50 protein-coding genes (2 of these 50 only partly in view) are annotated in these 56,084 nt (G+C 72.3%); 27 read left to right on the top strand and 23 right to left on the bottom strand.

What is annotated here, in order from left to right; genetic code table 11:
* Positions 1–131: the beginning of a helix-turn-helix transcriptional regulator gene (locus tag ACQKQD_RS02735; protein ID WP_100250715.1), read on the bottom strand. Its footprint begins 973 nt before the window's first position; 131 of the gene's 1,104 nt are visible here — the first part of the coding sequence; it begins with the start codon at positions 129–131; its stop codon lies beyond the left edge, outside the window.
* 458 nt (positions 132–589) lie between these two features.
* On the opposite strand from ACQKQD_RS02735, the gene ACQKQD_RS02730 reads away from it, so the two are divergent.
* The 5 genes from ACQKQD_RS02730 to ACQKQD_RS02710 are packed head-to-tail and all read left to right on the top strand — an operon-like array spanning position 590 to position 6,474.
* Entirely contained in the window at positions 590–1,744 is a 1,155-nt protein-coding gene (locus tag ACQKQD_RS02730; RefSeq protein ID WP_427507413.1) for a polysaccharide biosynthesis/export family protein, read from the top strand.
* Positions 1,741–3,273, top strand: coding sequence for a GumC family protein (locus ACQKQD_RS02725; RefSeq protein WP_427507412.1), 1,533 nt, complete (start codon positions 1,741–1,743; stop codon positions 3,271–3,273). The genes ACQKQD_RS02730 and ACQKQD_RS02725 overlap by 4 nt, the downstream gene beginning before the upstream one ends.
* The gene (locus ACQKQD_RS02720; protein ID WP_427507411.1) at positions 3,270–3,911 is read left to right on the top strand and encodes a CpsD/CapB family tyrosine-protein kinase; all 642 of its coding nucleotides are present in this window, start codon (positions 3,270–3,272) and stop codon (positions 3,909–3,911) included. The genes ACQKQD_RS02725 and ACQKQD_RS02720 overlap by 4 nt, the downstream gene beginning before the upstream one ends.
* Complete coding sequence (locus tag ACQKQD_RS02715; protein WP_427507410.1) at positions 3,908–5,536, top strand: O-antigen ligase family protein; 1,629 nt, start codon at positions 3,908–3,910, stop codon at positions 5,534–5,536. Before ACQKQD_RS02720 ends, ACQKQD_RS02715 begins: the two co-directional genes overlap by 4 nt.
* Entirely contained in the window at positions 5,533–6,474 is a 942-nt protein-coding gene (locus ACQKQD_RS02710) for a glycosyltransferase family 2 protein (RefSeq protein ID WP_427507409.1), read from the top strand. The genes ACQKQD_RS02715 and ACQKQD_RS02710 overlap by 4 nt, the downstream gene beginning before the upstream one ends.
* Before the next feature lie 4 nt (positions 6,475–6,478).
* Here the strand turns inward: ACQKQD_RS02710 and ACQKQD_RS02705 are convergent, their stop codons facing one another.
* On the bottom strand, positions 6,479–7,216 hold the full coding sequence (locus ACQKQD_RS02705; RefSeq protein WP_020090574.1) for a class I SAM-dependent methyltransferase: 738 nt from the start codon (positions 7,214–7,216) through the stop codon (positions 6,479–6,481).
* Between the two features lie 39 nt (positions 7,217–7,255).
* On the opposite strand from ACQKQD_RS02705, the gene ACQKQD_RS02700 reads away from it, so the two are divergent.
* Positions 7,256–8,431, top strand: coding sequence for a DUF1972 domain-containing protein (locus tag ACQKQD_RS02700; protein WP_427507408.1), 1,176 nt, complete (start codon positions 7,256–7,258; stop codon positions 8,429–8,431).
* A gap of 28 nt (positions 8,432–8,459) precedes the next feature.
* Here the strand turns inward: ACQKQD_RS02700 and ACQKQD_RS02695 are convergent, their stop codons facing one another.
* Both ACQKQD_RS02695 and ACQKQD_RS02690 read right to left on the bottom strand, forming a co-directional pair.
* On the bottom strand, positions 8,460–9,050 hold the full coding sequence (locus ACQKQD_RS02695) for a serine acetyltransferase (protein ID WP_427507407.1): 591 nt from the start codon (positions 9,048–9,050) through the stop codon (positions 8,460–8,462).
* A gap of 8 nt (positions 9,051–9,058) precedes the next feature.
* Positions 9,059–9,661: a serine acetyltransferase gene (locus tag ACQKQD_RS02690; protein WP_091679041.1), complete on the bottom strand. Its 603-nt coding sequence runs from the start codon at positions 9,659–9,661 to the stop codon at positions 9,059–9,061.
* Positions 9,662–9,789: 128 nt separating this feature from the next.
* Here ACQKQD_RS02690 and ACQKQD_RS02685 point away from each other — a divergent pair, with 128 nt between their 5' ends.
* From ACQKQD_RS02685 to ACQKQD_RS02670, 4 genes are read left to right on the top strand one after another with little or no spacing between them, the layout of a single operon-like run.
* Positions 9,790–11,268 (top strand): lipopolysaccharide biosynthesis protein, encoded by a 1,479-nt coding sequence (locus tag ACQKQD_RS02685; protein WP_427507406.1) that lies wholly within the window; start codon positions 9,790–9,792, stop codon positions 11,266–11,268.
* Entirely contained in the window at positions 11,265–12,206 is a 942-nt protein-coding gene (locus ACQKQD_RS02680) for a glycosyltransferase family 2 protein (RefSeq protein WP_427507405.1), read from the top strand. The genes ACQKQD_RS02685 and ACQKQD_RS02680 overlap by 4 nt, the downstream gene beginning before the upstream one ends.
* Positions 12,203–13,582 carry a right-handed parallel beta-helix repeat-containing protein gene (locus ACQKQD_RS02675; protein ID WP_427507404.1) on the top strand — a complete coding sequence of 460 codons (1,380 nt, stop codon included), beginning with the start codon at positions 12,203–12,205 and terminating at the stop codon, positions 13,580–13,582. Before ACQKQD_RS02680 ends, ACQKQD_RS02675 begins: the two co-directional genes overlap by 4 nt.
* Before the next feature lies 1 nt (position 13,583).
* Positions 13,584–14,711: a glycosyltransferase family 4 protein gene (locus ACQKQD_RS02670; RefSeq protein ID WP_427507403.1), complete on the top strand. Its 1,128-nt coding sequence runs from the start codon at positions 13,584–13,586 to the stop codon at positions 14,709–14,711.
* Positions 14,712–14,761: 50 nt separating this feature from the next.
* Here the strand turns inward: ACQKQD_RS02670 and ACQKQD_RS02665 are convergent, their stop codons facing one another.
* Complete coding sequence (locus ACQKQD_RS02665; protein WP_091925300.1) at positions 14,762–16,075, bottom strand: MFS transporter; 1,314 nt, start codon at positions 16,073–16,075, stop codon at positions 14,762–14,764.
* 179 nt (positions 16,076–16,254) lie between these two features.
* Between ACQKQD_RS02665 and ACQKQD_RS02660 the strand changes: the two genes are divergently transcribed.
* A complete protein-coding gene (locus tag ACQKQD_RS02660; RefSeq protein WP_427507402.1) occupies positions 16,255–17,406 on the top strand; it encodes a dimethylmenaquinone methyltransferase in 1,152 nt (383 codons plus the stop codon).
* 39 nt (positions 17,407–17,445) lie between these two features.
* Here ACQKQD_RS02660 and lptB read toward each other — a convergent pair whose 3' ends face one another.
* The 9 genes from lptB to ACQKQD_RS02615 all read right to left on the bottom strand — a co-directional run bounded on the left by lptB (position 17,446) and on the right by ACQKQD_RS02615 (position 28,409).
* Positions 17,446–18,297: an LPS export ABC transporter ATP-binding protein gene (gene lptB, locus ACQKQD_RS02655; RefSeq protein WP_427507401.1), complete on the bottom strand. Its 852-nt coding sequence runs from the start codon at positions 18,295–18,297 to the stop codon at positions 17,446–17,448.
* An 8-nt stretch (positions 18,298–18,305) separates the two neighbouring features.
* On the bottom strand, positions 18,306–18,977 hold the full coding sequence (locus ACQKQD_RS02650; protein WP_056531813.1) for an LptA/OstA family protein: 672 nt from the start codon (positions 18,975–18,977) through the stop codon (positions 18,306–18,308).
* Positions 18,974–19,693, bottom strand: a complete 720-nt coding sequence (lptC, locus tag ACQKQD_RS02645; RefSeq protein WP_042671243.1) for an LPS export ABC transporter periplasmic protein LptC — start codon at positions 19,691–19,693, stop codon at positions 18,974–18,976. The genes ACQKQD_RS02650 and lptC overlap by 4 nt, the downstream gene beginning before the upstream one ends.
* 229 nt (positions 19,694–19,922) lie before the next feature.
* Positions 19,923–21,755, bottom strand: coding sequence for a molecular chaperone HtpG (htpG, locus tag ACQKQD_RS02640; RefSeq protein ID WP_427507400.1), 1,833 nt, complete (start codon positions 21,753–21,755; stop codon positions 19,923–19,925).
* 131 nt (positions 21,756–21,886) lie between these two features.
* A complete protein-coding gene (locus ACQKQD_RS02635) occupies positions 21,887–23,875 on the bottom strand; it encodes a potassium transporter Kup (protein WP_427507399.1) in 1,989 nt (662 codons plus the stop codon).
* Positions 23,876–24,049: 174 nt separating this feature from the next.
* On the bottom strand, positions 24,050–24,922 hold the full coding sequence (gene nadC, locus ACQKQD_RS02630; protein WP_091679065.1) for a carboxylating nicotinate-nucleotide diphosphorylase: 873 nt from the start codon (positions 24,920–24,922) through the stop codon (positions 24,050–24,052).
* Positions 24,919–26,433 (bottom strand): L-aspartate oxidase, encoded by a 1,515-nt coding sequence (locus ACQKQD_RS02625; protein ID WP_427507398.1) that lies wholly within the window; start codon positions 26,431–26,433, stop codon positions 24,919–24,921. The genes nadC and ACQKQD_RS02625 overlap by 4 nt, the downstream gene beginning before the upstream one ends.
* Complete coding sequence (nadA, locus tag ACQKQD_RS02620; protein ID WP_091679341.1) at positions 26,430–27,446, bottom strand: quinolinate synthase NadA; 1,017 nt, start codon at positions 27,444–27,446, stop codon at positions 26,430–26,432. The genes ACQKQD_RS02625 and nadA overlap by 4 nt, the downstream gene beginning before the upstream one ends.
* A 138-nt stretch (positions 27,447–27,584) precedes the next feature.
* On the bottom strand, positions 27,585–28,409 hold the full coding sequence (locus tag ACQKQD_RS02615; RefSeq protein WP_427507397.1) for an aldo/keto reductase: 825 nt from the start codon (positions 28,407–28,409) through the stop codon (positions 27,585–27,587).
* A 260-nt stretch (positions 28,410–28,669) separates the two neighbouring features.
* Between ACQKQD_RS02615 and paoA the strand changes: the two genes are divergently transcribed.
* From paoA to ACQKQD_RS02595, 4 genes are all read left to right on the top strand, one after another.
* Complete coding sequence (gene paoA, locus ACQKQD_RS02610; RefSeq protein ID WP_427507396.1) at positions 28,670–29,326, top strand: aldehyde dehydrogenase iron-sulfur subunit PaoA; 657 nt, start codon at positions 28,670–28,672, stop codon at positions 29,324–29,326.
* A 10-nt stretch (positions 29,327–29,336) separates the two neighbouring features.
* The gene (locus tag ACQKQD_RS02605) at positions 29,337–30,311 is read left to right on the top strand and encodes an FAD binding domain-containing protein (RefSeq protein ID WP_427507395.1); all 975 of its coding nucleotides are present in this window, start codon (positions 29,337–29,339) and stop codon (positions 30,309–30,311) included.
* Positions 30,312–30,332: 21 nt separating this feature from the next.
* The gene (locus tag ACQKQD_RS02600) at positions 30,333–32,555 is read left to right on the top strand and encodes a molybdopterin cofactor-binding domain-containing protein (RefSeq protein ID WP_427507394.1); all 2,223 of its coding nucleotides are present in this window, start codon (positions 30,333–30,335) and stop codon (positions 32,553–32,555) included.
* A 109-nt stretch (positions 32,556–32,664) separates the two neighbouring features.
* Positions 32,665–34,206, top strand: coding sequence for an acyl-CoA synthetase (locus ACQKQD_RS02595; protein ID WP_427507393.1), 1,542 nt, complete (start codon positions 32,665–32,667; stop codon positions 34,204–34,206).
* A gap of 15 nt (positions 34,207–34,221) precedes the next feature.
* On the opposite strand, the gene mgtE is transcribed toward ACQKQD_RS02595, so the two are convergent.
* A complete protein-coding gene (gene mgtE, locus ACQKQD_RS02590; RefSeq protein ID WP_376738881.1) occupies positions 34,222–35,634 on the bottom strand; it encodes a magnesium transporter in 1,413 nt (470 codons plus the stop codon).
* A 393-nt stretch (positions 35,635–36,027) separates the two neighbouring features.
* On the opposite strand from mgtE, the gene pqqA (ACQKQD_RS02585) reads away from it, so the two are divergent.
* From pqqA (ACQKQD_RS02585) to ACQKQD_RS02575, 3 genes are all read left to right on the top strand, one after another.
* Complete coding sequence (gene pqqA, locus ACQKQD_RS02585; RefSeq protein WP_007559223.1) at positions 36,028–36,117, top strand: pyrroloquinoline quinone precursor peptide PqqA; 90 nt, start codon at positions 36,028–36,030, stop codon at positions 36,115–36,117.
* Between the two features lie 80 nt (positions 36,118–36,197).
* Positions 36,198–36,287, top strand: coding sequence for a pyrroloquinoline quinone precursor peptide PqqA (gene pqqA / locus ACQKQD_RS02580; protein WP_041372433.1), 90 nt, complete (start codon positions 36,198–36,200; stop codon positions 36,285–36,287).
* Positions 36,288–36,446: 159 nt separating this feature from the next.
* A complete protein-coding gene (locus ACQKQD_RS02575; RefSeq protein WP_020090598.1) occupies positions 36,447–37,400 on the top strand; it encodes a class I SAM-dependent methyltransferase in 954 nt (317 codons plus the stop codon).
* A 4-nt stretch (positions 37,401–37,404) separates the two neighbouring features.
* Here the strand turns inward: ACQKQD_RS02575 and ACQKQD_RS02570 are convergent, their stop codons facing one another.
* Positions 37,405–38,652 (bottom strand): NupC/NupG family nucleoside CNT transporter, encoded by a 1,248-nt coding sequence (locus ACQKQD_RS02570; protein WP_020090599.1) that lies wholly within the window; start codon positions 38,650–38,652, stop codon positions 37,405–37,407.
* Between the two features lie 57 nt (positions 38,653–38,709).
* Positions 38,710–39,399 (bottom strand): TetR/AcrR family transcriptional regulator, encoded by a 690-nt coding sequence (locus ACQKQD_RS02565; protein WP_331299317.1) that lies wholly within the window; start codon positions 39,397–39,399, stop codon positions 38,710–38,712.
* A gap of 74 nt (positions 39,400–39,473) precedes the next feature.
* Between ACQKQD_RS02565 and ACQKQD_RS02560 the strand changes: the two genes are divergently transcribed.
* Genes ACQKQD_RS02560 through ACQKQD_RS02550 form a run of 3 tightly spaced genes read left to right on the top strand, consistent with a single transcriptional unit; the run spans position 39,474 to position 42,686 of the window.
* A complete protein-coding gene (locus tag ACQKQD_RS02560) occupies positions 39,474–40,319 on the top strand; it encodes an SDR family NAD(P)-dependent oxidoreductase (RefSeq protein WP_056531794.1) in 846 nt (281 codons plus the stop codon).
* 1 nt (position 40,320) lies between these two features.
* On the top strand, positions 40,321–41,223 hold the full coding sequence (locus tag ACQKQD_RS02555) for an alpha/beta hydrolase (RefSeq protein WP_427507392.1): 903 nt from the start codon (positions 40,321–40,323) through the stop codon (positions 41,221–41,223).
* Positions 41,220–42,686, top strand: a complete 1,467-nt coding sequence (locus ACQKQD_RS02550; protein ID WP_427507391.1) for a flavin-containing monooxygenase — start codon at positions 41,220–41,222, stop codon at positions 42,684–42,686. The genes ACQKQD_RS02555 and ACQKQD_RS02550 overlap by 4 nt, the downstream gene beginning before the upstream one ends.
* 68 nt (positions 42,687–42,754) lie before the next feature.
* Here the strand turns inward: ACQKQD_RS02550 and ACQKQD_RS02545 are convergent, their stop codons facing one another.
* On the bottom strand, positions 42,755–43,408 hold the full coding sequence (locus tag ACQKQD_RS02545) for a protein-L-isoaspartate O-methyltransferase family protein (RefSeq protein WP_056531789.1): 654 nt from the start codon (positions 43,406–43,408) through the stop codon (positions 42,755–42,757).
* A gap of 317 nt (positions 43,409–43,725) precedes the next feature.
* Between ACQKQD_RS02545 and ACQKQD_RS02540 the strand changes: the two genes are divergently transcribed.
* Both ACQKQD_RS02540 and ACQKQD_RS02535 read left to right on the top strand, forming a co-directional pair.
* A complete protein-coding gene (locus ACQKQD_RS02540; protein WP_427507390.1) occupies positions 43,726–45,000 on the top strand; it encodes a PQQ-dependent sugar dehydrogenase in 1,275 nt (424 codons plus the stop codon).
* Positions 45,000–45,590 (top strand): c-type cytochrome, encoded by a 591-nt coding sequence (locus ACQKQD_RS02535; RefSeq protein ID WP_091679098.1) that lies wholly within the window; start codon positions 45,000–45,002, stop codon positions 45,588–45,590. Before ACQKQD_RS02540 ends, ACQKQD_RS02535 begins: the two co-directional genes overlap by 1 nt.
* 145 nt (positions 45,591–45,735) lie before the next feature.
* Here ACQKQD_RS02535 and ACQKQD_RS02530 read toward each other — a convergent pair whose 3' ends face one another.
* Positions 45,736–46,506 (bottom strand): MOSC domain-containing protein, encoded by a 771-nt coding sequence (locus ACQKQD_RS02530; RefSeq protein WP_042671271.1) that lies wholly within the window; start codon positions 46,504–46,506, stop codon positions 45,736–45,738.
* A gap of 198 nt (positions 46,507–46,704) precedes the next feature.
* Between ACQKQD_RS02530 and clpB the strand changes: the two genes are divergently transcribed.
* The 4 genes from clpB to ACQKQD_RS02510 all read left to right on the top strand — a co-directional run bounded on the left by clpB (position 46,705) and on the right by ACQKQD_RS02510 (position 52,967).
* Positions 46,705–49,329 carry an ATP-dependent chaperone ClpB gene (gene clpB, locus ACQKQD_RS02525; RefSeq protein WP_056531783.1) on the top strand — a complete coding sequence of 875 codons (2,625 nt, stop codon included), beginning with the start codon at positions 46,705–46,707 and terminating at the stop codon, positions 49,327–49,329.
* Positions 49,330–49,513: 184 nt separating this feature from the next.
* The gene (locus tag ACQKQD_RS02520) at positions 49,514–49,963 is read left to right on the top strand and encodes a hypothetical protein (protein ID WP_427507389.1); all 450 of its coding nucleotides are present in this window, start codon (positions 49,514–49,516) and stop codon (positions 49,961–49,963) included.
* Between the two features lie 334 nt (positions 49,964–50,297).
* Entirely contained in the window at positions 50,298–50,759 is a 462-nt protein-coding gene (locus ACQKQD_RS02515) for a hypothetical protein (protein WP_427507388.1), read from the top strand.
* Between the two features lie 258 nt (positions 50,760–51,017).
* On the top strand, positions 51,018–52,967 hold the full coding sequence (locus ACQKQD_RS02510) for a DUF4139 domain-containing protein (RefSeq protein WP_427507387.1): 1,950 nt from the start codon (positions 51,018–51,020) through the stop codon (positions 52,965–52,967).
* Between the two features lie 94 nt (positions 52,968–53,061).
* Here the strand turns inward: ACQKQD_RS02510 and ACQKQD_RS02505 are convergent, their stop codons facing one another.
* The 4 genes from ACQKQD_RS02505 to ACQKQD_RS02490 all read right to left on the bottom strand — a co-directional run.
* Complete coding sequence (locus ACQKQD_RS02505; protein WP_331299330.1) at positions 53,062–53,958, bottom strand: inositol monophosphatase family protein; 897 nt, start codon at positions 53,956–53,958, stop codon at positions 53,062–53,064.
* Entirely contained in the window at positions 53,955–54,530 is a 576-nt protein-coding gene (locus ACQKQD_RS02500; protein WP_082558041.1) for an NUDIX domain-containing protein, read from the bottom strand. Before ACQKQD_RS02500 ends, ACQKQD_RS02505 begins: the two co-directional genes overlap by 4 nt.
* Before the next feature lie 7 nt (positions 54,531–54,537).
* On the bottom strand, positions 54,538–55,245 hold the full coding sequence (locus ACQKQD_RS02495; RefSeq protein ID WP_132366017.1) for a glutathione binding-like protein: 708 nt from the start codon (positions 55,243–55,245) through the stop codon (positions 54,538–54,540).
* Between the two features lie 115 nt (positions 55,246–55,360).
* Positions 55,361–56,084, bottom strand: partial view of an SMP-30/gluconolactonase/LRE family protein gene (locus ACQKQD_RS02490; RefSeq protein WP_056531771.1) — the 3' portion only. The gene runs 215 nt beyond the window's last position; only the last 724 of its 939 coding nucleotides appear in the window; its start codon lies beyond the right edge, outside the window; the stop codon is at positions 55,361–55,363.

Here is a 56,084-nt window from a genome sequence, read left to right as displayed (position 1 = left end):
GCCCGCACGACGCGCTCGGCCAAGTCAGGCCAGCGCGCGGGATCGATCACGGCCTCCTCGAGGTCCTCCCGGAAGCCGGACTCCAGGTCGTCGTGCAGGCGGGCGAAGAGATCCGGCCTCACGCCCGACATGTGACGCGCCTCCGCCGCGCCGGATACTGGCGCCCAGCGCCGGCTCGCCGAACTCTCGTCCTCGCTCGGTACGGCTCCATACCGTCGAACTATAGATCACGTTCTTAAATCCGGGCAAGCATCCCTCTAATTACAGGTTTAGATCGGCGGGAGCGTGCGCGGGACTTGTCGGGAGACGGCACCGCCGCGGTGGGATCCGCGCGTCGACCCGCCGGCGGCGGGAACGACGGCGCCCCGGCCGCGCACACGCGTTCGGCCTGCGCCGGAACCCGCCCCCCTCTACGGGGCGGGCGAGGCTCAGCACTTTGCCACGGCTTGCCAGACACAACTTCTGATAGAGTTGCCGAGAGCCGGGTTCAAGCCTCGTTAACCAAGCTTGGCGATTGTATCGCGGTGCGCGGTTCGATCACGAGTTGTGATGGGACGAGCGCACTCGAGCAGGATGCGGCTGAAGGTCGATGGCGTTTACCCTGTCTGCGTTCCTCGGTGTCGCGCGACGGCGTCCCGGCCGGCCATCCGGTGCCTCGGCGGTCGCGCTCGCGCTCGTCGCCTGCGCGCCGCTGCTCGCCGGCTGCAGTTCCGGGCGCCCGCAGAGCGCGGCGCGCTCCGGCCTCGACGTGGCTCAGACCGGCTCGGTCACCGAGGGCCTCCCGGCCGCGCTGGTCGCGGCCGCCCAAGAGGAGGTCGGGCGGACCATGCGCCTCGGGCTGGCGAACTACCGGCTCAACGTCGGCGACAACCTGGAAGTCTCGTTCCTGATCGATTCCAGCGTCGTCCAGCCGACCTACCGCCTGAACCCGAACGACGAGTTCGACGTCGATTTCCGCACGCACCCGGAATACAACCGTACGGTGATCGTCCGGCCGGATGGCCGGATCTCGCTGCCGGGCAAGAACGGCATCAAGGTCGCGGGCCTGTCGCCGGAGGCGGCCGCCGCGCTGATCAAGAGCACCTACGACGACGTGCTGATCGATCCGGTCGTCACCCTGATGCTGCGCCGGTTCCGCACCGTCACCGACGATTTCCGCGACCTCACCCAGCGGGCCGACATGGGCCGCGTGAAGGTCCTGGCGATCGAGCCGGACGGCAAGATCAACCTGCCGATGGTGCCCCCGGTGCAGGCGGCGGGCCGGACCGTCCACGAGGTCATGGGCAGCCTGAACACCGCCTACAAGCACCAGCTGGCCTCGGTGACGACCAGCGTCCGGCTCGCGAGCCTCGTCCCGGCCAACACCATGGTGTTCGGCGAGGTCCGCGCGCCGGGTCCCGTCACCCTGCAGGGGCCGCGGACGCTGGCGCAGGTCCTGGGCTCGGCCGGCGGCGTCCTGCCGACCGCGGCCGGCGAGGCCGTGCGGATCATCCGCTTCGACGCCGAGGCGGCCGGCAGCGTGCGCATCGTCGACATCGGCCAGCCGGGCTTGGCGGACTCGATCGTGGTGCCGCCCAACGCCACCGTCTACGTGCCGCCCTCGCTGCTGGCCAAGACCGCCCGCGCGGTGGACCTCGTGGTGCGCCAGATCCTGCTCTTCAACGGGACCGGCTTCGGCGTGAACTACATCACCGGCCCGTCCGCCAGCACCTCCACCAGCGCCACCGTGAGGTCCGGCACGTGAGGCAGAGCGACCTGACCGCCGCCGACGCGGTCGAGGGCCCGGCCTTCGACCTCCGCGACGCCCTCGCGGCCCTGTTCCGGCACATCCGGCCGGCGCTGCTGATCCTGGTCGCGGCGATCCTCGGCGCCGGGATCTACCTCCTGCTGACGCCGGCCGAGTACACGGCCGACGCCAAGCTGATCATCCGTCTCGGCCGCGAGAAGGCCGGCGCCCCGCTCCAGGGCGGCGCGAACCAGAACTACATGTTCTCGGAGCGCGCGCAGAACGTGAACAACGAGATCGAGATCCTGCGCGATCCCAGCATCGTGCGCGACGAGTTCGCCACGCTGAAGGCGATCACCCCGACCGGCGACCTCGGGCCGCCCCCGGCGGACTGGACCGACTGGCTGATCTACCAGGGCCGTCAGGCCGTGCGGAGCGCGAAGGCGGTCAAGACCTGGGTCGTCGATACGGTGCGGATCCCGTTCGAGGCGGTGGGCCTGCTGCGCCACCTGACCCCGGACGAGAAGCTCTACGAGGCGTACCTCGCGGCTTTCAAGGTCGTCTTCGTGAAGGAGACGGACGTGATCCTCACGGGCTTCACCTGGACGGACCCGCACTTCGCCGCCCAGGCGCTGAACCGGCTGCTCGACGCCTACAAGCGCCGCCACGTGGAGGTCTACGCCGACGAGACTCCCGCCTCGTTCTACCAGAGCAAGCTGGAGCGCGCCCGGGCCGACCTCGCCGCCATCGACGCGCAGCTCTCGACCTACCTCAAGGGCAACAACACCGCGAGCTTCGAGATCGAGCAGCAGAACGACCTCGGCACCCTGGCCGACCTCGCCAAGCAGAAATCGGCGGCGCAGATCGAGCGCGAGGTGGTCGAGACCCGGCTCAAGCGCACCCGCGAGGCCGGACCCGACCGCTGGCAGCCGACGCCGCCCGACGCGGACCCGACGGTCACGGCCTTCGACCAGCGCTGGGCGGACCTGCGGACGAAGCGCGCCGAGCTGGCGGTGCGGTTCCGGCCGACCGCCCCCGAGTTCGTGAGCCTCGATCGGGACCTCGCGGCCCTGGCCCGACAGAAGTACCAGGCGCTCCTCGCCGCCGACACGGCGAAGCTCGCCATCCTCGCCGAGAAGATCCAGAGCATCACGGGGATCGAGCAGACCCGCCGCCGGGCGGCCATCGGCCAGAGCGACGCGGCGCTGGCCTACGGCCGGCTGACCCAGCAGAAGGGCCTGCTCACCGACGAGATCATCGAGACCCAGAAGCGGATCGACGCTCTGAAGACCGGCACGGGTCTCGACGCGCAGGCCGTCACCTCCTCGGCCCTCGTGGCGCGCGCCGTGCCGCCGCGGCTGCCCTCCGGCCCGAACCGGCCGCTGATCCTCGGGCTCGCGGCCGGTCTCGGCCTGCTCGCCGCCCTGGCCTACGTCGCCCTCGCGGAGATCCTGGCCCAGACCTACCGCAGCGCGTCGGAGGTCGCCCGCTCGCTGCGGGTGCCGGTGCTGGCCGCGGTGCCGCTGCAGACGGGAGCCGCCGCATGATCGCCGCCGCCATCGCGCCGAAGATCGATCCGGCGATCCTGGAGCCGGCCCTCGTCCAGCTCACCCGGCACGAGGCGCGCGTGCGCCGGGTCGGCCTCACCGCGGTCCAGCCCGGCGAGGGCGTCAGCACCCTCGCGCGTGAACTCGCCGGCGCCTACGCCCGGCGGGGCCGCAGCGCCGTGCTGATCGAGGCGAACTGGTCCCGCCCGTCGCTGGCGGAGGCCTACGGCCTGACCGTCCAGCCGGGCTTCGCCGACATCGTTGCCGGCACGGTCGCCCCGAGCCGCGGCGTCCACCCGGTCGCCGACCACCTCAGCGTCGTGCCCGCGGGCAGCCCGTCGGCCATCCGCCAGGCGACCCTGGACGACGGCCGCGTGGAGGATTTCCTGGCGCTCGTCGACGACCGCTTCGAGCTCGCGATCGTGGATTGCGAGCCGATCACCGAGATCGGCGACGCCGCCGCGCTCTCCCCCTTCGTGGACGGCTTCATCGTGGTGATCGGCGCCGATCGCACCCGTCGGGCCGTGGCGCAGCGCGCCCTGGCCGACCTCAAGGCCGCCGGCGGGGCGCCGCTCGGCGTCGTCCTGAACCGCACGCGGCGGCCGATCCCGCGATGGCTCTACCGGTGGCTCGGATGAGCGCGGCGCCCGTCCGCGCGCTGCGGGTCCTGCCGCTCGCCGGGATCGGCTTCGCGGCCGCGGCCGGGGCGATCGCCCTGAGCGCGGCGCCGCTCAAATTCGCCGTCGTCGGCCTCGCGGCGGCCTTCGGCGGGGTCGGCGCCCTGATCGTCGGGCGGCTCTATCGCCTCACGCCGCTCCTGCTCGTCGCCCTCGCGGTCGGGCTGACGGTCAAGCTCGACGTCAGCTTCCTCCAGCATTTCGAGGCCGTCGGGCAGTACCTGCCGAGCATCGGCGGCGGCGCCGGCCTGACGGTGAGCGTCGCCCTGCTGGTGGCCGCGGCGCTGATCGTCGCCAAGCTCACCGGACTCGGGGAGGACGCCCCGGGCCTGCGGCTCGACCGGCCCCTCGTGCTGACGCAGCTCGGCTTTCTGATCGCGGGGCTGCTCTCGCTCTCCAACGCCACCGACCCGGCCTATCTCTGGTTCGACACGTGGCGCTTCGCCGGCCTCCTCCTGGTCTCGGTCGCGGTCTCGAACCTGTCCGAATCCGACATCCGGACCCTCGCGCTGGCGATCTGCGCCCTCTGCCTCGTCCAGACCGCGGTGGCAGGCCTGCAATACGTCTCGGGCTCGGAACTCGGCCTGTCGGTGCTGGGCGAGGAACAGATCGTCGAGGAGAACATCAACTTCTCGGCCCAGCGCCGCGCCGGCGGACTGAAGGTCCACCCGAACATCCTCGGCTACTACTACGAGTTCGTCTGGCCGCTCGCCCTGGCGCTGGCCCTGTCGCGCGGCCCGCTGCTCCTGCGCCTCGCGGGGGCGGCGGGCGCCGCCTCGGCCCTGGTCGGCGTGGTCCTGACCCTGTCGCGCGCGTCCTGGCTGACCTTCCCGGTCTCGGCCGCCCTCCTGATCCTGCTGGTCTACCGCGACCGCCTGTTCTCCCGGACGAGCCTGATCGTCTTCGGCCTGCTGGCGGTCGTCGGCGCCGTCGCGGCGCTCTACGCCGGCCCGCTGATCTGGGAGCGGCTCACCGCCGACGACGGCGGCTCGGCCGCCCAGCGCGGCCCGCTGAACGCCGCGGCCCTCGCCCTGTTCGAGCAGTTCCCGATCTTCGGCGTCGGCCTGAACAACTTCGGCAACCAGTTCGCGGTCCTCGACAGGACCGGCCTGTCCCGACTCGCCGGACTGTTCGACCGGTCGAACCACGTGGTGCACAACCTGCACATCCTGATCCTCACCGAGGTCGGGGTCGTCGGCTACGCGGCCTTCGCGCTGGTCTTCGGCATCGGCATCGCCCGGGGCTTCCGCGCCGCCCGCCGCGCGCCGGTGGGCGATCCGCTCGCGGCGATCGCGGCCGCCTGCGCGGTCGGCCTGATCGCGCACCTGCTGCACGGGCTGGTCGATCCGGGCTTCCGCCTGAATCTCGGCATCGCCGAGCTGCTCTACACCGGCCTCGGGCTGATCGCCGGGGTACGGGCGGCGCAGCGGCGCAGGGCCGTCGCAGCGTCCCGGGCGGTGGCGTCGACGGGCCCGATCGGCGCGGCGCGCGCCCGACCGGAGCGGGTCCCCTCGCCGCGCGGCCCTTCGCGCGCGGAGCCGCCTCGGCGTCGCCCATCCCTCGCAGCGTACGGAGACCGTCCGTGAGCGCCGTCAGCCTCAGCGTCCTGATCGTCACCTACAATGCCGGCCGGGACATCGAGACCTGCCTGGACCTGCTGGCGGCGAGCCGGGTGAGACGCCCCTACGAGGTGATCCTGGTCGACAACGCCTCCACCGACGGGACGCCGGAGCGCGTCGCGCGGGCGTTTCCCTGGGTGCGGGTCATCGCCGAGCCGACCAATCACGGCTTCGCGGGCGGCAACGCGCGCGCGCTGGAGCACGCGCGCGGCACCGCGATCCTGCTCCTCAACCCCGACGCGTTCCTGCACGACCCGGACGCGCTCGCGGGCCTCCTGGACCATCTCGACGCGCATCCGGATGTCGGGGCGGTCGGCCCGCGCCTGACCTTCCCGGACGGGACGCATCAGGTCGGTGACGCCGGCTACGAGCCGCGCCCGCTCTCGATCCTGGTGCACGCCGCCGGCCTGTCGGGCCGCCTCGGGCTGCGCGGCCTCTACCTCGCGAGCCGCCAGGCCAGGGGGGCGCGGGCCCTCGACGTCGACTGGATCTGCGGGGCCTGCCTGCTCCTGCGCCGCTCGGCGATCGCCGCGATCGGCGGCCTGGAGAGCCCGATGTTCCTCTACGGCGAGGACGTGGACTGGGGCTGCCGCCTGCGCGATGCCGGCCTGCGCGTCGCCTACCGCCCGGACATCGCCGTCACCCATCTCCAGGGCGGCTCGGGAAGCGCCCGCTCGGCCCGCTGGCTCGACGGGCTGGCGGCCATCTACAGCCTGCGCAATGCCGGGCGGCTCCTGTCGTCGCCCGCCTTCTTCTCCGGCCCGCTCCGGCTCGGCTTCACCCTGCGGGCCGTGGCCTACGGTCTCGCGGCCCGGCTGCGCCGGCAGCCGGACCTCGCCCGCAAGGCCGAGGACATGCGCAGGTTCTCCGGGCACCTGCGCAGTCTTCGTCTCCGACCGCGATGAACCGTCACGGCCGTTTGCGGATGAACACCATGTGGTAGCCCTTGAAGGGACCCGGCGTGAGCCGGAACAGCAGCTCCCAGAACTTGCCCAGGACGATGTTCTCGCCATGATAGAACGGCTGCCCGTCGAAACTGTAGGTGAAGTGCTCGAACCGGTCAGTTGGGAAAAGCCGCTTCCGCGCCGCCTCCGTGTTCATCGTGTAGAGCGGCACGAACGAGTCGATCTCGACCCGCCGCGGCTCGACGAGGCGCAGCACCCGGGCGTGCAGCCGCTTCGGCACGAGCCGCGCCCCGATCCCGACATAGCCCCAGCGGTTCGGCGTCCAGGCGCAGAGCCAGCCGCCCGGCGCGAGCACCCGGCCGAGCTCCGCCGCGGTGACCTCGGGGTGCTCGATATGCTCGAGGACCGAGAAGGCCGAGATCAGGTCGAAGCTCCCGTCCGGAAATGGCAGCACCCCGTCGTGACCGATCAGCCGGACCTCGTCGGCCGACCGGTTGCCGAGGACCGCCTCGTCGACGTCGCAGGCGACGACCTGGGCGCAGCGCCCCCGGAAGTCGCCGAGGTGCCGCCGCAGTGGGACCGGGTCATCGCTCCACTTGCCGCGCCCCGCGCCGAACTCCATGACCCGCATGTCGGAGCGGAGCAGCGCGTTGACGCGCACGATGTACTCCATCCGGTGGTCGTGCCGGGAATAGCCCCCGGCTCCCATCTCCCGGAACAGACGCTGTTCGACCGTGACCATGCCTCAGGCTCCTCTGAACGTGCTGCGCCGACGGCGCATATGAAATCCGGGGGATCGGGCGGGCGCCCGACGGTGGCGATCCTCGGCACCCGCGGGGTGCCGGCGGCGCACGGGGGGTTCGAGACGCTGGCGGAGCGCCTCGCGCTGGAGCTCGTGGCGCGCGGCTGGCGGGTCGAGGTCTATTGCCAAGCGCGCGAGCCGGCGCCGCCGATGGTCTGGCGCGGGATCCTGCTGATCCCGGTCGCGGTCCGGGGCGACGGCGCCGTCTCGACGATCGTGTTCGACCTGAAATGCACCCTGCGGGCGGCGTTCCGGCCGGCCCTGCCCCTCGTGCTCGGCTACAACACCGCGGTGTTCTCGCTGCTCTACCGGCTGACCGCCAAGCGCAGCGTGATGAACATGGACGGCATCGAGTGGAAGCGCGACCGCTGGTCGAAGCCCGCCAAGGCCTGGTTCTGGCTGAACGAGCGGCTCGGCAGCCTGTTCTCGACCCACCTCGTGGCGGATCACCCGGAGATCGCCCGGCACCTCGCCCGCCGGACCTCGGCCGCCCGGATCACCACCATCGCGTACGGCGCCGACCCGGTGCTGGAGGCCTCGACCGAGCCGCTGGCGACGTTCGGCCTGCGCCCGCGGGATTACGGCCTGCTGATCGCCCGGGTGGTGCCCGAGAACCTCGTGCTCCAGATCGTCCGGGCCTGGAGCGAGGTCCGGCCGGGCCTGCCGCTGCTCGTGCTGGGCAAGCTCGCGGAGTCCGACCCGTACCACCGCGCCGTCCGCGCGGCGGGCGGGCCGGACGTGATCTTCGCCGGCGCGATCTACGAGGCCGAGCGCGTGGCCGCGCTCCGCTTCCACGCCCGCTTCCACATCCACGGCCACACCGTGGGCGGGACCAACCCGTCGCTGGTCGAGGCGCTGGGGGCGGGCTCGCCGATCCTCGCCCACGACAACCCGTTCAACCGCTGGGTGGCGGGGCCGCAGGCGCTGTACTTCGGTGACGAGACCGAGCTGCGGCGGGGCATCCTCGGCCTGGTGCGGGCCGGGCCGCGCCGCCTCGAGGTCATGGGCGAGGCGTCCCGTCGCCGCCACGCCGAGGCGTTCACGTGGCGCGGCATCTTCGACGCCTACGAGCGCGTGCTGCGCCGCCAGCTGGCGCCCAGGCGCCAGGGCCGGGAGGCGCGGCCGGCCGTCCGCCGGGAGCACGGGCGCGCGTGAGCCGGGCACCGGCCCGGCGCGTCCGGATCTAGCGCCCACGGCCCGCCTCCGGGCCGCGGCCGCCGCTGCGGAGCTGCCGCTGGACCAGCATCGTCACGGTGCCGGCCGGGACGTCCCGGAGGCTGCAGACCCCGATCCCGATCGTCGCGCCCGCGCCGATGGCAACCGCCCCCTGCACGGCGGCGTGCGCGCCGACCACGGCGCCGTCGCCGAGACGGGGGCCGTCGGCGGGGAACGGCTGGCTCGGGAAGACCCAGTCCCGCGGCCCGACCAGGGTGCCGGGCAGGAGCGTCAGGTCGGCGCCCCCGGTGCCGCAGAAGGCGACCCGCGCCGGGTGCGGCACGAACAGGCCGGGCCCGAGGCGCGAGCCCGGATGCAGGCAGGCGCCCGTGAGCCGCAAGGACAAGTCCGCCACCAGGGCGGCGCAGCGGCGCCAGCCCCGGCCGTGCAGCAGGTGCGCGGTCCGGTGGAGGATCGCCACCTGCATGGCCGGCAGCGTGAGGTGCATCGCGCGCCGCAGCCGCGAAGTCGGCTTGCCCCCCGTCGTCTGGCGCAGGACGCGGGTGAAGTCGGCCGCCAGGAGGCGCCGCAGGCCCGGCAGGGTGACGTGGTCGGTCATCGGGCCGCTCACGCCGCGCCCGCCCGGCCGGGAAGCGGCCGCCAGGGCTGCGGCATGACCTCCTCGTCGGCCTGGACGGGCTTGAGGATGGTGGTCCGCGGGCCGATCCGGGCCCGGTCACCGATCGGGACGGCGCCGAGCACGATGGCGCCGGCTTCCAGGACGACGTCGTCGCCCAGCACCGGCAGGCCGGGGCCGCCGCCGATGTCCTGGTCGGGCTCCTTCAGCAGGCCGCCGATGGAGGCCTGGATCCCGAAGGCGGCGTCGCGGCCCACGGCGCCGGCGATGACCGTCCCGTAGGGCTGCGGCAGGAACAGGCCGCCGGCGATGCGGCTGGAGGGCGGGATGTCGGCGCCCGTCCACCAGCCGTTCACCAGCCACAGCAGCCACGCCGCCATCCGCCAGCCGCGCTCGTGGGCGTAGCGGGACAGGCGGTAGAGCCAGACCGCGTGGTAGCCCCGGCGCAGGCGGGCCGGTCCGCCGCCGCGGCGGCGCCAGTGATCGCGGTCGGCGGACAGGGCAGCCCGCACCTCGGCCCACCGGAGACGCCCCGCCTCCGCGTCCACTCCGCGCGAGAGACGCAGATCCGGTCCAGCGGCTGTCTCGGACATACGCAGTCCTCCGGTTTTTCCCAACGCGACAACTCTGCAACCATAAATTGATCTTGCGGTTGCAAGCCATACGCAGCCTGCCACGATGCAATCGTAGGTCGCAGTTTTCAGTCAGGCTTCACCGAGAGATGCTTCGCTTGGTAAACCGATTGTCGGGACGGAGGCGCGCCGGCGGGCTGCGCTACGGCGCGAACCTGCTCGGTCAGGCGGCGGGGCGCGGCGTCTACCTCACGGCCGGCTTCGCGGCCTTCGTGATGGTCGGCCATTTCGCCGGCCCGGCGGCGCTGGGCCGCTACGGCCTCGCCCTGGCGATCCTCGCGGTGGCGCTGATCGCGGCGGATTTCGGCACCACCCTGACCTTCGGGGCGCGGCTCGGCGCGGTCGGGCCGGAGATGCGGGCAGCCGAATTCGGCCGGATGCTGTCGGCGCGCCTCGTCCTCGGTCTCGGGACCGGCGCCGCACTCCTCGGTGTCCTGCCGATGCTGCCGGACGCGATCCGGCCCGCCCTGGCGCTGGCCGCTCTCCTCATGCCGCTCGCGGCCGCCCGCTTCCTCGACGCCCTGTTCCAGGTCTGCGGGCGCCCGGGCTGGTCCGTCTGGCCGTCGCTCGCCAACGCCGCCCTGCTGGTCGGCGGGACGGCACTCGCGCTCTGGCTGCAGCTTCCGGAGGCGGCGCTCAGCCTCGTGGCGGTGGCCGCCGGCATCGCGTACGGCGCGGTCGGGCTGGCGCTGGCGCTGCGCCTCGTGCCCGCCCGCCCCGCCTCGCTGCCGCACGCGCTCGCGACGATCCGGGCCGCGGCGGGGGTGGGCGTCTCGAACGCCCTCGGCTCGCTCAACGGCCGGATCAGCCTGATGATGCTGGCCGCCTTCGCGGGCGCGGCCGAGCTCGGCCAGTTCACGGCCGGCTTCCGGTTCTTCGAGCTCGGCGCCGCGGTGGCGATCACCCTGTGCGCCCCGCTGGTGCCGGTCTTCGGGCGCGCCGTCGGACCCCTGGTCGACGGACGGTCGCGCGCCGGCACGACCGCCCTGCGCGCGCGGGTCCGCGGCGCGCTGGTCCCGATCCTCGCCGCGTCCTGCGCCGGAGCGGTGGCGACCTGCGCCCTCGCGGAGCCGCTGGTGCGCCTCGCCTTCGGCCCGGATTTCGGCCGCGCCGTCCCGGTGCTGCGCATCGCCACCGGGATGAGCGTCCTGCTGATCGCCGCCACGATCCTGTTCGCGGGCCTCGTCCCGCTGGGCCGGACCGGTTTCGCGGTGCGCGGGAGCGCGGCGGCCTGCGCCACGAACCTCTTCGCCTGCACGCTGCTGATCCCCTGGGATCCGCTCCTCGGCGCGGGCATCGCCGCGCTGCTCGCCGAGGCCGCGATGCTCGGCGTCCTGGCTCAGGCCTTCTGGCGGGAGGCAGGACCGCCCCTCGCCCTGGCCGACGTGCCGATCCTCGCCGCGCCGGCCCTCCTGACCGCCCTCGCCTGGGCCGCCGGTCCCGCCGCCCTTGCGCCCGCGGCGGTGCCCGCCGCCGCGGCCCTCTCGGCCGCCCTCGCGGGGTGGCTGTGCCTGCGCCGCGCCCCGACCGATCCCCTCGACCTCCCGCTCCCGGAAGCCTCCTCATGAGCGATCGACCCGTGCTCTCGGTCATCATCCCGACCTACAACCGCGCCGACACGCTGCGCCTGTGCCTGAGGGCCTTCGACCGGCAGGAGACGGACGCGCCCTTCGAGATCGTCGTCTGCGACGACGGCTCGACCGACCACACCGGGACAGTCGTCAGCCGCGCCGTCGCCACGGCCCGGATCCCCGTGGTGCACCTGCGCCAGGAGAATGCCGGGGCGAACGCCGCCCGCAACCGCGCCATCGCGGCGGCGCGGGGCGCGCGCCTCCTGATCGTCAACGACGACACGATCCCGGTCCCGAGCCTCGTCGAGGCGCACCGGCTCGCCCACGCCCGGCGGGGCGGTCGTGAGACAGCGATCCTCGGACGGATGACGATCGACCCCGCCCTGCCCTTCTCGCCCTTCTCGGCGCTCCACCACGACGCCTCCTACGACGCGCTGGCGGGCCGCGACGCGGTCGGCTGGGACGCGTTCCTGACCTGCAACGTCAGCGTCGACCGGCGCTTCCTGGAGGAGGCGGGCGGCTTCGACCCGAAGCTGTTCTGGCACGAGGACATCGAGCTCGGCGAGCGGCTGGCCCGGCGCGGCATGCGCCTGTTCTACGCGCCCGAGGCGCTGGGCTACCACCACCACCTCCTGGACGAGGCGGCCTACCTGCGGATCGCCGAGCGCGAGGGCGCGGCGCTGGTGCTGTGGTACCGCAAGCGCCCGGACCTCGTGGCGGATCTCGGCCGGCTCGGCCTCGTCGGGCCGCCGCCGCTGGGCGCGGCGGCGCGCCACCGGGTCGCCGACCTCGCCATGCCGCAGGCGCTCCTGCCCGGCTGGCAGATGGCGGCGCGCGCGCTGACGCGGATCAGCCCCGAGGCCGGCCGCAGCGTGTGGCGGCGGCTGTTCCAGCGGCGCAAGCGCCTCGCCATCGCCCGGGCGCTCGCGGCATGAGGTGGCCCCGCACGGTCCTCGGCGCCCTGTCGGCCCTGCTCCTGCCGGTCCTGTCCGCCTGCGGGCCGGCCGACGCGCAGGTGCAGCAGAACATCCTGGTCGATCCCGCCGGCGGCGCGAAGCCCGGCTACACCACGGTGGCGCGGCTCGCCGACGTGCCCTTCGCCAGTCTCGGTCCCGGATCGAGCGTGCTGGTCCGGGGCGGCAGCTACGGCGACGTCGTGTTCGTCGGGTCCCGCGGGACCGCGGCGGCGCCCGTGACGGTGGCGGCAGAACCCGGCACGCAGCCGCGCCTGTCCAACTCCGTGGTGTTCGAGAACGCCGCCTACGTCACGGTCACGGGCCTGAGCGTCCAGGGCGCGGTGAATTCCGGCTTCATCATCCGCCGGGGATCGAGCCACGTCACGGTCGCGGGCTCGACCGTGTCCCGCTCCGGCCTGGGGATCTGGATCGGCGACGGTGCCGGGGCGGGTCACCGCATCACCGGCAACACCCTCGCCGACAACCAGACCCACGGCGTGGCCGTCGACGTGATCAACGCGCCCGCGGAGGATCCGAGCTACATCCTCGACAACACCGTGACCGGCAACGGCATCCACGGGATGGAGATCAACGGCTCCGGCTACGTCGTGGAGGGCAACCGCGTCGCGGGCAACGGCGTGGGGATGTCGGGCACCTCGGGCATCCACGTCTACGCCAAGGACGCCACTCAGGACGCCGGCGACCGCAACATCATCCGGTACAACATCGTCACCGGCCAGAAGGAGACCACCGGCCAGGACGGCAACGGCATCCAGATCGACCAGTGGTGCGACGGCAACATCGTCGCGTTCAACGTCGCGGCCGACAACGACGGCGCCGGGATCAACCTGTTCGACGCCGGCTCCAACACGGTGGTCAACAACACGACCACCGGCAACATGCGCGATTCCGGCGGCAAGCACGTCTATCGCGGCGAGATCGTGCTGGCCTCCGACTACACCAAGCGGGTCGACCGCACGTCGAACAACCGGGTGCTCAACAACATCGCCTACGCGACCCGGCCGGACGTGGCCGCGATCGTGGTCGAGGCGACCACCACCGACAACAACAACGCGATCGGGCCGAACTTCCTCGGCAGCGCCGTCGGCGCCCCGCTCTACCGCTGGGGCACGCAGGCCACCGGCGACGGGGCGAGCCTGCCGCTCAACGGCCAGGGTCCCGACCTCACCGGCACGCCCGCCTTCCGCGATCCCGCGAACCCCATGGCCGGCGGGCTCGCCCTGACGGCGCCCCCGGCCCGCGCCGGCATCCCACTCGGCGCCACCCGCGACATCGCCGGCCAGGCCTACGCCCCCGGCGAGGCCCCGACCTTCGGCGCCTACAGGAGCCCGTAACATGCTTCGCATCGGCATCGACGCGCACGTGCTCACCGGCAAGCCGCAGGGCAGCCGGACCTGGCTCGTGAACATCATCGGGCGCGCCGCCGCGCGCCACCCGGACGCCACCTACGTGGTGTATTCCGGCGACCCGGAGGCCTGCGCCCGCATCGTCTCGGGCGACAACATCGAGCACCAACGGCTGCCGCGCGTGCCCGCGGCCTTGCGGCTGACCCTGGTCTGGCCGTGGCTCTTCCTGCGCGACCGTCTGGACACGCTGCTGACCACCTACATCGCCCCGCCGCTGGTGCCGGGCGACCGGCAGGTGGTGGTGGTCCACGACATCCTGTTCGAGACGCATCCCGAGTTCTTCCCCTGGTCGATGCGCTGGCGGAACAAGATCCTGACCCGGCTCTCGGCGCGGCGCGCCAAGCTGGTCCTGACCATCTCCGACTACAGCCGCGACTCCATCGCCAACGTCTACGGCATCGCGCGGGAGCGCATCGCCGAGGTGCGCTGCGGCTCCACGCCGCCGCAGGCGGTCACGGAGCGGACGCCGCTCGCCGACGGGCGCCCCTACCTGCTGATGGTCGGCCGGCTGGAGCCGCGGAAGAACCTCGGCCTCGTCCTCGACGCCTTCGCGCGGCTGCCGCAGGGCGCGGCCCGGCTGATCGTGGTCGGCAAGGGCGACGGCGAGCGGCCCGAGACCCTCGACCGCCTCGCCCGGACGCCGGACGCGGTGCACATCGCCGGCATCGACGACCGGGGCCTGTCGGACCTCTACGCCCGGGCCGCCGCCCTGGTCTTCCCGAGCCGCGGCGAGGGCTGGGGCATCCCGGTGCTCGACAGCCTCGCCCGGGGAACCCCCGTCATCGCCTCGAGCCTGACGGCCATCCCGGAAGCCGGCGGCAGCGCGGCGAGCTACTTCGACCCGGACGCGCCCGACCGGGTCGACCGTCTCGCGGAGCTGATGGGCGCGGCGGTCGAGGGGCGGCTGCCCTTCGACGCCTGCGCGGCGCGGGCCCACGCGGCGCGCCACGACTGGGACGGGCCGGCCGCCACCTTCGTCGACCTGATGCGCCGGAGCTTCACGGCCCGCACGCATCTGCGCGACCTGATCGTGGCCGCGCCGAACCTGCGGGGGTGAAGCGTGGGGGTGACGCGCGGGGGTGGCGCGAGAGGGCGCCGTCGGCTCGCCTAGCGCGCGGCCCCGAGCGCGCCGACGGCGGGGCTCTCCGGATCCGCGTCGGCGATGGGATCCTGGATCAGCGTCCAGTAGCCCAGGGCCGCCACCAGGGCGATCACGGCGCCGGTGATGAAGGCCATGGAGAAATGGCCCGTGCCGCCGACGATGAAGCCCGTCACTGTCGGCGCCAGGGCGCCGCCGATGTAGCCGCCGAAATTCTGCATGGCGCCGAGCGACGCCGTGCAGCTGGCCGGCGCCGCCACGGAGGCCATTGCCCAGGCCGACGACGAGCTCATGTAGACCAGGAACAGCGAGGCCGAGATGCAGGCGATCGCGAGGGTGTCGCTCGGCGTCAGCGCCGCCACCACCGTGAACGCGGCGGTCGCCACCAGGGAGCCGACCATCGGGATCTTGCGGCTGCGGATCGGGTCGACGCCGCGGCGGACGAGGACATCGACGACGCGACCGCCCAGGATCCCGCCCAGCACGCCGAAGGCGAAGGGGATCGAGCCGACGAGGCCGGTCTTCTGCAGGGTGAAGTGCCGCTCGATCTCGAGGTAGCTCGGCAGCCACGCGGTGTAGAGCCACGTCATGTAGATGCAGCCGAAATAGCCGACGATCATCCCCCAGCTGGTGCGGAACCCGAAGAGCCGCCGCCACGCGCTCCAGGTGACCGCGCGGCCGGCGTTCGGGGCATCGCCCTCCTCCAGGAAGGCGCGCTCCCCCGGCGTGAGGTCGGTCTCGCGCGGGTTGCGGAACACGAGGTAGACGATCGCGGCGAGGACGAGGCCGGCCGCGCCCATGATGACGAACATCGCCCGCCAGCCGAAGCTCACCATCAGGAAGGTCAACAGCGGCAGGGCCAGGAAGGTCCCGAGCGAGGAGGCGCAGTTCCAGATCCCCGTGGCGGTGCCGCGCTGGCGGATGTTGAACCAATCGCGGGAGACGCGGGCGCAGGTCGGGAAATGCGGCGCCTCGCCGATGCCGAGGACGATCCGGGCGCTCACGAACTGCCAGAACGACGTCACCGCGCCGCCGAGCATCTGGCCGAACGACCAGCAGGTCAGGCCGAGCGTCAGCGTCAGGCGCGGGCCGAGCCGGTCGGCGAGCGCCCCGGCCGGCAGCTGCGCGAAGGCGTAGGCCCAGAGGAAGGCCGAGAGCAGCAGGCCCATGTCGGGGATCGAGAGGCCGAGATCCTCGCGGATCAGCGGGTTGGCCACCGCGAGGGTGGCCCGGTCGACGTAGTTGACGACACCCGCGGTCACCAGCAGGGCGAGCGAGATCGTCTGGATGCGGCGCACGCGCGGCGTTGCGGCCAGGGCCATCGTGTCCTCCCCGAATGACGGGCCCCTTGGGGGTCTCCGCGGCCGGCCGGTCCTTCGCGACTCGTAGCGGCCGCGGAGCATTCTGCACCGAACGCCGCCGGACGGAAGGGCCGCCGCCCCTCGCCTCGCGGCGCCGGGCGTCGTAGACGGGCCGCTCCGTCACCCTCCGAGTCCGCCCGTTGCGCCTGATCCAGATCACCCACCACGACCTCGACGGCTACGGCGCCTCGACGGTCGCCGCCGCCTGCGCCCCGGTCGAGCGCGTCGTCCACGTGCCCCGCTACAGCGATGTCGGCCCGGTCTTCGAGGACGAGATCAAGCGCCTCGGCCGCGCGGCGGAGCGCGAGATCCTGCTGATGACCGACCTCGGCCTGGAGGAGCAGACCATCGCGGGCCTGAAGAAGTTCGCCGCGATGAACCGGCGCCGCGAGGACGGGCAGAAGCACCGCCTCGTGGTCCTCGACCACCACGCCTCCTCCCTCGACCAGATGCGGCGCCTGGGCCTGGACGCGGCGCCCGACGCCGAGCGGCCGGCGCTCCACCGGATCGACCTGGGCGACCCCGAGATCGCCGTGCTGATCGAGGACGACATCTGCGCCACGCGGATGGCCTTCGAGCACCGGGCCCTGTTCGCCGCGCACGAGCCCGCGACCGACCTGTCGAGCCTGCTCACCGCGGTCGACGCCCTCGACCTGTGGCGCAAGGAGAGCCCCGCCTTCCGGGGCGGCCTCGCCCTGGACGAGCTGTTCTGGGAGGTCGTGTCGAGCTACGTGCCGGTCGGGCATCCCTGGCACGACCGGTTCGTGTCCGAGATCCTGCTCGCCGCCGCCGCCGCCCTGCGGGACGGGGCGAGCCCGGCCGAGCTGGAGCGCCGCGCCTCGGCGCTGCGCGCCGGCGTGGTCGACACCCTGCTGCGCGACGCGCCGGACGACGACCCGGCGCTGACGACGCGCATGCGGCTCGCCCGGGCGCTCGCCCGCTCGGATTCCCTGTTCCGCCCGCTGAAGGACGGCACGCTTCTGTCCTTCGCCCTCGATTCGGGCACCTTCCAGCGGGTCTCCGACCTGATCATGGACGCGGGCCGGGCCAAGCGCGTGGTCAACGTCCAGCGGATGGGCACGCTGTCGTTCCGGTCCAACGACGGCACGGCCCTCGACGGCGCCCGCCTGTTCCGCGGCGGCGGCCACCGCGACGCGGCGGGCGGCCGGCTCCAGAGCGGCTCGGCCTTCTCGATGGCGGACGCGATCGCCCAGGTGGAGCCGGTACTGAACCCGGAGAAGCCCGCGGGTTCGGACAGCCCGTTCGCGGCGCTGAAGAACTGGAAGGGCTGAGCGACCGGCCGCCCTGCCCGTGCGGGCGCGGCCGGCGGCCTAGAGCCGGAAATCCTCGCCGAGATAGAGCCGGCGCGCGTCCGGGTTCGCCACGATCTCCTCGGGCGTGCCCTCGGTGAGGATGCGGCCGGAATGGGCGATGTAGGCGCGGTCGATCAGGCCCAGCGTCTCGCGGACGTTGTGGTCGGTGATCAGCACGCCGATGCCGCGCTGCTTCAGGTGCTTCACGAGGTCCTGGATGTCGCCGACCGCGATCGGGTCGATGCCCGCGAAGGGCTCGTCCAGCAGCATGAAGGTCGGCGACGAGGCGAGCGCCCGGGCGATCTCGCAGCGCCGCCGCTCACCGCCCGAGAGCGCGATCGAGGGCGACTTGCGCAGGCGCGCGATGTCGAACTCCTCCAGCAGCGAGTCGAGCTTGCGCGCGCGCGCCTTGCGGTCCGGCTCGACCACTTCCAGCACCGCCCGGATGTTGTCCTCCACGGTGAGCCCGCGGAAGATCGAGGCCTCCTGCGGCAGGTAGCCGATCCCGAGCCGCGCCCGCTGGTACATGGGCAGGTGCGTGATCGGCAGGCCGTCCAGGGTGATGTGGCCGCGATCGGCCGCCACCAGCCCGGTGATCATGTAGAAGATCGTGGTCTTGCCGGCGCCGTTCGGCCCGAGCAGCCCGACGGCCTCGCCGGTGCGCACGGTGAGGCCGGCCTCGTGGACGACCGTGCGGGCGCCGTAGCTCTTGCGCAGGCCGCGCACGCTGAGGATGCCGAGACCGCCCTCCTCGGCCGCGGACCAGCCGTCGGCCTCGGCCGGCTGTTCGGCCTGCCGAGCGCGCCGGCCGAACAGCCGGCCGAGCCAGCCCGTCCGGGCCGACTCCTGCGGGCCCGCCTGGAACGCCACGGCGCCGCTCAATCGACCTGCGCCTTCGGCCTGGGCGGCGGCTGGCTGCAGCCCTTCGCCTTGCCGTCCTTGGCGTCGGACTTCTCGCCGGGCACGAACAGGGCCGAGACGCGGCCGCCCGCCACCGGGTCCATGTTCGCGCGTCCGGTGTTCATGTCGTAGACGAGCCGCTGCCCGCGGGTGACGTTCTGACACTGGCTCAGGACGACGTTGCCGGTCAGCACGATCCGCTTGGCGTCCTGGTCGAACACCGCGTGATCGCCCGTGGCGACCTGGTCCTTCTGCACCACCGTCACCGGCCCGGCGCAGTCGACCTTCTGGATCCCGTTCTCGGCGGGGTTCCGCGGCGCCGCGTCGGCGCCCTCGTCCCGCGCCTCAGGCTTGGCGTCGCCCTTGGCGCCCTTGCCCGGCGCGTCCTTGCCGCGCTTGTAGGTCACCGTCATGGTCGAGCAGCGGATGGTGCTGTCGCCCTGCACGGCCACGACGTTGCCGGCGAAGACCGCCTTGTTCTCCCGGTCGAACACGTCGAGCCGGTCGGCGTCGATCTTGATCGGATCCTTGCCGCCGCCGCCGATATTGCCGAAGGGCGAATCCTTGCGCGCCGGCTTCTCGGCCAGCGCCGGGCCGGCGAGGACCAGCCCGGCCGCCAGGGCGGCGCAGAGGAGGCGGGCGGCGCTCATCGGGCACCGTCCGCGGCTTCGGCGTCCGAGGTCAGGATGCGGGCCTGGGGCTTCTCCCCCGGCGCGTCGCTGACGATGACCACGTGGACGTTGCCCACGAAGGAGATCCGCTTGCCGTTCTCGACGACGTCGAGGGTGTCGGCCTTCACGTTGGCCCGCGCGCTCGAGACGGTGACGGGCTCCTGCGAGCTGATGGAGCCGGTCTTGAACGCGACGGCGGCGGAGCGCAGGCGCGCCTCCTCGCCCTTGTCGGTCCAGATGCGGATGTCGTCCTTCAGGTCGAGCGCCTCGCGGGCGGTGTCGAACAGGCCCGACGTCGCCGAGAGGCGGGCGATGCCGCCCTGGTCGTCGGTGGCGATGTGGCCGCGCATCTGCTGCAGCTCGATCTGGCTCGGCTTGCGGACGTCCTGGAGGGCGGCGTCGGCCGTCACCTCGTAGCCGCGCGTCCCCTGGCGGAAGCCCGAGAGCCGCGGGTTCTCCATGCGGACCTTGGAGCCGGCCAGCGTCACCGGGCCGACCGAGACGCCCGGCAACTGCGCCGCGAAGGGATTGAACAGGTAGCCCAGCAGCAGCGCCACCGCGCCGCCGGCGACCACCGGAATCAGCCGGCGCATGGTGCGCACGCGTCCGCTGTGGCGGTACGCCCGGGCGTGGGCCCGGGTCCGCGCCGCCGCGACCGCCTGTCCGTTGCCGGCTTCAGCCTCGACCGGGTTCATGCAGCGTCCGTGAGGCGCGCCCGAGGCGCGCGAGAGGGTTCGGCTCAGACGCCTGCGGCCCCCACCGCGCCCGCGCCTTCGGCCGGGCAATGATCCCGACCGGTGGCGAAGTTATGGCTCGACCATTTCCGAATGATCAACCGAACCCACAATCATCCCGGACGGATGTGTGTGGAGACACACGCCGCGCGTGCCGTCCTAGCAGCGCGCGGCGCGGGTCTCCGTAGTCCTACGCGCCCCGCGCGGCCGCGAGCGCCGCCGCCACCGTGCGGGCGAAGGCCGCCGGGTCGCGGGGGCTGTCGCCGTCCTGGATGCGGGCGAGGTCGAGGAGCGTGCCGGCGGCCTGCGGCACCTCCGATTCGGGCGCCGCGGCCAGCGCCCGAATCAGCGGGTGGCGCGGGTTGATCTCCAGGACCGGCTGCCCGGCACCGGCCCGCCCGGCCCGGCGCATGAGCCGCTGCATCTGCAGGTCGGGTCCGCCGGTGCCGGCCGAGAGGACCACGGCCGAATCGACGAGCCGGTCGGTGGTGCGCACGTCCGAGACCTCGGCGCCGAGGGCCGTCTTCACGGCGGCGACGAAGGCGTCGATGCCCTCCGGCGCCTCCGGCTGCTCGCCCTCCGGCGCGAACTTCGACAGGTCGAGGCCGCCCTTGGTGATCGAGCGGAGCGGCTTCTCGTCGAAGGTGCCGAGCTGATCGGGCCAGAAGGCGTCGACGTGGTCGGAGAGGAGCAGCACCTCGAGGCCGCGGGCCCGGAAGCCCTCCAGCTGCGGCGACGACTTGAGCGCCTCGGCGTCGTCGGCGACGAGGTAGTAGATCGCCTCCTGGCCGTCCTTCATGCGGGACACGTAGTCGGGCAGCGAGGTCCAGCCCTCGACCGCCGAGGAGCGGAAGCGCAGGAGCGGCGCGATCTCGCCCCGGCGCTCGAAATCCTCGTAGATGCCCTCCTTGAGGACGGGGCCGAAATTCTCCCAGAAGGACTGGTAGCCCTCCGCGTCCTTGGCGCGGGTGGTGAGTTCGGAGACGACGCGCCCGGTGACCGCGCGGCGGATCCGGGCGAGCGCCGGGGTCGATTGCAGCATCTCGCGGGAGACGTTCAGCGGCAGGTCCTCGGTGTCGACGACGCCCTGGACGAAGCGCAGCCACGGCGGCAGCAGTTCGGCCTCGTCGGTGATGAACATCCGCCGGACATGCAGCCGGACCTTGCTCTGCCGCTCGTTCTCGAGGGCCTGGAACGGCTTCGAGCCGGGGATGAACAGAAGCGCGGAGAACTCGAGCTGCCCCTCGGCGCGCCAGTGGAGCGTCGCCCACGGCTTGTCGAAGTTCATGCCGATGGAGTGGTAGAATTCCTCGTACTGCTCCTCGGTGACCTCGGACTTCGCCTTGCGCCAGAGCGCGGTGCCCTGGTTGGCCGACTCGTCCTTGCCGTCGCGCACGACGGCGATCGGCACCGTGATGAAGTCGGCCCATTTCCGCACGAGATGGTCGAGGCGGTAGGGCTCGAGGTACTCGTCGGCATCCGCCTTGAGGTGCAGCACGATGTCGGTGCCGGGCTCGGCCCGCGTCGCCGACTCCAGCGTGTAGCTGCCCTGCCCCTCCGAGGCCCAGGTCCAGGCCTCGTCGCTGCCGGCGCGGCGCGACGTGACGGTGACGCGGTCGGCGACCATGAAGGCCGAGTAGAAGCCGACGCCGAACTGGCCGATCAGGCTCGGCCGGTCCTCGGCCTTGGCGGATTCGAGCGTCTGCGAGAAGGCCCGCGTGCCGGAGCGCGCGATGGTGCCGAGGTTGGTGGCGAGATCCTCCTTGGTCATGCCGATGCCGGCGTCCGACACGGTCAGGGTCCGCGCCTCCTTGTCGGGCGCGATGCGGACCTTGGCGTCCGGCGGCAGCGCGCTCGCCGCCGAGGTCAGGGCCTCGAACCGCCGCCGGTCCATGGCGTCGGCCGCGTTGGCGACGAGTTCGCGCAGGAAGATCTCGCGGTCGGAGTAGAGCGCGTGCACGACGAGGTCGAGGAGGCGTCCCACCTCCGCCCCGAATTCGTGCCGCTCGATCGTCTCGCTCACGGGTGATGCCTCCGCTGTGGGGAAATTGCGGTGGCGATATGCTGGCGAACGGGGCCGTTTTCAATGCGAAAGACGGCCGGCCCCGGCCTCCGACGCGCGCCTCGGGCAGCGCCCCCGCGCGCCGCGACCGGTCAGATCTCGATCTCGGTGCCCACCTCGACGATCTGCCGGGTCGGCAGGCCGAAATGGGCGCCGGTGCGCTCGGCGTTCCGCTTCATGAAGGCGAACAGGCCTTCCCGCCACGGCGCCATGCCGGGATGGGTCGGCGACGGGATCACCACCTCGTGGCCCACGAAATACGTCATGTCCTCCAGATATTCCGGCGGCAGCAGCCCGCTCGCCACCGCGCATTGCAGCCCCTCGGGGATCGAGGCGGTCTGCATGAAGCCGTAGCGCAGCACGACGCGCTCCATGCCGGGCGTGTACTTCGAGATCGCCTTGCGGATCCCCTGCGCCACCAGCGTGACCTGCGCCCGCTCGCTCGCCGGGATCACCGGCTCCTCCTCGTAGACGACGGTGATCAGCAGGATCCGCTCGTGCAGGCAGCGGCTGCGCTCCAGCAGGCGGCCGAGCGCCATCGGGATGCCCTCGGTGGCGGCGGTCAGGAAGGCCGCGGTGCCGGGCAGCGTCACCGGCGGGTGCGAGCCGAGGCTGGAGAGGAAGGAGGCCTCGGACATGCGCATGGTCTGGCGGACGGATTCGAGGACGTGGTTGCCCTTCATCCAGGTCAGCATCAGGAAGGCGACCACGCCGGCGAGCAGCAGCGGAAACCAACCGCCCTCGAACAGCTTCACGCTGTTGGCGGAGAAGAACACGAGGTCGATGCCGAGGAAGAAGCCGTTGACCGCGAGGACCAGGACCGGGTTGTAGCCCCAGCGGAGCGCGATCAGCGCGGCGAGCAGCGTGGTGATGCCCATGAGCGCCGAGACCGCGATGCCGTAGGCGCCGGCCAGGGCGTCGGAGGAGCCGAACACCACCACGGCCGTCAGGGTCGCCACGGCGAGCAGCCAGTTCACCGCCGGCACGTAGATCTGGCCGCGCTCGTCCTCATCGGTGTGCACCACCCGCATCATCGGCATGAAGCCGAGCTGGATCGACTGCTGGGTGAGCGAGTAGACGCCCGAGATCACCGCCTGCGAGGCGATGACGGTCGCCATCGTGGCGAGCGCCACCAGCGGGTAATGCGCCCAGTCCGGCGCGAGCCGGTAGAACGGGTTCTCGATCGCGCTCGGGTCGGCGATGATCAGCGCGCCCTGGCCGCAATAGTGGATCAGCAGCGCCGGCAGCACGAGGCCGAACCACGCGATCCGGATCGCCGGGGCGCCGAAATGGCCGAGATCGGCGTACATCGCCTCGCCGCCGGTCACCGCCAGGAAGGCCGCGCCGAGCATCAGGAAGCTGACATGCCAGCCGGCATGGATCAGGAAGTCCACCGCCCGGAACGGGTTGGCCGCCGCCAGGATCTCCGGCGCGTGCAGGATGCTCGGGACCGCGAGCAGGACCAGGACGACGAACCAGACGAGCATGACCGGCCCGAACACCCGGCCGATGGCGGCGACGCCCTTGTGCTGGACCAGGAACAGCCCGACCAGGATGGCGAGGGTGATCGGCACGACGTACGGCCCGAGTGACGGCGCGTCGACCTTCAGGCCCTCGATCGCCGAGAGCACAGAGATCGCCGGCGTGATCGCGCCGTCACCGTAGAGCAGCGCCGCGCCCACCAGCCCGACCACCAGGAGCAGCGCCTTCCACGTGCCGGGCCGGGCCTGACGGGCGCCGAGCAGCGCCAGCATGGCGACGATGCCGCCCTCGCCGCGGTTGTCGGCGCGCAGGATCAGCACCGCGTATTTCAGCGACACGATCAGGATCAGCGACCACAGGATCAGCGACACCGCGCCGGTGGCCGCCGCCGGCACCGAGGCGCCGCCGCTGGTCGCGGCCTTCACGGCCTCCTTGAACGCGTAGAGCGGGCTCGTGCCGATGTCGCCGTACACGACGCCCAGCGCGCCCAGCATCAGCGCGCCGCCGGGCCCGTGCCGGACCGCGCCGGGCTTGCGCGCCACCGGCGCCGCCGGACGATCGACCGCCGGGGCAGCCGCGGAAGGCAGGGCTTGGCTCACGGTCGGGTCCGGTCGATGGCGTCGCGGTTGGCCGAAATCTTAGCGAGTCGGTCGCGCGGCGATAGACTCGGCAGATCTCCCGAGCGACCGCGGCGAAGACTTGTCACCCGAACGTGATGACAGTCGAGCGACCGCTTCGGCCCCGCCGCGCCGGCGGCGCGCGGGGCCCGCCGGTCAGGCGGCGTCGAGCCCCAGGTCGATGATCGCCGCCGAATGGGTGATCCAGCCGCAGGAGATCAGGTCGACCCCCGAGGCCGCGACGGCCCCGACCGTCTCGCGGGTGATCCGGCCCGACGCCTCGGACAGGGCGCGCCCGTCGATCATCGCCACGGCGCGGCGGAGCAGGTCGGGCCCCATATTGTCGAGGAGCACCGCGTCGATCCCGACCGACAGGGCCTCCTCCAGCTGCTCCAGGCTGTCGACCTCGCACTCGATCTTCACCAAGTGGCCGGCCCGGGACCGGGCGCGCTCGATCGCCGGGACGATGCCGCCGGCCACCGCCACGTGGTTGTCCTTGATCAGCACCGCGTCGTCGAGGCCGAAGCGGTGGTTCGAGCCGCCGCCGGCCCGGACCGCGTGCTTCTCCAGGGCGCGCAGGCCCGGCGTGGTCTTGCGGGTGCAGACGATCGACGCCTTCCCGTGCGGGCGCGCGGCCTCGACGAGGCCGTGGGTGGCGGTGGCCACGCCCGACATCCGGCAGAGCAGGTTCAGCGCCACGCGCTCGGCCGTCAGGATCGCCCGCGCCGGCCCCTCGAGGCGCAGCACCACGTCGCCCGGCGCCACGCGGGCGCCGTCGCCGCGCTCGACCGTCACGGTGACGGCCGGGTCCACCAGCGCGAAGGCGATGGCGGCGGCGTCGGTGCCCGAGATGACGCCGTCCTGCCGGGAGGCGATCACGCCGCGCATCCGCTCGCCCGGGGGGACGATGGCGTCGGTGGTGATGTCGCCGGCCCGGCCGAGATCCTCCAGCAGGGCGGCGCGCACCACGGGCTCCACGAGGAGCCGCGGCAGGGGGAGGATCTCATCGGAGAGAACCGACTGGGTCATGGCGTCAGCGCCTCCTCGGCGGACGGGGTCGCGGCGATCGGGTCGGCCAGCGCGGCCTCGGTGTGCGCGGCCACGGCGAGATGGGGGAAGTCGCTGCGCCAGTGGGCGCCGCGGCTCTCCCGGCGGGCGAGCGCGCCGCGGGCGATGAGCAGCGCCACGAGGGCGGCGTCGCAGGTCTCAGCCCCCGCCTCGAGGACGGCGACGGCTTCCTCGAGGCCGGCGGCGTCGCGCACGACGCCGACCCTGCGCTCCATCAGCGCGCGGATCGCCGGCAGGTCGCCGGCGGCACGGACAGACACGGCCTCGGGCACGATCGCGGCGGGCGGCGGCGTGTCGAGCCCGTCGGCGATGAAGCGCGCGTAGGCGAGGCCCTCCAGCAGGGAGTTGCTGGCGAGCCGGTTGGCGCCGTGGAGGCCCGTCGAGGAGACCTCGCCGCAGGCGTAGAGGCCCGGCACCGAGGTGGCGCCGTACGCGTCCACCTTCACACCGCCCATGTGGTAGTGCGCCGCCGGGCGGACCGGGATCGGCTGCACGGCGGGGTCGATGCCGGCGGCGGCGCAGAGCCCCGCCACGGTCGGGAACCGCGTCGGCATCGCGGCGCCGAGCGCGCCGCGGGCGTCGAGATAGACCGTGCGGCCCCGCTGCAGCGCCTGGAAGATGCCGCGGGCGACCACGTCGCGCGGCGCGAGGTCGCCGCCCGCGATGCCGGCCATCACGGCGGCGCCGGTCTCGTCGATGAGGCGGGCGCCCTCGCCGCGCAGAGCTTCGGTCGCGAGCGGCATCGGGTCGGCGCCGGCCGCGATGGCTGTCGGGTGGAACTGCACGAACTCCATGTCGCGCATCACTGCGCCGGCCCGGGCGGCGAGCGCCAGCCCGCGGCCGACGGCGCCCGGCGGGTTGGTGGTCGCCGCGTAGAGGGCGCCGACGCCGCCGGTGGCGAGCACCACCGCGCGGGCCGGGATGCGGAAAAGCGCGCCGTCGCGCTCGGCGACGATGCCGGCGACCGCCCCGCGCGTGTCCCGGAGCAGGTCGCAGGCCCGCGCCGTGACGATCTCCACGGACGGCGCCGACAGCACGGCCCGCACGAGCCCTTCGAGGACGCGGGCGCCGGTGGCGTCGCCGCCGGAGCGGACGATGCGGCGGCGGCCGTGAGCCGCCTCGAGCCCGAGGGCCAGCGCGCCGTCGTCGGTGCGGTCGAACGGGACGCCGATCCGCACGAGCCAGTCGATCAGCGCGGGGCCCTCCGCGGCGACCCGGAGCGCCACGTCGGGCTCGGTGAGCCCGGCGCCGGCGGCCTCCGTGTCGGCGGCGTGGAGCGCCGCCGCGTCGTCGGCGCCGACCGCGGCCGCGATCCCGCCCTGGGCCCAGCCGGTGGCGGTGCCGAGGCCGAGGGCCGAGGCCGTGACCAGCGTCACCGGGCGGGGCGCGAGGCGCAGCGCGACGCTGAGGCCCGCGACGCCGCCGCCGACCACGACGACGCGGTCGGCGCTGTTCGGGGAGATCGCGTTCATCGTGTGCGCACCTCGAGCATGCGCTCGACCGCGGCCCGGGCGCGGTCGGCGAGCGCCGGGTCGACCGTGACCTCGTGGGTCATCGTCTCGAGCGACCGCCGGATGTTGCGCAGGCTCATCCGCTTCATGTGCGGGCACATGTTGCAGGGCTTGATGAACTCGATGTCCGGGTTCTGCGCCGCGATGTTGTCCGCCATGGAGCACTCGGTGACGAGCACCACCTGCTTCGGCCGCTTCTCGACGACGAAGTCCATCATCATCGCGGTGGAGCCCGAGAAGTCCGATTCGGCCACCACGTCCGGCGGGCATTCCGGGTGCGCGATCACGGTCACCCCGGGATAGCTGTCGCGGACATCGCGGATGTCGGCCGGGGTGAAGCGCTCGTGCACCTCGCAATGGCCGGCCCAGGTCAGGATCTCGACCTCCGGTATCTCGGCCTGGACGTTCTGCGCGAGGAACTCGTCGGGGATCATGAGGACGCGGGGGGCGTTCAGCGACTTCACCACCGCGACGGCGTTGCCGGAGGTGCAGCACAGGTCGGACTCGGCTTTCACGGCCGCCGAGGTGTTCACGTAGGTCACGATCGGCACGCCCGGGTATTTGGCACGCAGGCCGCGCACGTCTGCGGCGGTGATCGAATCGGCCAGCGAGCAGCCGGCGCCCATGTCGGGGATGAGCACGGTCTTGCTCGGGTTCAGGAGCTTGGCCGTCTCGGCCATGAAGTGGACGCCCGCCAGCACGATCACGTCGGCGTTCACGTTCACCGCCTCGCGGGCCAGCGCGAGGCTGTCGCCCACGATGTCGGCCACCGTGTGGAAGATCTCGGGCGCCTGGTAGTTGTGCGCCAGGATCACGGCGTTGCGCTCCCGCTTCAGGCGCAGGATCGCCTCGATGTCGGGTGCGAGCGCCGGCCACTCGATCGCGGGGACGTGCCGGCTGACGCGTGCGTACAGATCCGGAAGGGGCAGGCCCGGGATCGTCGTGCGGGAGACGGGTGCAACGGTCGCCGTCATGGCGTCCTCCATTATGCTCAGTTTGAGCATTGTGCCGTCTAACTTATGGGGGCCGGACGCGCCTGTCCAGATATGCTAGCTGTGAGCATAAATCTTTTGCGGTGCGATGTTACGCTGCGCCGCCGAAGGCTCGAGCGCTCAGCAGAAGGTCGCCGGGTCAGGTCCGATCCGGCCGTCGGCCCGGTCGAGGCCGGCGATCCGCGCCATCTCGTCCGCGCCGAGCTCAAAATCGAACAGCGCGATGTTCTCGGCGATGCGCCGCGGGGTGGCGGTCTTGGGGATCGCCACGCATCCGATCTGGATCTGCCAGCGGAGCACCACCTGGGCGGGCGTCTTCCCGTGCGCTTCCGCGATTGCGAGGATGACCGGGTCGTTCAGCTCCTTGCCCCGGCCGAGCGGGCTCCATGACTCGGTCACGATCCCGTGACGGGCGTCCTCCGCGCGCGGTTCTTTGCGCTGGAAATAGGGGTGCAACTCGATTTGGTTGACGGCCGGGGCCGCGTCGGTCTCGCCGATCAGCGTGGCGAGGTGCTCGGGCGAGAAGTTCGACACGCCGATGGACTTCGCGCGGCCCTCCTTCCGGAGCTCGATCAGCGTCTTCCAGGTCTCGACGAACAGGCGACGCTGCGGGCACGGCCAGTGGATCAGGTACAGGTCGACATACGGTAGACCGAGTTGCCGCAGGCTCTCGTCGAAGGCGCGCCTCGCCTCGTCGCGGCCCTGGCGATCGTTCCAGAGCTTCGTGGTGAGGAAGATCTCCTCGCGGGGGATCCCCGCGTCCCGGATGCCGCGCCCGACGCCCGCCTCGTTGCCGTACGCCGCGGCCGTGTCGATAAGCCGATAGCCGGCGCGGAGGGCCTGTCCGACGAGATCCGGAGCCTGGGCGTCCGAGAGCTGCCAGCAGCCGTAGCCGATCTGCGGGATGTGTCGGCCGTCGTTGAGCGGCAGGGTCGGGATAGCCATGAGGCGAGGCTCCGGTGTCGTGGTCCGATCAACCCAAACGCTCGCAGCGGGACGCGTTCCAAGGCGTCACCGTTCTCGCGAGCGCAGCGAAGCAAGGACGGAGCGATCGGGTCACGACATGGGTCCAGCGCCCGTAGCGGCGGAGCCGCGCTGAACGGGCGCAGTCTGGACAGGATCTAATCCATCCGGCCGGACGTTGGCGCACCAGATTCCAAGCTGCGCGCGGCGTCCCACGCGTGGTGCACGGGCTGGATGGCAGCATGACAGACGCGACTCCGACGAAGCCGCTCGCGCTGACGCGGCGGGCCGTGGTGGAGGGCTGTGCGGTGGCCGGCGCACTCGGCGCCCTCGGGTTCCGGCCCAGTCCCGCGATGTCCGCGGCGGCGCCGGGCGATCCGGCTCCGCAGACCGTGCCGGTGCGGCTCAGCATCAATGGCCAACCGCACGATCTCGTCCTCGACACCCGCACGACGCTCCTCGACGCTCTGCGCGAGCACCTCGCGCTCACCGGCACCAAGAAGGGCTGCGATCACGGCCAGTGCGGGGCCTGCACGGTCCTGGTCGACGGCCGGCGGATCAATTCCTGCCTGACGCTCGCGGCGATGCACGAGGGCGACCCGATCACCACGATCGAGGGCTTGGCGGACGGGGACAAGCTTCACCCGATGCAGGTGGCGTTCCTGGAGCATGACGGCTTCCAGTGCGGCTACTGTACGCCGGGCCAGATCTGCTCGTCGGTCGGCATGCTGAGCGAGGCCAAGGCCGGCTGGCCGAGCCACGTCTCCGAGGACGTCGCGGCGACTCCGACGCTCAGCGACGCCGAGATCCGCGAGCGGATGAGCGGCAACATCTGCCGCTGCAGCGCCTACCCGAACATCGTCGCGGCGATTCGCGACGCCGCCGCCACCAAACTCTGAGGAGGCGGAGATGAAGGCCTTTGCCTACGAGCGCCCCGCCACCGTGCAGGACGCCGCGAAGCTCGCGGCCGAGCGGCCGAACGCCAAGTTCATCGCTGGCGGCACCAACCTTCTCGACCTGATGAAGCTCCAGATCGAGACCCCGGCCACGTTGATCGACGTCAACCGGCTGCCGCTCGACACGGTCGAGGCCACGCAGGATGGCGGCCTGCGCATCGGCGCGCTCGTCCGCAACGCCGACCTCGCCGCCGACCCGCGGGTCCGGAAGGACTACGCCGTGCTGGCGAAGGCGCTGCTCGCCGGCGCCTCGGGCCAGTTGCGCAACAAGGCGACGACGGCCGGCAACCTGCTCCAGCGGACGCGGTGCTACTATTTCTACGACACCGCTATGCCCTGCAATAAGCGTGAGCCCGGCTCGGGCTGCTCGGCGATCGGCGGGTTCAACCGCATCATGGCAGTGGTCGGGGCGAGCGAGGCCTGCATCGCCACCAACCCGTCCGACATGAACGTCGCCATGCGCGCCCTCGACGCGACGGTGGAGACGGTGAACCCGGACGGGCAGGCGCGCAGCATCCCGATCGCCGACTTCCACCGGCTGCCCGGCGACACGCCGCAGGTCGAGACCGAGCTGCGCAAGGGCGAGATCATTACGGCCGTGACGCTGCCGAAGCCGGTGGCCGGTACCCACATCTACCGGAAGGTCCGCGACCGGGCGTCCTACGCCTTCGCGACCGTGTCGGTGGCCGCCGTGATCGCTGGCGCCGAAGGAGGCAAGCCTCAGGCCGCGCGGCTCGCCTTCGGCGGCCTGGCGCACAAGCCCTGGCGGGTGGCCGAGGCCGAGACGGCACTGGTGCAGACCGGCTCGGCCGACGCCGCCGCCGACGCGGTGCTCAAGGGCGCCCGCGGCTACGGCAGCAACGACTTCAAGATCCCGCTGACGCGCCGGACCCTTCGGGCCGTCGTGGCGCAGGCGACCCGCGCGTAGATCCCGGCAAGGACCGTTCCCATGGAGATGAACCAGCCGATCGGCCGGACGCCCCTCGACGACCGGCCCGACGGGCTCGTCGGCAAGCCGCTGAACCGGGTCGAAGGCAAGCTCAAGGTCACGGGTCACGCGCCCTACGCGTACGAGACCCGGGCCCTGAAGACCCCCGCCTACGGCTTCATCGTGCCGGCGGCGATCGCTTCCGGCACGATCCGGTCGATCGACGCGGAGGCCGCCCGCAAGGCGCCCGGCGCGATCCTAGTGATGACCCACGAGAACGTGCCCGAGCAGGGCGAGAAGAAGGAGCAGGTCTGGCCACAGCTCCAGGGGACGGAGATCCGGTTCTACGGGCAGCCGGTCGCCTTCGTGGTCGCCGAGACCTTCGAGCAGGCGCGCGCCGCCGCGATGCTGGTCAAGGTCCGGTACGACGCGGCCAAGCCCAAGGGGCTGCTCAAGGACAGCCTGGCGGCGGCCTACGAGCCGAAGCCGGTCAATTCACCGCCGGATTCCAAGCTCGGCGACTTCGACGCCGCCTTCGCGGCCGCACCGGTCAAGCTCGACGTGGAGTATGTCACGCCGAACCAGATCCACGCACAGATGGAGCCGCACGCCACCATCGCGTCCTGGGAGGGCGACGGGGTCGTGCTCTACACGGCCAACCAGATGCCGAACCGGGGCCAGAAATCCCTCGGCTCGGTGCTCAAGCTCCCCCCCGAGAAGGTGCGCATCGTCAGCCCCTATATCGGCGGCGGATTCGGCGCGAAGCTGCAGGTCCAGCCGGAGGCGACGCTCGCGATCCTGGCCTCGAAGGTGATCCAGCGTCCCGTGAAGGTCGCGCTCACCCGGCAGCAGGAGTTCCACGTCGCGACCCACCGGACTGACACGATCCAGCGGATCCGCCTCGGCGCCGACCGCGACGGCCGTCTCTCCGCGATCAGCCACGAATCCTGGTCCGACACCGCCGAGGGCGACGGGTTCTTCGAGACCTCGGCCAACGTCACCCGCTCCCTGTACGCCGCGCAGAACCGCGTGACGCGCCATCGGCTGGTCAACCTCAACATGCCGATCGCCTCGGCGATGCGCGCTCCCGGGGAGGCCGTAGGCCAGCTCGCCTTCGAGTGCGCCATGGACGAGCTCGCCGAGCAGCTGAAGATCGACCCGATCGAACTCCGGGTGCGCAACGAGCCGGCCGAGGATCCCGAGAAGAAAGTCCCGTTCTCGACCCGCAAGCTGGTGCCCTGCATGCACGAGGGCGCGCGCCTGTTCGGCTGGGACAGGCGGCAGGCCGCGGGCTCCCGGCGCGAGGGCAACTGGCTCGTCGGCATGGGCATGTCGGCGGCCGCGCGCCTCAACCCGCTGATGCCGTCCGCCGCGAAGGTCCGCCTCGGGCCGGACGGCGTGCTGGTGGTGCGGATGGCGATGACCGATCCCGGCACCGGCACCTACACGATCCTCACCCAGATCGCCGGCGAGATGCTGGGGCTGCCGCCCGAGCGCGTGCGGGTCGAGATGGGCGACACCGAGTTCCCGTTCGCGGCCGGCTCCGGGGGATCCTTCGGCGCCGGCTCGGCGGGCTCGGCGCTCTACGTCGCCTGCGACAACCTCCGGCAGGCCCTGCTCAAGGCCGGCGACCTCAACCCGGACGGCGCCACCTTCCGCGACGGCGCGGTCACGTCCGGCAACCGCACCGAGTCGCTCACCGATCTCGCCAAGTCCGGGCTGGAGGCCTCTGGCGAGATCAAGCCCGGCGAGATGAAGCAGAAGTTCTCGCAGTACTCGTACGGGGCGCACTTCGCAGAGGTCGGGGTCGACGTCGATACCGGTGAGATCCGGCTGCGGCGGATGCTCGGCGTGTTCACCGGCGGGCGCATCCTCAACGCCAAGACCGCGCGCAGCCAAGCGATCGGCGGTATGACCTTCGGCGTCGGCGCCGCTCTGATGGAGGATGCCGTGGTCGATCCGCGCTACAGCTACTTCGTCAACCACGACATGGCCGAGTACCACGTCCCGGTCCACGCCGATCTCCCGGAGATCGACGCGGTGTTCCTGCCGGAACTCGACGACAAGGCGAACCCGCTGAAGAGCAAGGGGCTCGGCGAGCTCGGCATCTGCGGCGCCGGCGCCTCGCTCGCCAACGCGATCTACAACGCCACCGGGATCCGGGTTCGCGACTACCCGATGACCCTCGATAAGATGCTCAAGGGCTTCGAGGAGCAGGAGGGCCAGGCGCAGCGGCGGACCTGAGGGCCAGACTGCCCGGGGGGCCGCGCTCGCCGGCGGGGCGACGGCCCCAGTTGACGCCGGCGCGCCCAGGCGGGACACCCGGCGAAAAGCCGCCCGCGGGGAGCGCCCGGTGTCCGACAGCCAGCACGATGACCGCCGTCCGCCGGCCCGCTTCAACGCGGCGCGGTACTGCCTCGCCGAGAACGCGCGCCTGCGTCCAGACAAGACCGCCCTGGTGATGGTCGGCGACGGCACCGCGGACCGCCTCAGCTTCGGCGAAGTCGAGCGGGCGGTGCGCGGCATCGCGGCGGGTCTCCTCGGCCTCGGCCTGAGGCCCGGCGACCGGGTGATGATCCGGATGGGCAACGAGGCCGACTACGTCCTCGTCTACTTCGGCGCCCTGGCGGCCGGCCTCGTGGCGCTGCCGTCCTCGCCACAGCTCACCGAGAGCGAGGCGGCGTTCCTCATGGACAATTCCGGGGCCGCCGCCGTGGTGATCGGAAGCGGCTGCACGGTCGCGCCCGAGGCCCTGGGCGGGCGCCTCCTGCTCGACGCCGCCGCGGTCTCCGCCCTGAAGGCTGGCCCGCCCCTGCCCGACTACGCCGACACCGCCGCCGACGACCCGGCGATGCTGATCTACACCTCCGGCACGACGAGCCGGCCCAAGGGGGTGCTGCACGCGCACCGCGCCGCCTATGGCCGCCGCCCCATGCTCGACCACTGGCTCGGGCTCACCGAATCCGACGTGATGCTCCACGCCGGCACGATGAACTGGACCTACACGCTGGGCGTCGGGCTGAGCGATCCCTGGTCGGTGGGCGCGACCGCGGTGCTCTACAACGGCCCGCGCGATCCCGGGGTCTGGCCGCGCCTGATCGCGGCGTACGGCGCGACCCTGTTCGCCGCCGTCCCGACGCTCTACCGCCAGATCCTCAAGTACGGCGACCTCGGCGCCCACGACCTGTCGAGCCTCCGCCACGGCTGCACGGCCGGCGAGCCCCTCGCGGTGGAGCTGCTGGAGGCTTGGCGGCAGGCCACCGGCAAGCCCCTCTACGAGGCGCTGGGGATGAGCGAGATCTCGACCTACATCTCCAGCGGCCCGACCATCCCGGTGCGCCCCGGCTCGCCCGGCAAGCCGCAGCCGGGCCGGCGGGTGGCGATCCTGCCCGTGGCGGGCGAGCCCGTGCCGCTCCCGGCCGGAGAGAGCGGGCTCCTCGCCGTCCACCGGACCGAGCCGGCGCTGATGCTCGGCTACTGGAACCGGCCGGAGGAAGAGGCGGAGGTCATGCGCGGCGACTGGTTCGTCGGCGGCGATCTCGCCCGCCTCGACGCCGACGGCTACCTCTGGTTCGAGGGCCGCAACAACGACCTGATGAAGGCGATGGGCTACCGGGTCTCGCCGAACGAGGTGGAGGCGGCGCTGTCGACCCACCCGTCCGTGGCGGAAGTGGGCGTCGCCGAGATGCCGGTGCGGGCGGACGTCTCGGTCATCTGCGGCTTCGTGGTGCTGCAGGCGGGCGCCGAGCCCGACGCGGAGGCCCTGCTCGCGTGGTGCGCCGAGCGGCTCGCCGCCTACAAGCGCCCGCGGGAGATCCGCTTCCTCGACGCCCTGCCGCGTACTGCGAACGGCAAGGTCCAGAGGAAGCGGCTGGCCGAGGCGGTTACGGGATGATGCGCGGAGGCCTTCCTACAGCAGCGTCCCGCGCAGGATGAGCAGCGCCACCGAGAAGTAGATGACGAGGCCGGTGACATCGACCAGCGTCGCCACGAAGGGCGCCGAGGCGGTGGCCGGATCGAAGCCGATCCGCTGGAGCAGGAACGGCAGCATCGAGCCGGCGAGCGATCCGAAGGTCACGATCCCGACCAGCGCCGCGCCGACCGTGGCGGCGACCAGCGGCCAGTGCGCGCCGTAATCGTAGAGGCCGAGCTTCTGCCACGCGACGATCCGGATCACCGCGATCACGCCGAGGATCGCGCCGAGGAAGATCCCGGTCGGCAATTCGCGCAGCGCCACCCGCCACCAGTCGCGCAGGCGGATCTGGTGGAGCGCCAGCGCCCGGATCAGCAGCGAGGTCGCCTGCGAGCCGGAATTGCCGCCGGAGCTCATGATGAGCGGGATGAACAGGGTCAGGACGATCGCCTTCTCCAACTCGCCCTCGAAGCCCTGCATGGCCGAGGCGGTGAGCATTTCCGACAGGAACAGCGCGCACAGCCATCCGGCCCGCTTCCGGATCATCGTGAAGAAGCCGATATCCATGTAGGGCTCGGGCAGCGCCTCCATGCCGCCGAAGCGCTGCACGTCCTGCGTCTGCTTCTCGATCATCGCGTCGATCATGTCGTCGACGGTGACGATGCCGATCACGTGGCCGACCGCGTCGACGACCGGCAGCGCCAGGAGGTCGTACTTGGAGATCAGCCGGGCCGCCTCCTCGCGGCTCGCCGTGGGCGAGACCGCGAGCGGCCGGCGTCCCGGCGCGACGCTGAGCACGTTGTCGCCCGGGTCCCCCGAGATCAGGCGCCGCAGGGGCACCGCCTTGGTGAGCGCGCGGGTGCGCGGGTCGAGCACGAAGATCGCGTAGATCGTCTCCCGGGTCTTCTCGACGTGGCGGATGTGCTCCAGCGTCTGGCCCACCGTCCAGGTCCCCGGCACGGTGACGAACTCGGTGGTCATCAGCGAGCCCACGGTCTCCTCGCCGTAGGCCGACAGGCGATCGACGGCGCCGCGGGTCTCGGCGTCGAGGCGGGCACGCAGGTCGGAGCGGCCCGGCTCCTCGATCTCGCGGAACACGTCCGTGACCCGGTCGGCCGACATGCCCGACAGGTAGCCCGCGACCCGGTCCCGCGGCAGCATCTCGATGATGTCGGCGGCGCAGTCGAGTTCCGGCTGGTCCAGCACCTCGATCGCCCGCTCCAGCGGCAGGCCGAGCAGGATGGCGGCGGCGACCTCGGGTGCCTCGTCGTTCAGGGCCTCGACGATGTCGGGCGCCCGTTCGTCCGACAGGCGGGCGGCCAGCACGGAGGGATCGACGCGCGTATCGAAGGGGGCGATCTCGTTCATGGCCTCGCCTCGTGGGTTACGAGGCGACGCGGCGCCGGTCATCCTGGGTCTGGGCCGTGGCCGGCCGCCGCGTCGGTCACCCCGCGGCCGGGCCTCTCAGCGGCTCAGGCGGAACGACGGCACGGGGCCGGGCACGGCAGGCACGATCGGTCGGGCACGTCGCTTCGCGGGTCGCTGCTGGAATGGGAGCGCGACACCGTCGAGGACACCGTCGCGCGGGTGCGTCGTGCGCCCGGGCGCGGGGCCCGTCAAGCCGAAACCGCGCCCATCCGCAGCCGATGCCGAACAGGGCTCCGGCGGGTGGCCGCGCGGCCACGGAACGACCCCGCGCCGCCCACGGCCAGGCTCCCTATGAGAAATATAAGTGTTGTGCTCGCTTGTATTGCGTCCAAGATATTGCCTATATGGATCGCAGCAACAGCGAGGAGAAACGCCATGGCTTGGTCTGCCCCGATCGTGTCCGAGATCTGCGTCGGCATGGAAGTCACCAGCTACGAGTCCGCCGAGATCGACACGTTCAACTAAGTCGCGCGCGGTCCGGAGCGCGGTTCGCTCCGGCCTTCGTGGCCTCTCTATCCATCGCATCAACTTACCTGGAGGAAATCATGGCTTGGTCTGCCCCGATCGTGTCCGAGATCTGCGTCGGCATGGAAGTCACCAGCTACGAGTCCGCTGAGATCGACACCTTCCACTAAGACGTCGTTCTGACGTTTCCGGGCGCTGCTTCATCCGAAGCGGCGCCTTTTTCTTTGCGCGCTCGACACGAGCCGCGCCTCGGCTTGACGGGCCGCACCAAACCTGTGCCGCTGCGACGCCCCGGACCAGCCGGGCCTGCGGAGCGAGCGAGGACCAGTTTGGCGGACAGCGCGCACACGGCCGATCGGTCGATCCCCCCCTGCCCGATCACCGGTGCCCCCGCTCTGCGCTGCGTCGAGCGCCTGGACGCCGGCTTCCTGACGCTCCTCTGGCACTATTCCGGCCGCGTCGATGTCGGGCCGCTGCTCCGCCCCGCCGGCACGTTCCGGCTCTGGGAATCTCCTACGGGACTGATCTTCTTCGATCCGCCGGTGGCCGGCGACGCGGCCTTCTACCGGGCGTTTTACGGCCGGATCGCCGCGCACGATAAGCTCGCCGGCCCGGAGACGGAGCGCCTGGAATTCCGCCAGGCCGCCGCGCACGTCCCGTCCGGAGCCCGGGTGCTCGATGTCGGCTGCGGCCACGGCGGGTTCCGCGCCTACGTGCCGGACGCCACCTATACCGGCCTCGATCCGAACTTCTCCGCCGAGGACCCGACCGGCGCGATCCTCGACGAGACCGTGGAGGCGCACGCGGCGCGCGTCGGGCCGGTCTACGACGTCGCCTGCGCGTTCCAGGTGATCGAGCACGTGGCGGACCCGCTAGGTTTCGCCCGGGCGCTCGCGGCCTGCGTCAAGCCGGGCGGCGTGGTCCTGATCGGCACGCCGCTCTGGCCCTCGCCCAACACCACGGTCCCGAATTTCGTCATCAACGCGCCGCCCCACCACCTGACGTGGTGGACGCCCAGAGCCCTGGAGGCGCTGGCCGGGACGCTCGGCTGCACGCCCGAGGCCGTCCACGCCATCGGCATGGACCGGCACGATTCGCTGATCCACTGGATGGCCAAGGTCAGCCCCGTCCGCTGCCGCGACCGCTTCTTCCGGCGGACATGGTCCTGGGCGGCGGCGCTCGCCTTCGCGTACGGCGTCGGCGCCGTCCTCGACCGCGTCCTGCCGGTGCCGAAGCGGACCCGCCCGAACGCGCTGCTGCTCGCGGCGCGCAAGGCGGCCTGACCCGTCACGCCACGAACAGCCCCGCGATCGCCGCGCTCGTGAGGTTCGACAGCGTCCCCGCGAGGATGGCCCGCAGGCCGTACCGGGCGACCTCCGAGCGCCGCTCCGGGACGAGGCTGGAGAAGCTCGCGAGCTGGATCGCGATCGACGCGAGATTCGCGAAGCCGCACAGGGCGAAGCAGACGATGGCCTGCGCCCGCGGCTCGAGGGTTCCGGCTTTCAGGACCGGCGACAGGTTGGCGTAGGCCAGGAACTCGTTGAAGGCGAGCTTCTGGCCGATCGCCCCGCCGACCAGGGTCGCCTGGTCCCAGGGCACGCCGAGCAGCCACGCCAGCGGGGCGAGCGCCCAGCCGAGCACGCCCTCGAACGAGGCGGACGGGTAGCCGATCCAGCCGCCGAGGGTGCCGAACAGGCCGTCCGCCAGCGCGATCAGCCCGACGAAGGCGATCAGCATGGCCCCCACCGAGACCGCCACCGCGAGCCCCTTCTGAGTGCCGTCGGCCGCCGCCTCGATGATGTTGGCCGCCCGTGTCTCGCCGAACTCTACCCGGGTGGTGGCGATCCGGGTCGGCTCCGTCGAGGGCATCAGGATCTTGGCGTAGACGAGGCCCCCCGGGATCGCCATCACGGAGGCCGCGAGCAGGTAGGTCATGGGCACGCCGAGCGCCGCGTAGCCGGCTAGGATCGAGCCCGCCGTCGACGCGGCGCCGCTCGACATGACGGCGAACAGCTCGGCGCCGGTCAGCAGGGCGAGGAACGGGCGCAGGGCGACGGCGATCTCGCTCTGGCCGATGGCGATCGTGATCACCGCCGAGAACGACTCGATCGGCGAGGTGCCGAGGATCCGCCGGAGCACGGCGCCGAGCCCGCGGGCGAGCACCTGCATCACGCCGAGGTGGTAGAGCACGCCGATCAGCGCGGAGACGTAGAGGATCTGCGGCAGGACCCGCAGCGCCAGGATGAAGCCTGAGCCGCCGAACAGCTCGAACATCTTCGGCTCGACGAGGCCGCCGAACAGGAAGGCCGTGCCGCGGTCGCCGTAGGACAGCACGGTCACGACCGCGTCCGCGGCGGCGCGCAGCGCGGCCTGCCCGGCGGGCAGGAACAGGACCAGCGCGCCGAGGCCGACCTGCAAAGCCAGTCCCGTGAGGACCACGCGGGGACTGATCGCCCGCCGGTTGGTCGAGAACAGGAACGCGACCGCGAGCAGCACGAGCAGGCTGAGGCCGGCATGGGTCAGGCGGTCGAGCATCGCGTCCTTCGGGTCCGAGCTTGGCCGGAGCGCATGGAAGGATCGGGCCAGTGGCCGTCAAGTAGGGCTCTCGGGCGCGAGATAGGGCGCGAAGAGGTCGCGGACCTGCGCGAAACCCCAGTCCCGATCCGCTTCCGTCAGGGCGGTGCCGCCCTGGAGACGGTGGCTCATCCAGTGGCTCGACACGATCCAGGCGTTGTCGATGAGTCGCCCGAGCGCGTCCGGGGAAACGCGCAGCCGCCCCGCCCGCACGGCCGCCTCGAACACGGCGCGGGCCAGCGCCTGGGTCTCGGCCCGCAGCGCGTGCACCCGGGCGCGCAGGGCCGGCGCGATCTCCACCATGGCGATACCGTCGCGGTAGACGCAGCGGTAGCGCCACATCAGGTCGAACCACGCCCTCTGGTAGGCGAGCAGCGCCTCCGGCGCCGCGGGGTCGGCGGGCATCCGGCCCGCCACCGCCACGGCCTCGGTCTCGAAGGCCGCGAACAGGGCTTCGACGAGGCCGCGCTTGCGCGGGAAATGGTACTGCAGATTGCCCTCGCGGATCCCCGCCGCGGCCGCGATCTCCGCCGTCGTGACGTGGCCGAGGCCGCGGGCATTGAACAGCGCGAGGCTGACGGCGAGGATCCGGGTGCGCGTGTCGGGCGACGCGGCCGCGGGACCGGGCTCCGGGCCGACCTCCCGCTCGCGCTCGACCCTCCGACCCTCGCCCCGCGACATGATCCCGTCCCCGTCTAGGGTGTTCACCCTAGACAATCCGGCCGGCGGGGCCTATCCCCCGTGGACGATCCGATCCAGATCGGCGGCAGGGGGGGCGCGGTTTGGCACAGCGGTTCCAACTCGCGGGCGCGGTGGCCCTGATCACCGGGGCGGCGAGCGGCATCGGCGCGGCGCTGGCCGAGGGCCTCGCCGCGAAGGGCTGCACCCTTCTCCTGGTGGACCGAGACGAGACCGGCCTCGCGGCCGTCGCCGCGAAGATCCGCGGCGTCACGGTGGAGACGCGCGTCCTCGACCTCACGGATGCCGAGGGGATCCGCGCGCTGCCCGCCTGGGTCGCGGAGCGGTCCGGGCATCTCGACCTCCTCATCAACAATGCCGGCGTCGCCCTCGGCGGCCGGTTCGACGAGACGCATCTCGACGATTTCGAGTGGCTTCTCGACATCAACCTGCGCGCCGTCGTGCGGATGTGCCACGCCTTCCTGCCGATGCTCCGCGCCCGGCCGGCGGCGCAGATCGTCAACCTGTCGAGCCTGTTCGGTCTGATCGCGCCGCCGGGCCAAGTCGCCTACTGCACCAGCAAGTTCGGCGTGCGCGGCTTCTCGGAGGCGCTGCGGCACGAGTACGCCGGCACCGGCCTCGGGGTGACGGTGGTCCACCCGGGCGGCGTCGCCACCGCCATCTCCCGCAACGCCCGCGGCCGGCGGCCGCCGAGCGATCCGGAAGCTGCGAAGCGCGCGGCCGTAGAGGACGAGGAGGCGCGGGAGGCGTTCGGCAAGCTCCTGACCCTGGCGCCCGCCGACGCGGCCGCCGCCATCATCCGCGGCATCGAGGCCCGGGCGCCCCGGATCGTCATCGGCAAGGACGCGAAGAACGCCGCGCTGATCCAGCGGCTGATGCCGGTGGGCTACTGGAAGACAATCGTGCGCCTGTCCGGCGGGACGCTCTGAGATGGCGAGCCTGCGCGCGTATCTCGGGGCCTACATGATCCGCAGCCGGGTCCGCGGCCCCCTGTCCCGGGCGCGGGACGCGGCCGCGTTCCGCCGGATCTTCGAGGCACCGACCTTCCCCGACCCCAAGGGCGTCACCTACGAGCCGGGCATCGTCGGTGGCGTGAAGGGCGAGTGGGTCCGGCCGAAAGCGGGCCCCGGCCGGCGGATGCTCTACATTCACGGCGGCGGCTTCATCGCCTGCTCGCCCCGTACGCACCGTCCCGTCACCGGCGCGCTGGCGAACCGGGGCTTCACGATCTTCACGCCCGAGTACCGCCTCGCCCCCGAGCACCCTTTCCCCGCGGCGGTCGACGACGTGACCGCCGTCTGGGCGGCGTTCAGCGCCGAGGGCGCCGCCTGCGTGGCGGGCGAGTCGGCCGGCGGCAACCTCGCCCTCGTGCTGATGGGCGAGGCCCGCGCCCGCGGCCTGCCGATGCCCTGGGCGGCGGCCCTGTTCTCGCCGGCCACGGACTTCATGTCCGAGGACGGGTCGCGGGTGACCAATGCGTGGCGCGACGCCATGTTCGACCCGCAGGCGCTCGCGGCGATCCGGCCGATGTATCTGGGCGCCGCCGATCCGGCCGATCCGCGGGTCTCGCCGCTCTACGGCGACCCGACCGGCTTCCCGCCGCTGCTGTTCCATGTCGGCGCCCGCGAGGTCCTGCGCGACGATTCCGTGCGCATGGCGGAGCGGGCCCGCAGGGCCGGCGTCGAGACGGAGCTCAAGCTGTTCCCGGTCGTGTCCCACGCCTGGCAGTTCGCCGCCAGCATGCTGCCGGAGGCGCGGACCTCCCTCGACGAGGCCGCGGCCTTCCTGACGGCGCACGCGCCGCACGCCCCGTCCGGGAGCACCCAGCAATGACCGAGCCCGCGGACGAGACCCTGGCCGTCCTGATCGTCGGCGCCGGATTCTCGGGGCTCGCGATGGCGATCCGCTGCCGGCAGGCGGGAATCGGCCCGCTGCGGGTGATCGAGAAGGCCGACGGCATCGGCGGCACGTGGCACGACAACACCTACCCGGGGGCGGCCTGCGACGTCCCATCCCACCTCTACTCGCTGTCCTTCGCGCCGAAGGCCGACTGGAGCCGGATGTACGCGCCGCAGCCGGAGATCCTGGCCTATCTCCGGGACACCGCCGAGCGGAACGGCCTGACGCCCCTGATCCAGCTCGGGACGACCTTCACCGGCGCCACCTGGGACGCGGCGCGCGCCCTGTGGCACGTGGAGACCGACCGGGGACCGATCACGGCGCGCGCGATCGTCGCGGGCATGGGCGGGCTCCACCATCCGGCCTACCCGGACATCCCCGGCCGCGACGCGTTCGCCGGCCCCGCCTTCCACACGGCGGCCTGGGACCACTCCGCGGTGTTGGCCGGCAAGCGGGTCGGGGTGATCGGCACCGGCGCCAGCGCGATCCAGGTGGTGCCGGAACTCGCCGCCGTCGCGTCGCACCTGACGCTGTTCCAGCGCACCCCGCCCTGGATCATGCCCAAGAACGACCACGCCATCGCGGAGCGGGCCCGGGAGCGCTACCGGCGCCTGCCGCTCAGCCGGCGGCTCGAGCGGGCGCGGCTGTTCTGGCTGCACGAGGTGCGGGCGCTGCTCGGCTTCACCAAGGTCTCGAAGCTCACCGGCCAAGCCGAGTCCCTGGCGCGGCACCATCTCGCCAAGGCGGTCCCCGACAAGGCCCTGCGGGCGAAGCTGACGCCGAATTACCGCCTCGGCTGCAAGCGGGTGCTGATATCCGACGAGTACTACCCCGCGCTCCAGCGTCCGAACGTCACCCTGGAGACGGACGGCATCGCCCGGATCACCGAGACCGGCGTGACCACCGAGGCCGGGCAGCATCACGACCTCGACGTGATCGTCTATGCCACGGGCTTCGACGTGGCCGCGACCTTCGCGCGGATGCACCTCGTCGGCCGCGACGGCCGGAGCCTGACCGAGGCCTGGTCCGGCGGCGTGGGCGCCTACCAGGGCATCACGGTCGCGGGATTCCCCAATTTCTTCATGCTGCTCGGGCCCAATACCGGGCTGGGCCACAACTCGGTCATCTCGATGATCGAGATCCAGGTGCAGCACGTCCTCGACTGCCTGAAGGCGCTGCGCCGCGGGAGGCAGACCATCGAGGTCCGACCGGAGGCCCAGGCCCGGTTCGTGGACCGGATCCACAGCCGCATGGCCGACAGCATCTGGCAGGCCGGCGGTTGCCGCAGCTGGTACCTCGACGCGACCGGGCGCAACAACACCCTCTGGCCCGACTCGGTGATGGCCTATCGCCGGAGCGCCCGCCGGGCCCGGCTGGGGGATTACAGGCTCGGCTGATCGGGGCCTGCGGCGCCGTCACGGATCCGCCCGCGCCGACGGGGGCGGACGCGATCCGGCGCGCGCTGTCAGAACGCGAAGCCCGCCTCCGCCGCGAAGGCCTCGAGACCGGGCAGCGACGCGTCGAACAGCGGCCGAGCGCCGAACGCGTCGCCGGCACGCACGAAGAGCGTGACCTTGGCGTTGCGGTGCGGACCGAACACGCAGACCAGGCGACCGTCGTCCTTGAGCTGGTTCAGCAGCGCCTGCGGCCGGACCTCGACCCGGCCGTTGATCAGGATGACGTCGAAGGGGCCCTGCTTGGGCGCGCCGTCGGCGATCGGGCCTTCGATCACCTGGGCGGAGGCGCCGAGCCGGGTGCGCGCCGCCGCGGCAAGATCGGGCACCGATTCCAGCGCCGTCACCTGCGCGCCGAGCTCAGCCATGACGGCGGCGGCGTAGCCGTAGCCGGTGGCGACGTCGAGGGCGGCGACGCCCGGCCGGACCCGCAGGGCCTGGATCATCCGGGCTACGACCATCGGGGCCGGCATGCAGCGGGTCTCGCCGCCGGCCTCGCCCAGGTTCAGGGTCTGGTCGATATACGCGAAGGGCTCGCGGCCCTTCGGCACGAAGGCCTCGCGCGGCACGGTGTCGAACGCGTCGAGCACCGTGTTGTCGTTCACGTCGAAGGTCCGCAACTGGCAGTCGACCATCATCCGCCGCGCCTGCGCGTAATCGATCATCGATACGTGTCCTCGAACCGGATCGGAACGCCGCGTCGGCCGGGCTCCAGCGGACGGCCGGCAGCCCCGGCCAAGCCTAAGCTTCCCGGACGGGGGGCGTTTTCGGAGATCATTGCCCAAAACGCAAGGTGAGCCGACGCGACAGCCGAAGATGGCCCCGGAGGACGCGGCGGCGCACCGAATCCCGGCCGACGTTACGGCGGCCGCGGAGTGTCGCCTCCCTGCCGCCCGGGCCGGTCGCACTCCCCGGCGGACCGTTGAATAAAGAGTGCAGAGCGAGCGGGCGGTCCGCGAGGCCGCCGCCACCGGGAGACATCATGACGCCGATCAACCAGCCGATCCTGACCCGCGGCCTCGCCGCCGCCCTCGCCGGACTCAGTCTCGGCCTGATGGGATCCGGCCCGGTCGTCGCGCAGGAGATGCCCGCGACCGCCGCCCCGCCGCCCAGCGTCCAGGTCGATCGCGGCTCGGCGCTCTACGGCCGGCCCGAGGGCGGCGCCGCGGCCAAGCTCGCGCCGGTGGCCGGACCGCCTCTGGCGACCGCGGCCGCCAAGCTGCCGCTCGACAAGCTGAAGGTCCCGGAGGGTTTCAAGATCGAGGTCTACGCCAGCGGCCTCGCCAACGCCCGCGAGATGACCCAGGCGCCGGACGGCACGCTGTACGTGGGCACCCGGACGGTGGGGAAGGTCTACGCGGTGCTGCCGAACCCGGACGGTGACGGGAAGCGCGCGGTTAAGACCATCGCGACGGGCCTGCACCGGCCGAACGGCGTCGCGTACCACGACGGTGCCCTCTACGTGGCCGAACTCTCGAAGATCTGGCGCTACGATGACATCGCCAACCACCTCGACGGTGCGGCGAAGCCGACCCTGGTCTACGACGACCTGCCGAAGGACGAGGCCCACGGCTGGAAGTTCATCGCCATCGGCCCGGACAACAAGCTCTACGTCCCGGTCGGCGCGCCGGGCAACATCGTGATGCCGCCGGACACGCACGCGCAGATCCGGCGCATGGACCTCGACGGCAAGAACGCCGAAGTGGTCGCCCGCGGCGTGCGCAACACCGTCGGGTTCGACTGGAACCCGAAGACCAAGCAGCTCTGGTTCACCGATAACGGCCGCGACTGGGTCTCCGAGGACATCCCGAACGACGAGCTGAACGTGCTCACGGAGCCGGGCAAGCAGCATTTCGGCTATCCGTACTGCCACCAGGGCACGTTCACGGATCCGGAATACGGCTGGGGCCATGCCTGCTCGGAATTCACCGCGCCGGCGGCGCTCCTCGGCCCGCACACGGCCTCCCTCGGCCTGCGGTTCTACACCGGCACGCAGTTCCCGGAGGCTTACCGCGACGCGATGTTCGTCGCCCGGCACGGCTCGTGGAACCGCACGACCAAGCTCGGCGGCGACGTGGTCGTGGCCAAGCCCGGACCGGACGGCAAGACCGCCGCGGTTGAGCCGTTCCTGACCGGCTTCCTCCAGGACAACAAGTATGTCGGCCGGCCCGTCGACGTGCTGGTCGCCAAGGACGGATCGCTGCTCGTCTCCGACGATTACAACGGCGCGATCTACCGCGTCAGCTACGGCCGGTGATGCGCCGCCCCACCCGGGCAGCCCGCGGGCTGGTCCCCGCCCTCGGCGGGCTGCTGCTGGCGGGCGCGGCGCTCGCCGCCCCGAACGCGGCGATGCAGGAGCGCCTCGCCCCCTGCATCGGCTGCCACGGGGCCGGCACGTCGGCGACGGAGGGCGTGCCCTCGCTCGGCGGGCAGCTCCCGGACTACGTGGTCACGCAGCTCTTCCAGTTCCGGGAGAAACAGCGGGAGGCGCCGCCGATGAACGAGGTCGCTGCCGGATTCTCCGACGACGACCTGCGCGCCTACGCCGACGCGGTGGCGACGCTGCCGCCGCCCGCCTGGTCCGGGCCGCCGGCCGACGCGGCCCTGGCGGCGCGCGCGGAGGCGCTGGTCACCAAGCACCAGTGCAATTCCTGCCACGGGCCGGACCTCGCGGGCCGGGACGCGATCCCGCGGATCCGGGCGCAGCGGGAGGAGTATCTCGCCAAGGCGCTCGCCGGCTACAAGTCGAACGCCCGGCCCGGCTACGATCCCGCCATGAACGAGGTCGCGCAGGGCCTGAGCGAGGCGGACATCAAGGATCTCGCGGCCTACGTGTCGCGGCTCTGACACGACGTCCATCGGACCGCGTCCACCCGTCATCACGAGCGCAGCGAAGTGACCCAGGGCGGCGCGCGGCGTGTCAGCGTGGCGCTGCCTGGCTCGCTTCGCTGCGCTCGCAACGACGGCAGCATGGGATGGGCGAGATAACGCGTCACCCCACCACGCGCAGCGCGTCGCCCCTCGCCAGCGGCCCGCCGGCGATCACCTCCGCGTAGACGCCGAGGTCGCGGTGCCCGAGGCGCGCGTCGAGGGTCCAGGGGATGTCGCAGTCGCGCACGCCACTGACCGGGTCGACGTTGGTGGCGGCGCAGCGCACGGTCCGCTTGGTGATCTTGAGCCGCAACCCGCTCGGCGCCTCGACCACCTGCCCGACCATCTCCAGCTCGGCGAAGGGTTCGAGCCCCTCGACCAGCAGATTGCCGCGGAAGCGCAGCGGGTCCACGGGCGCGCCGAGGTAGTCCTCCACCGCGGCCACGCTCGCCCGGTTGATGAGCGACACGTAGCCGGTCGGGGAGTCGGTGAACCGGTACTGCGGCGGCGCGGCGAGGACCTTCGGCTCGCCCCGGAGGCTCTCGGGGACGTAGCGCCGCATCAGCTCCGCGAGGCCCTCGCGACCCGCCTCGGTGTCGAGCCGGAAGGCCTGCGGGTCGCCGTACCCCTCCACGGTCAGCGTCGCCGTGGCATCGTCGTAGCGGGTGCGCAGGCGGGCGAGCGCCTCGTCGCGCATGAGCATCAGGTACTTGGTCTTGGGCTGGTGGCGGGGCGCAACCGCGTTGAAGCCCGACGGACCGTTCTCGATGGCGTAGAGCCGGTCGCCCGGGAAGTGGCCGCTGGTCTCGAGCTCCGCCCGCTCGACGGGTTCGGGGCTCAGGCCCTTCACCGGGTAGCGATACAGGGCGCTGACATGAATCAATGCGGTCATGCGCGGAGCGTGGCCCTGAAATGATCCGGCGCGCAAGAGCTTCGCGGCCCCTTGTGGTGCTCAATTGCAACACCACATCGGGTCTACCGGCGGCCACCACGGCGCCGGGGCCCTCGCGCGGCGGATAGCCGGAGGGCGACGTTTCGGTGGCGCCGCGCCTCTCATCGGGCGGCGGATGCCGGTACGGGAGGGTTGTGCATGAACTTCGAGAAGTACACCGAGCGCGCCCGCGGCTTCGTGCAGGCGGCTCAGAACCTCGCGATGCGCGAGGGACATCCCCAGCTTCAGCCGGGCCACCTGCTCAAGGTGTTGCTCGACGATCCGGAAGGCCTCTGCGCCGGCCTGATCGACCGCGCGGGCGGCCAGTCGCGCGTGGCGCTCGCACAGACTGAGCAGTGGCTCGCCAAGCAGCCGAAGGTCTCCGGCAACGCGGCCGCCCCGCAGGCGACGCGCGAGCTGATGCGCCTGTTCGACACCGCCGAGAAGGCCGCCGAGAAGGCGGGCGATTCCTACGTGACGGTGGAGAGGCTGCTCCTCGCCCTCGCGGTGGAGAAGGATTCCGAGGCCGGCCGCGCGCTCCAGGCGGCGGGCGTCACCCCGGCCTCGCTCAACGCCGCGATCAACGCGCTGCGCAAGGGTCGCACCGCCGACAACGCCTCGGCTGAGAACGCCTACGACGCGCTGAAGAAGTACGCCCGCGACCTCACCGAGGCCGCCCGGGACGGCAAGCTCGACCCGGTGATCGGCCGCGACGAGGAGATCCGGCGGACTATCCAGGTCCTGTCCCGGCGCACCAAGAACAACCCGGTGCTGATCGGCGAGCCCGGCGTCGGCAAGACCGCGATCGTCGAGGGTCTGGCCCTGCGCATCGTCAACGGCGACGTGCCCGAGTCCCTGCGGGACAAGAGCCTCCTCGCCCTCGACATGGGCGCGCTGATCGCCGGCGCGAAGTATCGCGGCGAGTTCGAGGAGCGGCTGAAGGGCGTGCTCTCCGAGGTCACGGCGGCCGAGGGCGGCATCATCCTGTTCATCGACGAGATGCACACGCTGGTCGGCGCCGGGAAGGCGGACGGGGCCATGGACGCCTCCAACCTCCTGAAGCCCGCCCTCGCCCGCGGCGAGCTGCACTGCGTCGGCGCGACCACGCTCGACGAGTACCGCAAGCACGTCGAGAAGGACGCGGCGCTCGCCCGGCGCTTCCAGCCGGTCTTCGTGTCGGAGCCGACCGTGGAGGATACGGTCTCGATCCTGCGCGGCCTGAAGGAGAAGTACGAGCAGCACCACGGCGTGCGCATCCAAGATTCGGCCCTGGTCGCGGCCGCGACGCTGTCGAACCGCTACATCACCGACCGGTTCCTGCCCGACAAGGCGATCGACCTCGTGGACGAGGCCGGCTCGCGCCTGCGCATGCAGGTCGATTCGAAGCCCGAGGAGCTCGACAACATCGACCGCGAGATCGTCCGGCTGAAGATCGAGGGCGAGGCGCTGAAGAAGGAGACCGATTCCGCCTCCCGCGACCGGCTGGTCCGGCTGGAGAAGGAACTCGGCGACCTGGAGGAGCGCTCGGCGGCGATCACCGCCCGGTGGAAGGCCGAGAAGGACAAGCTCGGGACGGCCGCAGGCCTCAAGAAGAAGCTCGACGAGGCCCGCAACGACCTCGCCGCTGCGCAGCGCCAGGGCCAGTACCAGCGCGCCGGCGAGCTCGCCTACGGGGTGATCCCGGGCCTGGAGAAGCAGCTCGCCGAGATCGAGGCGAAGGCCGAGAACGGCCGCGACGCGATGATGGAGGAGGCGGTCACGCCCGCCCACGTCGCCGGGGTCGTCTCCCGCTGGACCGGCGTGCCGGTCGACAAGATGCTGGAGGGCGAGCGGGAGAAGCTCCTGGCCATGGAGGAGGCGCTGTCCAAGCGCGTCGTCGGCCAGCGCGAGGCGGTGGAGGCGGTCTCGACCGCGGTCCGGCGCGCCCGCGCCGGGCTTCAGGACCCGAACCGGCCGATCGGCTCGTTCATGTTCCTGGGCCCGACCGGCGTCGGCAAGACCGAGCTGACCAAGGCGCTCGCCGGCTTCCTGTTCGACGACGACACGGCGCTCGTGCGCATCGACATGTCCGAGTACATGGAGAAGCACGCGGTCGCCCGGCTGATCGGCGCGCCTCCGGGCTACGTCGGCTACGAGGAGGGCGGCGCCCTCACCGAGGCCGTGCGGCGCCGGCCTTACCAGGTCGTGCTGTTCGACGAGGTCGAGAAGGCGCACCCGGACGTGTTCAACGTCCTGCTGCAGGTTCTCGACGACGGGCGGCTCACCGACGGCCAGGGGCGGACGGTCGACTTCCGCAACACGCTGCTGATCATGACCTCGAATCTCGGGGCCGAGTATCTGGTGAACCAGCCCGCGGGCCAGGACACCGACGCGGTCCGCGAGGAGGTGATGGGCGTGGTCCGGGGCCACTTCCGGCCGGAATTCCTGAACCGGGTCGACGAGATCATCCTGTTCCACCGCCTCGCGCGGTCGGAGATGGGCGCGATCGTCGAGATCCAGCTCGGGCGCCTGCAGAAGCTCCTGGACGATCGCAAGATCACCCTGGAGGTCGACGAGGAGGCCAAGAACTGGCTCGCCGACAAGGGCTACGACCCGGCCTACGGGGCGCGGCCGCTGAAGCGGGTGATTCAGAAGAACGTCCAGGATCCGCTGGCCGAGCTGGTGCTCTCCGGCAAGGTCCACGACGGCGAGACGGTGCCGGTCCGCCTCGGGCCGATGGGCCTGATGATCGGCGACGTGACGGTCGGGGCCGAGCGCCGCCCGGTCAACGCGACGCTGAACTGATCGGCCGGACGGTCGAGGGGCGGCGCACCGGCACTCGGTGCGCCGCCTGGTCCGTCGCGCCTCTCGGACACGGGCCCTCACGAGGCGGCCCCCGCGGGAGGACGGGCGCGCCGCATCGACCGTCGCGATGCCGCGATGAGCTAGTGCGCTGGACAGGGCGGACGGGTGCCCGAATCCTGGCGCCATGCGCCCTGCCGTCGCCGCCCTTCTCGTCGCCGTGCCGCTCGCCGCAGCGGCGGACGATCTCCCGCCGCCGGTGGCCGCGGCCATCGCCGAGGTCGAGGCCGCCTGCGGATCCGCGCCGGCGACGCTCGATCCGTTCGTCATCGACCGGCAGGACGTGAACGGTGACGGGGTGCCGGACTTCATCCTCAACGTCGCCGGCCTCCGATGCGGTGACGAAGAAGTCTCCCAGTGCGGCCTCATGGGATGCCCGAAGATCGTCCTCGCATCCTCGAAGAACGGGTTCGTCCTGGTGCTGGACATCTACGCGCACGACCTCCGGTTTCGCGCGCTGAATGGCCGGCCGGCGGCTTCGGCGAACGACGAGGGATGGAATTGCGGCTCGGTCCGGAGGGGGCCGGGCCGCACGAACTTCCTGTGGGACGGGACGCGCTTCGCCTGCGCCGAGTAGAGGTTGTCTGGCTTTCCGGCGCCGCAGGCAGGCGGTCGCTCCCCGGGTCGACGCTCCGGGAAGCGCCGGGAGAGCACAGGGCCGGTCGCCCACCTTCGCTGGATGCGCGGATGTCCGATACGGCTTCGGCGCCCTCGCCGGTGACGTCGCCCTGTCGAGCGGCGCCCTCATTCCCGCTGTCGACCGTGCCCACAGCGTCGCGGTCACCATCCGTCCGGACGGCGCGAACGCGCTGCGCGCCTGGGTCGGAGGAAGGCCCGGGGCGTAGCCTCCATCGGGGCCGCGATGAGCTAGTGCGCTGGACAGGGCGGACGGGCCTGAGGATCCTGGCCGCATGCGTCGCGCCCTCGCCGCCCTGGCTCTCGCCCTCCCGCTCGCCGTCCTGCTCACCGCCGCGGCGGACGATCTCCCGCAGCCGGTCGCGGCGGCGGCCGCGCGGGCCGAGGCGTCCTGCGGGTCCGAGCCGGCCACGCTCAAGCCGGGCTTCATCACCCGCCAGGACGTGAACGGCGACGCTGTACCGGACTTCATCCTGGATTTCGCGGCCGTCCAATGCGGCGATGACGAGTCCGCCGCGTGCGGCACCGCGGGCTGCGAGATGCAGGTCTTCGCCTCGACGACGGACGGGTTCGTGGACGCCTTCGACGCCGTCGCCCACGACCTCCGATTCCGCACGGTGGGAGGCCGCCCGGCGGTCATCGTCGATATGACCGGGGCGACGTGCGGACGATCCGGGCAGGATCCGTGCGGCGCGATCGCCGTCTGGAACGGCAGGACATTCGGCCGGACACGGTAGGGTGCATCCGCGGACCGCAGCCTTCCCCCATCGCGCCGCCGTTCCCGTCCCGCCGCATCGGCGCCGCGACCCGGCGCGCCCCGGCGCGGACAGCACGGGAGGGGCGCCCGCGATCGGGTCACGCCCGCGCGCGTCACGAAGCCTTTGCCGGACGGCGCGCGGTCGGCCAGGGTGGGACCGCGTGCGGCGGGCGCGCCCTGACTGGAGCCAGACGAATTGATCCGATCGCATCTGACCTTAGCCGGAGTCCTCGTGTCCATGATTGCAGCCGCACCGCCCCTGATGGCAGCGCCCGACGGCATCCGCGCGGTGACCTTGTCGAGCGGTGGCGTGGCCGAAGTGACCCTGGTCCATGCCGTCGACGGCGACGGGACGATCGGGCTCAGCGTCCGGCCCGAGCAGGTCGACGACATCCTCAAGAGCCTCGTCGTGCGCGATCCCGTCGGAACCGTCGGCGCCCTGCGCCTGGACGGGGTGGATCAGGCCGACGAGACCCTGCGGACGATGCCGTTCACCGCGGACGACCTGTCCGCGCCGACCCGCCTCGTGGGCAAGCTGCAGGGCGTCCCGATCCGGGTCCAGAGCGGCGGGCGCACGCTCGAAGGGCGGGTGCTCGGCGTCTCCGAGCGGAATGCCGGGACCGAGACCGGCGACGTCTCGATCCTGACCGTCCTGACCGCGACCGGCACGCTCGAATCCGTGCCGATCGAGGACGGCGCCTCCGTGACGATCCTCGACCCGGCCATGGCGGCCAAGATCGCCGAGGCTATCGCGGCGGCCGGGAAGACCAAGGTCGGCGACGCCCACCGGGTCGAGATCGCCGTCTCCGGGCAGGGCCAACGCGAGGTCCGGTTGACCTACGTCGTCGCCGCGCCCGTCTGGAAGACGAGCTACCGCATCGTCGATGGCGGCGGCGGCCGCGCGAACCTGCAGGCCTGGGCCATTATCGAGAACGCCCTCGGCGCCGACTGGACGGGCGTCGACGTCACCCTCTCGTCCGGCTCGCCGGTGGCGCTCCTCCAGCGCCTGCACAAGCGCTACTGGCGCAAGAGACCGGAGGCGCCGGTAATGGTCGAGGATGTCGGCATGCCGGACCTCGACCCGGGCACGGTCGCGTCGAAGTCGGTCGCGCGCCTGCGCGCCCCGGCCCCCGCCGCCGCGCCCCTTCCGGCCCCGATGGCGCGGATGGACACCCGCGACAGCCGCATGGAGGCCGCGGAACCGAGCTACGACGCCGCGGCCGCCACCGCGGGCGCCGCCGCCAGCGAGGGGGATGTCGCGGCGAACTTCACGCTGCCGCATCCGGTCGATCTGCGCGCCGGCGGCACGCTGTCGGTGCCGTTCCTCGATATCGAGATCGAGGCCGAGCGGGTCGCCCTCTGGAAGCCAGGCCAGGGGGTTCACCCGATCGCGGCCCTCCGGATCCGCAACAGCGCCGGCGCGACCCTGCCGGCGGGCCTCATCACCCTCTACGACCGCAAGGCCGGCTACCTGGGGGACGCCCGTCTGCCCGCGACGCCCGTCGGCGAGCAGCGGCTCGCCAGCTTCGCCCTCGACCGCAAGGTCGCCGTCCAGGCGGAGACCGCGCCGAGCGACGCCCTGACCAAGATCACCGTGGTCGACGGCGTGGCGCGCGCGACGGTGATCGCCCGGGAGGTCACGACCTACACGATCAAGGGTGCGCCGGACGCCGCCCGCTCCGTGATCATCGAGCATCCCCGACGGGATGGCTGGACCCTCACCGCGTCCGCTCGCGACGGCGAGACCCCCACGGCCTATCGCCTCAAGGTCGCGGTTCCCGCCGGCGGGACGGCCGAGACCCGGGCCGTGCTCGAGCGCGTCCGGATCGACGCCTACGACCTCGTCGACGCCGACGAGGCGCTGCTCGTCCGGTGGGCCTCCCTGGCGACCGACCCGGAGCTGGGCGGCAAGCTCAAGACCCTCTCCCAGGCCCGCGCCGAGGTCGCCGCGGCGACCCGGACCGTCGAGGAGATCGGCGAGCGCGCGGCGAAGGTGCAGGCGGAGCAGGAGCGCATCCGCAGCAATCTCGGCGCCGTTCCGAAGGACAGCGAGCTGGCGCGCCGCTATCTCAGCCGCATGGGTGCCCAGGAGGACGAACTGGCGAAGCTCGATGCCGCCCGGACCCAGGCCGAGGACGGGCTCAGGGCGTCGCAGGCGCGGATCCGGTCGCTGATCGCGGCGCTCTGAGAGCGGTCCCGGATCCCCGCGCGATCCGGGACCGCCCGATCGACGGCCATCCCGGCCCGGACGCGGCCCGGACGCGGCCCGGCAGGGCCCTGTCCTAGGCGGGGCGGATGGCCGTCGCCAGATCGGCGGCCTGCGCGCGATCCCGGCACACCAGCCAGAGGTCGTCGTGGGCCGACAGCTCGGCGTCGAACAGGTCCACGAAGTCCGCCGGCGGATCCCCGAGATCGGGCCAGTGGAACAGGCGGAAGCCCAGCGCCTCGAACAGCGGGAGGATCGGGCCCAGGTCCCACAATCGGTTGTTGCTCAGGGTCGCGTCGAGGCGCCCGGTGGCCAGGAGCGCGGCGTCCGAGATCGCCCCGCCCTCGCTCCAGGGGAACCAGCCGCGGCCGTAATCCAGGGTGTAGCGCTGCGCCGTCACCGACAGCCAGCCGACATGGCCGGTCCGGCGCTCCGGGCGCTCGAGCGGGCGCAGCGCCGTCGTCATGCGGCCGCCGCGGGTCGGGGCCCAGTAGGCGCGGCCCTCGCTCGCCGCCAGCAGGAGACCCTCCGTGGCTTCCGCCGGTACGCCCCCGGCCGGTGCGGAGCGGTCCTCGTTCCAGGCCGGCAGGCTCATGACGCAGGCCCGGGGCCAGCCACCGCGGCAGGCCGCCACCATCACGCCCCAGCCCGACAGGCCGCCCGCGAAGGGCCGGGTCCCGTCGATCGGGTCGCCCACGAAGGTCCAGGCGTCGCGGGCGAGCAGCGCCCGGGCCGCCGCCTGTCCGAGATCCTCGGCGGTCTCCTCCTCGATCAGGTCGGGGCCGAACCGCGCGTGCATCAACCGGCTGACGGCGAGGTCGGCCTCGGTCAGCGCCTGGCCGAGATCCGGACCCTTGTTGCTCATCGCGAGGCCTCCCGCCCGCATGGCGAGGGCCAGCGGGGCCGCCTCCTCGGCGAAGGCGAGCATCGCCGCGAGGACATCCGGCGCGGGTGCGGTGGGCGAGAGGGTCATGCGGCGAACAGTTCGGGGCTTCGGAGCATCAGGGCCTGGACGAGAACCAGGGTCTTGAGATCGGGCAGGCGGCCGGCCCGGGCCTGTTCCGCCAGCGCTGCCAGCGGCATCTCCACGGCCACCACCTGCTCGCCCTCCGCGTGCAGACCCCCGCCGGGGCCGACCCGGTCGGCCGCGGCGTAGGGTGCCAGGTAGAGCCAGAGGCGCTCCGAGGACACGCTCGGCATGCTGTAGGCGTGGGCGACCGGCTCCAGCCGGGTCAGCCGGACGCCCGCCTCCTCCATCGCCTCCCGGATCGCCGTCGCCTCGGGGGCGCCCCCGTCGAGGCCGCCCGCCGGGGCTTCGTCGAACTCGGCCGACTCACCCCAGAAGGCGGGCCCGACCCGCGCCTGACGGACGAGCAGCGCCACGCGCCGCTCGGGATCGTAGGGCAGCACGCAGGCCGCCTGCCCGTGGTCCTCCAGCGCCCGCCGCACGGTGCTGCCGTCCTGCAGCGTCAGCGTGGCGATGCCGAAGGTGTTCCAGCCGCGGTGGATCACCTGCAGCGGCAGGGCGGGCGGGATCTCGACCATGATCCGGTCAGCGCTTGGTGCTGGCGGCGGTCTGGCCGAACATCACCTTCTTGGCATCCTCGCTCATGGTCTTGCCGAAATCGGGATTGACCTCCGGGGCGCGGGCATAGGCCGCCTTGGTGGCGGGCCGCTCGGCGATCGCCGTGAACCAGCGCTTGAGGTTCGGGTGCTCGTCGAGGTTCTGCCCCTGCTTCTCCCACGGCACGATCCAGGGATAGCAGGCCATGTCGGCGATGGAGTAGTCCGGCCCGGCGACGAAGGCGCGGTCGGCCAGCCGCCGGTCGAGGACGCCGTAGAGCCGGTTGGTCTCGTTGACGTAGCGCTTGATCGCGTAGTCGATCTTCTCGGGCGCGTACTGCGAGAAGTGGTGGTTCTGGCCGAGCATCGGGCCGAGGCCGCCCATCTGCCAGAACAGCCATTGCAGCACCTCGGCCCGGCCGCGCGCGTCACCCGGGATGAAGCGCCCGGTCTTCTCGGCGAGGTAGAGCAGGATCGCCCCCGACTCGAACAGCGTGACCGGCGCGCCGCCGCCCGCCGGCTCGTCGTCGACGATCGCCGGCATCCTATTGTTGGGCGCGATCTTGAGGAAATCCGGGTTGAACTGCTCACCCTTACCAATATTGACGGGATGAATGCGGTAAGGAACGCCCGCTTCTTCGAGAAACATCGTGATCTTATGGCCGTTCGGCGTCGGCCAGTAATGGAGTTCGATCATCGGCTGGTGTCCCGCTATGCCCCCGGCGGACGGGAAGTGGGTCGGCGCGCCGCTCCGGTCAAGCATGGTGCCGGCGACGACGCCGGCGGCGCACGCAGGGCTGGGCATCCGGGCCTCACCCGCCGGCGCAGCCCTGGACGTCGACGTGGACGGCGTAGAGCGACTGGCTCGCCGCCATGAACAGGCGGTTGCGGTGCCGGCCGCCGAAGCAGAGGTTGGCGCAGCGCTCCGGCAGCCGGATGCGGCCGATCGGCCGGCCGTCGGGGTTGAACACCATGACGCCGTCCAGGGCGTCGTCGCCCATGCCCCACCCGCACCAGAGATTGCCGTCGACGTCGCAGCGCAGCCCGTCCGGCGTGCCCGGCCCGGCATCGATCAGGACCCGCCGGTCGCGGAGCGTGCGGCCGGCGACCACGTCGTAGGCGACGATCCGCCGGGTCGGCTGCCCGCGCGATTCCACGAGGTAGAGCACGCGGCCGTCGGGGGAGAAGCACAGGCCGTTGGGGCCGGCGAGGTCGGTGGCCACGGCCTCCAGCGCACCGGTGACCGGGTCGAGCCGGTAGACGTTCTGCGGCAGTTCGGGCTCGGCGCGCACGCCTTCGTAGAACCCGCCGATCCCGAAGGGTGGGTCGGTGAACCAGACCGCGCCGTCGGCCGCGGTCACCACGTCGTTGGGCGAGTTGAGCCGGCGGCCCTCGAACGCGTCCGCCAGGACGGTGATCGCGCCGTCATGCTCGGTCCGGGTGACCCGACGGCCGCCGTGCTCGCAGGTGACGAGCCGCCCCTGCCGGTCGCGGGTGTTGCCGTTGGCGAAGCCCGACGGCCGCCGGTAGAGGCCG

The organism is Methylobacterium sp. NPDC080182 (assembly GCF_050281105.1).
In the GTDB taxonomy this organism is placed as follows: domain Bacteria; phylum Pseudomonadota; class Alphaproteobacteria; order Rhizobiales; family Beijerinckiaceae; genus Methylobacterium.
Note: the sequence above shows the minus strand (reverse complement) of the source record. Positions and strands in the feature narration are given on the sequence as shown.

Coding starts and splice junctions, on each gene's coding strand:
- ACQKQD_RS02625 (WP_427507398.1), bottom strand. CDS start 26,433: ATGAACGCGATCTCCCCGAACAGCGCCGACCGCGTCGTCGTGGTCGGC.
- pqqA (WP_007559223.1), top strand. CDS start 36,028: ATGGCTTGGTCTGCCCCGATCGTGTCCGAGATCTGCGTCGGCATGGAA.
- lptC (WP_042671243.1), bottom strand. CDS start 19,693: ATGAACCCGGTCGAGGCTGAAGCCGGCAACGGACAGGCGGTCGCGGCG.
- ACQKQD_RS02505 (WP_331299330.1), bottom strand. CDS start 53,958: ATGACCCTCTCGCCCACCGCACCCGCGCCGGATGTCCTCGCGGCGATG.
- ACQKQD_RS02675 (WP_427507404.1), top strand. CDS start 12,203: ATGAGGTGGCCCCGCACGGTCCTCGGCGCCCTGTCGGCCCTGCTCCTG.
- paoA (WP_427507396.1), top strand. CDS start 28,670: ATGACAGACGCGACTCCGACGAAGCCGCTCGCGCTGACGCGGCGGGCC.
- ACQKQD_RS02665 (WP_091925300.1), bottom strand. CDS start 16,075: ATGGCCCTGGCCGCAACGCCGCGCGTGCGCCGCATCCAGACGATCTCG.
- ACQKQD_RS02695 (WP_427507407.1), bottom strand. CDS start 9,050: ATGACCGACCACGTCACCCTGCCGGGCCTGCGGCGCCTCCTGGCGGCC.
- ACQKQD_RS02600 (WP_427507394.1), top strand. CDS start 30,333: ATGGAGATGAACCAGCCGATCGGCCGGACGCCCCTCGACGACCGGCCC.
- ACQKQD_RS02650 (WP_056531813.1), bottom strand. CDS start 18,977: ATGAGCGCCGCCCGCCTCCTCTGCGCCGCCCTGGCGGCCGGGCTGGTC.
- ACQKQD_RS02555 (WP_427507392.1), top strand. CDS start 40,321: ATGGCGAGCCTGCGCGCGTATCTCGGGGCCTACATGATCCGCAGCCGG.
- ACQKQD_RS02700 (WP_427507408.1), top strand. CDS start 7,256: ATGAAATCCGGGGGATCGGGCGGGCGCCCGACGGTGGCGATCCTCGGC.
- ACQKQD_RS02495 (WP_132366017.1), bottom strand. CDS start 55,245: ATGATCGAACTCCATTACTGGCCGACGCCGAACGGCCATAAGATCACG.
- ACQKQD_RS02670 (WP_427507403.1), top strand. CDS start 13,584: ATGCTTCGCATCGGCATCGACGCGCACGTGCTCACCGGCAAGCCGCAG.
- ACQKQD_RS02685 (WP_427507406.1), top strand. CDS start 9,790: ATGCTTCGCTTGGTAAACCGATTGTCGGGACGGAGGCGCGCCGGCGGG.
- ACQKQD_RS02545 (WP_056531789.1), bottom strand. CDS start 43,408: ATGATCGATTACGCGCAGGCGCGGCGGATGATGGTCGACTGCCAGTTG.
- ACQKQD_RS02550 (WP_427507391.1), top strand. CDS start 41,220: ATGACCGAGCCCGCGGACGAGACCCTGGCCGTCCTGATCGTCGGCGCC.
- ACQKQD_RS02730 (WP_427507413.1), top strand. CDS start 590: ATGGCGTTTACCCTGTCTGCGTTCCTCGGTGTCGCGCGACGGCGTCCC.
- ACQKQD_RS02680 (WP_427507405.1), top strand. CDS start 11,265: ATGAGCGATCGACCCGTGCTCTCGGTCATCATCCCGACCTACAACCGC.
- ACQKQD_RS02540 (WP_427507390.1), top strand. CDS start 43,726: ATGACGCCGATCAACCAGCCGATCCTGACCCGCGGCCTCGCCGCCGCC.
- clpB (WP_056531783.1), top strand. CDS start 46,705: ATGAACTTCGAGAAGTACACCGAGCGCGCCCGCGGCTTCGTGCAGGCG.
- ACQKQD_RS02535 (WP_091679098.1), top strand. CDS start 45,000: ATGCGCCGCCCCACCCGGGCAGCCCGCGGGCTGGTCCCCGCCCTCGGC.
- nadA (WP_091679341.1), bottom strand. CDS start 27,446: ATGACGGCGACCGTTGCACCCGTCTCCCGCACGACGATCCCGGGCCTG.
- pqqA (WP_041372433.1), top strand. CDS start 36,198: ATGGCTTGGTCTGCCCCGATCGTGTCCGAGATCTGCGTCGGCATGGAA.
- ACQKQD_RS02530 (WP_042671271.1), bottom strand. CDS start 46,506: ATGACCGCATTGATTCATGTCAGCGCCCTGTATCGCTACCCGGTGAAG.
- nadC (WP_091679065.1), bottom strand. CDS start 24,922: ATGACCCAGTCGGTTCTCTCCGATGAGATCCTCCCCCTGCCGCGGCTC.
- ACQKQD_RS02705 (WP_020090574.1), bottom strand. CDS start 7,216: ATGGTCACGGTCGAACAGCGTCTGTTCCGGGAGATGGGAGCCGGGGGC.
- ACQKQD_RS02715 (WP_427507410.1), top strand. CDS start 3,908: ATGAGCGCGGCGCCCGTCCGCGCGCTGCGGGTCCTGCCGCTCGCCGGG.
- mgtE (WP_376738881.1), bottom strand. CDS start 35,634: ATGACCGGCGCCGCGTCGCCTCGTAACCCACGAGGCGAGGCCATGAAC.
- ACQKQD_RS02510 (WP_427507387.1), top strand. CDS start 51,018: ATGATTGCAGCCGCACCGCCCCTGATGGCAGCGCCCGACGGCATCCGC.
- ACQKQD_RS02605 (WP_427507395.1), top strand. CDS start 29,337: ATGAAGGCCTTTGCCTACGAGCGCCCCGCCACCGTGCAGGACGCCGCG.
- ACQKQD_RS02515 (WP_427507388.1), top strand. CDS start 50,298: ATGCGTCGCGCCCTCGCCGCCCTGGCTCTCGCCCTCCCGCTCGCCGTC.
- ACQKQD_RS02690 (WP_091679041.1), bottom strand. CDS start 9,661: ATGTCCGAGACAGCCGCTGGACCGGATCTGCGTCTCTCGCGCGGAGTG.
- ACQKQD_RS02520 (WP_427507389.1), top strand. CDS start 49,514: ATGCGCCCTGCCGTCGCCGCCCTTCTCGTCGCCGTGCCGCTCGCCGCA.
- ACQKQD_RS02720 (WP_427507411.1), top strand. CDS start 3,270: ATGATCGCCGCCGCCATCGCGCCGAAGATCGATCCGGCGATCCTGGAG.
- ACQKQD_RS02570 (WP_020090599.1), bottom strand. CDS start 38,652: ATGCTCGACCGCCTGACCCATGCCGGCCTCAGCCTGCTCGTGCTGCTC.
- ACQKQD_RS02500 (WP_082558041.1), bottom strand. CDS start 54,530: ATGGTCGAGATCCCGCCCGCCCTGCCGCTGCAGGTGATCCACCGCGGC.
- ACQKQD_RS02615 (WP_427507397.1), bottom strand. CDS start 28,409: ATGGCTATCCCGACCCTGCCGCTCAACGACGGCCGACACATCCCGCAG.